We start from the raw sequence: 57,039 nt of genomic DNA, 5'->3' as shown, positions 1-57,039 counted from the left end.
CCGCTGCGGCGGGGGGTGTCGGGTGCGGTCATGGTGGCAACCCTAGGACCAGGACGGCCCACCGGCAGGACGGACCACGGGGGCGCAGTCCGCACCATCGTCCCGCAGAACGCTCGTTGACACACTGTGTCGATGACCATAACGCCAGGACATGACGGATCGCCCGGCGCGATGGTTACGCTACGCAGCGGTAGTTCGCAGCGCCGCCCTGCCCTCCTGCGCGGGCCCCGTCTCCGGCCCGCGCGCAATCGAACAGGTCGCGGCCGATGATCAGGGAGAGCCACCGGATGACCGAGGCGCCGTACGACCCCCACACCACCGCCGGCAAGCTCGCCGACCTGCGGCGCAGGCTCGACGAGGCGGTGCACTCCGGCTCCGCCAAGGCCGTGGAGAAGCAGCACGCCAAGGGCAAGCTGACCGCCCGCGAGCGGGTCGTCGAGCTGCTGGACGAGGACTCCTTCGTCGAGTTCGACGAGTTCGCCCGGCACCGCTCGACCAACTTCGGCCAGGAGAAGAACCGGCCCTACGGCGACGGCGTGGTGACCGGTTACGGCACCGTGGACGGCCGTCAGGTCGCCGTCTTCGCCCAGGACTTCACCGTCTTCGGCGGCTCGCTCGGCGAGGTCTTCGGCGAGAAGATCGTCAAGGTGATGGACTTCGCGCTGAAGACCGGCTGCCCGGTCATCGGCATCAACGACTCCGGCGGTGCGCGGATCCAGGAGGGCGTGGTCTCGCTCGGCCTGTACGGCGAGATCTTCCGCCGCAACGTGCACGCCTCGGGCGTCATCCCGCAGATCTCGCTGATCATGGGCCCCTGCGCCGGCGGCGCGGTCTACTCCCCCGCGATCACCGACTTCGTGGTGATGGCCGACCGGACCTCGCACATGTTCATCACCGGTCCGGACGTGATCAAGACCGTGACCGGCGAGGACGTCGGCATGGAGGAGCTGGGCGGCGCCCGCACCCACAACACCAAGTCCGGCAACGCCCACTACCTGGCCACGGACGAGAAGGAGGCCGTCGAGTACGTCAAGAGCCTGCTCTCGTACCTGCCCTCCAACAACCTGAGCGACCCGCCGTCCTACCCCGAGCAGGCGGACCTCACGCTCACCGACGAGGACCTCGAACTCGACACCATCGTGCCGGACTCGGCCAACCAGCCGTACGACATGCACAAGGTGATCGAGCACATCGTCGACGACGGCGAGTTCCTGGAGACCCAGCCGCTGTTCGCCGGGAACATCATCACCGGCTTCGGCCGGGTCGAGGGCCAGTCGGTGGGCATCGTCGGCAACCAGCCGATGGACCTGGCCGGCTGCCTGGACATCAACGCCAGCGAGAAGGCCGCGCGCTTCATCCGCACCTGCGACTCCTTCAACATCCCGGTGCTGACCTTCGTCGACGTGCCCGGCTTCCTGCCCGGCACCGAGCAGGAGTGGGACGGCATCATCCGCCGCGGCGCCAAGCTGATCTACGCCTACGCCGAGGCCACCGTCCCGCTGATCACCGTGATCACCCGCAAGGCCTTCGGCGGCGCGTACGACGTCATGGGCTCCAAGCACCTGGGCGCCGACCTCAACCTGGCCTGGCCGACCGCGCAGATCGCCGTGATGGGCGCGCAGGGCGCGGTCAACATCCTGCACCGCCGGGAGATCGCCGAGGCCGAGGCGGCCGGCACCGCCGACGAGAAGCGCGCCGAGCTGATCGCCTCGTACGAGGACACCCTGCTCAACCCGTACCTGGCCGCCGAGCGCGGCTACGTCGACGCGGTGATCGCCCCGAGCGAGACCCGTCGGCACATCGTCCGGGGCCTGCGGGCGCTGCGCGGCAAGCGCGAGGTGCTGCCGCCCAAGAAGCACGGCAACATCCCCCTGTAGGCCCCGTCCCTCTCGGGAGAGAACCAGCCATGTCCCCGATCCACGTGCTGCACGGGCAGCCGACCCCCGAGGAGCTCGCCACCGTCCTGGCGGTGGTCCAGGCCCGGGCCGCCGCCGCGCAGGCCGCCGCCGAGGCGGCGCGTCTGGCCGGCGTCGGCCCGGCCTCCCCCTGGAACGACCGTTCCCGCCTGCTCCGCCCCGCCGTCCGCCCGGGCGTCAACGCCTGGCGGACGTCCGGCTGGGCGCACTAGTCACCAGCGGCCCGGAGTGGGAGGTCGGCCCGTCCGACGTCCCGCTCCGGGCCGTTCCGTACTCCCGGGCGCCCCGTTCCGCCGCCCGCTTTGCCCGAAACTGAGTACGGATACTCAGGCGTCCGGGCCCACCCGCAGCGCACTCTGGACGGGTGCTCTGGTCAGACCCCGAGGACGGGCCCTCGCCCGAGGCCCGTCGCATGCAGGAGCGGATGCAGCGGTCCGGCAAGGTGCTCGCCGCGATCGTGCTGGTGGGCTCCGTGCTGATCATGCTCAGCCGGTTCTTCACCTGAGCCGTTCACCCGAACGGCGACAGCTCCACCCCTTCGGCCCCACCCCCTACTCTGGTGGGCATGACCGACCAGCGCGCCCTCGTCCTCGCCTCCGCCTCCCCCGCCCGCCTCGGGCTGCTGCGTCAGGCGGGCCTCGACCCCCGCGTGGTGGTCAGCGGCGTCGACGAGGACGCGATCAGCGCCGCCACCCCCGGTGAACTCGCCCTCGTCCTGGCCGAGGCCAAGGCGAAGGCCGTCGCCGCCGGACTGACCGACGGCGAGCTGGTGATCGGCTGCGACTCCGTCCTGGAGCTGGACGGCCTGGCCCTCGGCAAGCCCGCCGACGCCGCGGAGGCACTCGCCCGCTGGCGGTCCATGCGCGGCCGCGACGGGGTGCTGCGCACCGGCCACTGCGTGATCGACACCGCGACCGGCCGGCAGGCCTCCGCCACGGCCTCCACCACCGTCCGCTTCGGCACCCCGGACGACGAGGAGGTGGCCGCCTACGTCGCTTCCGGCGAACCGCTGCACGTGGCCGGGGCGTTCACCCTGGACGGCCGCTCGGCGCCGTTCATCGACGGCATCGACGGCGACCCGGGCAACGTCATCGGCCTGTCGCTGCCGCTGCTGCGCCGCCTGCTCGCCGACCTGGACCTGCGCATCACCGACCTGTGGACCAAGTAACCTGCCGCATCCGGCCGTTGAGGCCCTAAGCTGACCCGCGTTCGACGGGGGAGGGAAACGCGGCGATGAACGACAACGTGCTCAACGTGCTGCTCGGCCTGGTGGCCAGCGCCATCAGTGCCGGCCTCGGCTGGCTGGCGCAGGCCCTGCGGCGGCGCCGCCGGGTGGAGCGGGTGCGGGCCTTCCTCGGGCTGCCGTCCGGCAGCGAGTGCCTGATCGTGGTGCCCCGCAGCGTCGGTACGGGCTCGCACGCCCACACCGTGACCCGCCGGGACGCCTACGCCCTGATGTGGCTGGCCGGGCTGGTCGAGGAGTGCGGCGCCCGCCCCGAACTGGTCGCCCACGACGCCGCGCAGCGCGGCCTGGGCGCCAAGACCGAGCTGTGCCTGGGCGGTCCGGTCAGCAACGAGCGGACGGCCGCCCACCTGGCCTGGGGCCTGCCCGGCCTGGTGATCACCTCCGGCCCCGGCCCGGGCAGCAACGTGATCGTGGCGGGCGACCAGGAGTTCGCCGTCGAGCCAGACCGGACCCACACCCTGCTCGCCCGGATCGCCACGCCGGACGGCGGCCGCCCGGTGTTCCTGATCGCCGGCCAGACCGGCACCGCCAACCAGGCCGGCGTCCGCCACCTGGTGGCGCACCACCGCGAGCTCGCCCGCCGGCACGGCCGCGACGGCACCTTCGCCCTGGTCCTGCGGGTGGTCAACCCGGAGGCCTACGGGCCGGACATGGTCGAGCTGGCGGCCGACGTGACGGCCGAGGCGCTGCGACGCCCTCCGGCCGCCGCACCGGCCGGCTCGACCGCGGCCTGAGCGGGCCGCGCGAGGGTGTGTCCCATGCCACCGTCCCGCCACGCCGCCGCCCGGTCACCCACCGTCGCCCGGGCCCGCCCGACCGCACCGGCCGCGACCTGCGGAGTCTTCCTCCGGCTCGCGGATCGGGCCGGAAAAACCATCACGGTCCGTGTGGGATAGTTCACAACCTGGGGCTACTCGCCGGTACTGCCCAGGAATCCATAAACTCAACGAGGTTCAAGAAGGGAGCCACAGTGCGCAAGGTGCTCATCGCCAACCGCGGGGAAATCGCCGTCCGCGTCGCCCGGGCCTGCTCGGACGCCGGTATCGCCAGCGTCGCCGTCTACGCCGAGCCGGACCGGGATGCGCTGCACGTCCGCGCGGCCGACGAGGCTTACGCGCTGGGCGGTGACACCCCCGGCACCAGTTACCTGGACATCGCGAAGGTCCTGAAGGCCGCCGAGGACTCCGGCGCCGACGCCGTTCACCCCGGCTACGGGTTCCTGTCGGAGAACGCCGACTTCGCCCAGGCCGTCATCGACGCGGGCCTGACCTGGATCGGCCCGCCGCCGCAGGCCATCCGGGACCTCGGTGACAAGGTCACCGCCCGTCACGTCGCCCAGCGCGCCGGCGCCCCGCTGGTGGCCGGCACCCCGGACCCGGTCTCGGGTGCCGACGAGGTCGTCGAGTTCGCCCGGGAGCACGGCCTGCCGGTCGCCATCAAGGCGGCCTTCGGCGGCGGCGGCCGCGGCCTCAAGGTCGCCCGCACCCTGGAGGAGATCCCGGAGCTGTACGACTCCGCCGTGCGCGAGGCGGTCGCCGCCTTCGGTCGCGGCGAGTGCTTCGTCGAGCGCTACCTGGACAACCCGCGGCACGTGGAGACCCAGTGCCTCGCGGACAAGCACGGCAACGTGGTGGTCGTCTCCACCCGTGACTGCTCGCTGCAGCGCCGCCACCAGAAGCTGGTCGAGGAGGCGCCCGCGCCGTTCCTGACCGAGGCGCAGAACGCCGAGCTGTACCGCGCCTCCAAGGCCATCCTCAAGGAGGCCGGCTACGAGGGCGCCGGGACCTGCGAGTTCCTGGTCGCGCTGGACGGCACGATCTCCTTCCTGGAGGTCAACACCCGTCTGCAGGTCGAGCACCCGGTCACCGAGGAGGTCACCGGGCTCGACCTGGTCCGCGAGATGTTCCGGATCGCCGACGGCGAGGAGCTCGGCTACGGCGACCCGGAGGTGCGCGGCCACTCCTTCGAGTTCCGCATCAACGGCGAGGACCCGGGCCGCAACTTCCTGCCCGCGCCGGGCACCGTGACGCTGTTCTCCCCGCCGTCCGGCCCGGGCGTGCGCCTGGACTCCGGCGTGGAGACCGGCTCGGTCATCGGCCCGGCCTGGGACTCCCTGCTGGCCAAGCTGATCGTCTCCGGCCGTGACCGCAAGCAGGCCCTGGAGCGGGCCAGGCGCGCGCTGAACGAGTTCAGGGTCGAGGGCATGGCGACCGCCATCCCGTTCCACCAGGCCGTCGTCACCGACCCGGCGTTCGCGCCCGAGGTGCACGGCAGCGACGAGCCGTTCAAGATCTACACCCGCTGGATCGAGACCGAGTTCAACAACACCATCCCGGCGTTCGTCGGCGCGGCCGGCGAGGCCGAGGAGGCCGAGACCCGGGAGACCGTCGTCGTCGAGGTCGGCGGCAAGCGGATCGAGGTCTCGCTGCCGTCCTCGCTGGGCGTCTCGACGGCCCCGGCGGCCGGTGCCACGGGCGCGGCCAAGGCCAAGCGCCGGGTGGGCGCCAAGAAGGCCGGTTCGGCCCTCAGCGGCGACACCCTGGCCTCGCCGATGCAGGGCACCATCGTCAAGGTCGCCGTCGAGGAGGGCCAGGTCGTCGCCGAGGGCGAGCTGATCGTGGTCCTGGAGGCGATGAAGATGGAGCAGCCGCTGAACGCGCACAAGGCGGGCACCGTCGTCGGCCTCAAGGCCGAGGTCGGCGGGAGCGTCAGCAGCGGCGCCGCGCTGTGCGAGATCAAGGACTGACCCCGATCCGACCGACGCGGATCAGGCCCTGACACCGCGTCCGTCAATTTCCGAACGGTCCGTACTCCCTTCGAAGGAGTACGGACCGTTCGGGTTTCCGGGCTCAGCGCCCGCGCGGCAGGCCCATCTCGGCCAGCCGGACCGGCATCCCGCCCGGGCCCACCGGCCCGCCGTGGGTGCCGGGGCGGCGCTGGCCGGGCAGCGGGGCGCCACCGGGCGGGGGGACGGGCCGACGGCCCATCGGTCCGGGCTGGGTCTGGTGCACCGGACCGCTGCCGGTGCCGTGCACCGGGGCCTCCCCGCCGGTGGCGACGCCGAGCGGGGCGAGGTCGATCTGCACCCCGCAGTCGGCCAGCGCGTCCAGCTCGCGGGCGGTGGCGTCGTCGGCGGTGGCCTGCTCGTCGGTGACCAGCCGGGTGATGGTCTCGGTGGCGACGGTCTGGAACATGCCGGCCGCGCCGAGCTTGGTGTGGTCGGCGAGGACGATGACCTCGGCGGCCGCCAGCACCATTGCCCGGTCCACGCTCGCGGACAGCATGTTCGCGGTCGACAGCCCGCGCTCGGCGGTCAGCCCGCTGCCGGAGATGAAGGCCTTGGTGACCCGCAACCCCTGCAGCGACTGCTCGGCGCCACTGCCCACCAGGGCGTAGTTGGAGCCGCGCAGGGTGCCGCCGGTCATCACCACCTCGACCCGGTTGGCGTGCGCCAGCGCCTGGGCGACCAGCAGCGAGTTGGTGACCACGGTCAGCCCGGGCACCCGGGCCAGCCGACGGGCCAGTTCCTGGGTGGTGGTGCCGGCGCCGACCACCACCGCGTCGCCCTCCTCCACCAGTCCGGCGGCGAGGTCCGCGATGGCGCTCTTCTCCGCCGCGGACAGATGGGTCTTCTGCGGGTAGCCGGGTTCGCGGCTGAAGCCGCCGGGGAGCACCGCGCCGCCGTGCCGGCGGTCGAGGAGCCCTTCTGCCTCCAGCGCCCGCACGTCACGGCGCACGGTCACTTCGGAGGTCTGGACGACGCGGGCCAACTCCCGGAGCGAGACCGCTCCGTTGGCGCGCACCATTTCGAGGATCAACTGGCGACGTTCTGCTGCAAACACAGAACCGACGGTAACCTGCGTGACCGTCTGCTTTCAGGCGTTTGCAGCTGGTAGCGGGAATTGCTCACGCAAGAGCGGCGCGTGACCGTACAATACGCGCCGTCAACAACCCGGAACTGCGCCCGCCGTCCGGGTGATGGCCATGCCCGCGCGAAGGGCGGCCGCCGATCGGCAGCCGCCCCCAACTGTGCGCTTCGGGCTCAGGATTCGCCGGCGGACCGCTTGCGGATGTGCAGCTGCCGGGCGGCCTCGGCGGTCGAGCCGGAGACCGAGGGGTAGACGGTGAAGGCGCTGGCCACCTGTTCGACCGTCAGATTGGCGTCCACCGCGAGCGCGATCGGGTGGATCAGCTCGCTGGCCCGCGGGGCGACGACCACGCCGCCGACCACGATGCCGGTGCCCGGGCGGCAGAACAGCTTCACGAAGCCGTCCCGGATGCCCTGCATCTTCGCCCGCGGGTTGCCGCGCAGCGGCAGCTTGACCACGACAGCGTCCATCTTGCCGCACTCCACATCGGCCGCGGTGTAGCCGACGGTGGCGATCTCCGGGTCGGTGAAGACGTTGGAGGCCACGGTCTTCAGGTTCAGCGGCTGCACCGCGTCACCGAGCGCGTGGTACATGGCGATCCGGCCCTGCATGGCCGCCACCGAGGCGAGCATGAAGACGCCGGTGCAGTCGCCGGCCGCGTAGACGCCCGGGGCGCTGGTGCGGGAGACCCGGTCGACCTGGATCTGGCCCCAGTCGTTGAGCTTGACCCCGGCCTCCTCCAGGCCCATGTCCGCGGTGTTGGGGATCGAACCGACCGCCATCAGGCAGTGGGTGCCCTCGATCACCGTGCCGTCGGAGAGGGTGACCTCGACCCGGTCGCCGATCCTCTTGACCGTTTCGGCCCGCGAACGGCCCATCACGTTCATGCCGCGGCGGCGGAAGACGTCCTCCAGCACCTCGGCGGCGTCCGGGTCCTCACCGGGCAGCACCCGGTCGCGGCTGGAGACCAGGGTGACCTTGGAGCCGAGCGCCTGGTACGCGCCGGCGAACTCGGCGCCGGTGACGCCGGAACCGACCACGATCAGCTCGCGCGGCAGCTCCTCCAGGTCGTACACCTGGGTCCAGGTCAGGATCCGCTCGCCGTCCGGCTGGGCGTCCGGCAGTTCGCGCGGGTGGGCGCCGGTGGCGATCAGCACCGCGTCGGCGCGCAGCGAGTGCACGGTGCCGTCGGGGGCGTCCACCAGCACCTCGCGGGAGCCGTCCACGGCCTGCCCGCCGGCGCCGAGCCGGCCGCGGCCGCGCAGCACGGTGACCCCGGCCCGGGTGACGGACTGGGTGATGTCGTGGGACTGCGCGATCGCCAGGCGCTTCACACGGCGGTTGACCTTGCCCAGGTCCACGCCGATGACCTTGTTCTCGCGGGCCCCGGCGCCGTCCCGGTCGACCGTGATGCCCAGCTCCTCGTACGAGCTGTCGAAGGTGGTCATCACCTCCGCGGTCGCGATCAGGGTCTTCGACGGCACGCAGTCCGTGAGCACCGCCGATCCGCCCAGGCCGTCGCGGTCGACGACGGTCACCTCCGCGCCGAGCTGAGCGGCCACCAGCGCCGCCTCGTAGCCGCCGGGTCCGCCACCGATGATCACGATCCGAGTCACGTACCCCATTGTCCCGCACGCCGGGAGCGCCGCCACAACGGGGTCCGCGCTCGGTACCTTCCTCCAGTCACCCCGGACCGTGCGCCGACCGGGCTACGCTGGCACCCATGCCCCTTTACGCCGCGTATGCCACCAACCTCGATGCCCGGCAGATGACCCGCCGAGCCCCGCACTCCCCGCTCCGCGGCACGGGGTGGCTGGACGGCTGGCGGCTCACCTTCGGCGGCGAGCAGCTCGGCTGGGAGGGCTCGCTGGCCACCGTCGTCGAGGACGAGAAGGACCAGGTCTTCGTCTCCCTCTACGACATCGCGCCGATGGACGAGGAGGGCCTCGACCGCTGGGAGGGCGTCCAGCTCGGCATCTACCGCAAGATCAGGCTGCGCGCGCAGACCCTGGACGGGGACATCCCGGTCTGGACGTACGTGCTCAACGACTACGAGGGCGGCCTGCCCGCGGCCCGCTACCTCGGCCTGATCGCCGACGCCGCCGAGAGCGCCGGGGCCCCGGACGACTACGTGCTGGACCTGCGCCGCCGTCCCTGCTGAGCGCAAGCCCGCCCGGCTGTGCGTATCGACAGACCCGGTCGCCCGCAGGACGCCGCCGAGCTGTGTTTTCGGGACAACCGGGTAACGATCCGGCATGCCGTACGCGGATCTTCTACGCGCGTAGCCGAAAGCCGTCTATCCTCGTTCCCGTGAACGCTTCTCCTCAGTCGGTCGTCTCCGCCGACCCCTACGCCGCCGCCCAGGCCGCCGCCGAGCGCCTGCGCGAGCTGACCGGTGCCGAGCGGCACGACGTCGCCCTGGTGATGGGCTCCGGCTGGGTGCCGGCCGCCGACGCCCTGGGCGAGACCGTGGCCGAGTTCCCGGTCACCGAGCTCCCGGGCTTCCCCGCCCCCGCCGTGGCCGGCCACGCCGGCAAGATCCGCTCGGTGAAGATCGGCGACAAGCGCGCCCTGATCTTCCTCGGCCGCAACCACTACTACGAGGGCCACGGCGTGGCCACCGTCGTCCACGGCGTGCGCACCGCCGCCGCGGCCGGCTGCGGCACCATCGTCCTGACCAACGGCTGCGGCGGTCTGCGCCAGGGCTGGACCCCGGGCCAGCCGGTCCTGATCAGCGACCACATCAACCTGACCGCGGACTCCCCGATCGTCGGCGCCAACTTCGTCGACCTCACCGACCTGTACTCCAAGCGCCTGCGCGCGCTGTGCCGCGAGGTCGACCCGAGCCTGGACGAGGCCGTCTACGTCCAGTTCCGCGGCCCGCACTACGAGACCCCGGCCGAGGTCAACATGGCCCGGGTGATCGGCGGCGAGCTGGTCGGCATGTCGACCACCCTGGAGGCCATCGCCGCCCGCGAGGCCGGCGCCGAGGTGCTGGGCATCTCCCTGGTCACCAACCTGGCCGCCGGCATGACCGGCGAGCCGCTCAACCACGAAGAGGTCCTGGAGGCCGGCAAGGCCTCCGCCGAGCGCATGGGCGAGCTGCTGGCGAAGGTCCTGGAGCGGATCTGACGCCTGCCGGGCGCAGAATCATGAGTGACGGGGCCCACGGGCGCGTGATCCGCTGATCACGCCGTCCCGCGGGCCCCGTCCGCTTGTGCCCACCTCTTCTCCCCCTTCGCGCGGAACCCTCCGGCCGACATCCCGACGCACTTCCCGATGGAGCAGGCAAATGACGCAGGCACCCACCACCGACCTCCTCGCCCGGGCCCGTACCTGGCTGGCCGAGGACCCCGACCCGCAGACCCGCGAGGAGCTGACCGCGCTGCTGGCCCGGGCCGAGGGCCCGGAGGCCGAGGAGGACAACGCGCTCGCCTGGTCCGAGCTCGCCGAGCGCTTCTCCGACCGCCTCCAGTTCGGCACGGCCGGCCTGCGCGGCGAACTCGGCGCCGGCCCGATGCGGATGAACCGCGCCGTGGTGATCCGGGCCGCCGCCGGCCTGGTCGCGTACGTCAAGGAGCAGGGCCTCGGCGACCTGGTCGTGATCGGTTACGACGCCCGGCACAAGTCGTACGACTTCGCCCGCGACACCGCCGCCGTGGTGGTCGGGGCGGGCCTGCGCGCCGCGCTGCTGCCCCGCCCGCTGCCGACCCCGGTGCTGGCCTTCGCGATCCGCCACCTGGGCGCGGCCGCCGGCGTGACCGTCACCGCCAGCCACAACCCGCCGCAGGACAACGGCTACAAGGTCTACCTGGGCGACGGCTCGCAGATCGTCCCGCCGGCCGACGCCGGGATCGCCGCCCGGATCGACGCGATCGGCTCGCTGAACGACGTCCCGCGCGCCGAGGAGGGCTGGGAGGTGCTCGGCGAGGACGTCATCGAGGCCTACCTGACCCGGGCCGTCTCCATCGTCGACGAGCGCAGCCCGCGCGAGCTGGACGTGGTCTACACCCCGATGCACGGCGTCGGCCGCGACACCCTGGTCGCCGCCTTCCGCCGGGCCGGCTTCCCGGCGCCGACCGTGGTCGCCGAGCAGGCCGAGCCCGACCCGGACTTCCCGACCGTGGCCTTCCCCAACCCGGAGGAGCCCGGGGCGATGGACCTCGCCTTCCGCACCGCCGCCGCCGTCGGCCCCGACATCGTGATCGCCAACGACCCGGACGCCGACCGCTGCGCGGTGGCCGTCCCGACCAACGGCAACGCGGCGGGCGGCGGCAACGGCTCCGCCGGCTGGCGGATGCTGCGCGGCGACGAGGTCGGCGCGCTGCTGGGCTCCGCGCTGGTCGCCAAGAAGGCCGAGGGCACCTTCGCCACCACCATCGTCTCCGCCACCCTGCTCGGCCGGATCGCCGAGGCCGCGGGCCTGGCGTACGCCGAGACGCTGACCGGCTTCAAGTGGATCTCCCGCGCCGAGGGCCTGCGCTACGGCTACGAGGAGGCGCTCGGCTACTGCGTCGACCCCCAGGGCGTCCGGGACAAGGACGGCATCACCGCCGCCCTGCTGGTCGCCGAGCTCGCCGCGACCCTCAAGCAGTCCGGCCGCACCCTGAGCGACCTGCTGGACGACCTGGCGCTGGAGCACGGCCTGCACGCCACCGACCAGCTGTCCGTCCGGGTGCAGGACCTCTCGCTGATCGCCGACGCCATGCGCCGCCTGCGCGAGCAGCCGCCGACCGTCCTGGCCGGCCTGACCGTCACCCGCGCCGACGACCTCTCGGCCGGCTCCGACGACCTGCCGCCCACCGACGGCCTGCGCTACTACCTGGCCGGCGACCCGGTCCGCTCGGCCCGGATCGTGGTCCGCCCGTCCGGCACCGAGCCCAAGCTCAAGTGCTACCTGGAGGTCGTCCTCCCGGTCGCCACGGCCGCCGACCTGGCCGCCGCCCGCGAGCGCGCCGCCGAGCTGCTGGCAGCCGTCAAGCGCGACCTCGCCGAGGCCGCGGGCATCTGACGGCCCCGATGGCGTAGCGCGGAAGGGCCCGCCGGTCGCGTACCGGCGGGCCCTTCCGCGTGTTCGGGGTCAGACGACGATCACCGTGATCAGGGCGACCAGGCCCGCCAGCGCGGGGACGATCACCCACCAGCACCAGCGGACGACCACGGGCCCGGCGGCGCCGGGGCGGGTGGCGTTGCGCTCGGCCATCTCCTGGAGGACGTCCGTCACCTGGTCGGACCAGGCGCGGGTGGGGTCGGGGGCGCCCTGGACGACCGGGTTGGTCCGGCCGGCGAGTCCCAGCCCCAGCCCCGTCCGGGAGGCGTGCTCGGCGTTGCTGCGGCTCTGGGCCCGGGTGGCGCGCTTGCGCTGGCGCAGCGAGACCGGGACGGCCCACACCTGGTACTTCTTCTCGCCGGCCAGCAGCTCGACGGAGTACCCGGCGCGCAGCGCGGCGACCGAGGCCCAGGGGGCGGTGATGGTGCGCCACGGGTTGCGGACGACCAGGCGGTCGCTGCCGGCGAACACCGCCGGGCGCAGCGTGTAAGCGATCACCGGGAAGGCGAACACCGGCACCGCGGCGAGGGCGACGTACGGGGTCTTGCCGGTGCCCGTCACCACCGCGTCGCCGATCAGCCAGGCGGCGACGGCGAGCAGGAGCACGCCGGAGATCACGCCGGGGACGGAGCGGTACACGCGGTCCGCGTACTCGGGTTCCCCGCCGGGGGCGGCCGGGCCCTGGTGGGGCTTGCCGTCGGATTCGGTCATGGCGTCGATTCTGCCCCATGCACCCCTCACCAGCGGGTCTCGGTCCGGCCACGAATGGCGGGCCGGTGCGCCGGGTGGCCGAGGTCTCGGTCCGGCCACGAAAGAGCGCCGGAATACTGGTCGCCCTAGCGGTCGACTACGCGCGTAGATATGCTGGTCTGGTGACTATGTCCACTGTTGCAGCCAATGCCCCCGGCGTTGCGGGCAGCGGCCTCGCGGACGTTGCGGCGTCCGAGGCCTCGCTCCGCCGCTTCCTGCACGGCCTGCCCGGCGTCGACCAGGTCGGCCTCGAAGCCCGCGCCGCCTCCCTCGGTACCCGCTCGATCAAGACCACGGCGAAGGCCTATGCCATCGACCTGGCGATCTCCATGATCGACCTGACCACGCTGGAGGGCGCGGACACGGTCGGCAAGGTGCGCGCCCTGTGCGCCAAGGGCAGGACCCCCGACCCGACCGACCCGACCACCCCGCGCGTCGCCGCCATCTGCGTCTACCCGGACATGGTCGCCACCGCCAAGGACGCCCTGCGCGGCACCGACATCCAGGTCGCCTCGGTCGCCACCGCCTTCCCGGCCGGCCGCGCCGCCCTCCCGGTCAAGCTCGCCGACACCGCCGACGCGGTGGCCGCCGGCGCCGACGAGATCGACATGGTGATCGACCGCGGCGCCTTCCTCTCCGGCCGCTACTTCGACGTCTACAACGAGATCGTCGCCGTCAAGGAGGCGTGCAAGCGCCCGGACGGCAGCTACGCCCACCTCAAGGTGATCTTCGAGACCGGCGAGCTGCAGACGTACGACAACGTGCGCCGCGTCTCCTGGCTGGCGATGCTGGCCGGCGCCGACTTCATCAAGACCTCCACCGGCAAGGTCACCGTCAACGCGACCCCGCCGGTCACCCTGCTGATGCTGGAGGCGGTCCGCGACTTCCGCGCCGCCACCGGCGTCCAGGTCGGCGTGAAGCCGGCCGGCGGCATCAAGACCACCAAGGACGCCATGAAGTACCTGGTGATGGTCAACGAGACGCTCGGCGACGACTGGCTGACCCCGCACTGGTTCCGCTTCGGCGCCTCCAGCCTGCTCAACGACCTGCTGATGCAGCGCCAGAAGCTGGCCACCGGCCGCTACTCCGGCCCCGACTACGTGACGGTGGACTGATCACCATGGCCAAGAAGAAGAACATCGAAGAGCCCGCGGCCAAGCCGGCCGGAGGCCTCTTCGCCTACGCCCCGGCCCCGGAGTCCCCGGCCGCCGCGGGCGACATCGCCACCTCCTACGGCCACTTCATCGGCGGCGAGTTCGTCGACTCCTCCGGCAGCGAGGCCCTGAAGACGGTCAACCCGGCCACCGAGCAGGTGCTCGCCGAGTTCGCCCAGGGCACCGACGAGGACGTCGAGCGCGCCGTCGCCGCCGCCCGCAAGGCCTTCGCCGACTGGTCGTCGCTGCCCGGCAGCGAGCGCGCCAAGTACCTGTTCCGGATCGCCCGGATCATCCAGGAGCGCGGCCGCGAGCTGGCCGTCCTGGAGTCGATGGACAACGGCAAGCCGATCCGCGAGACCCGCGACTTCGACATCCCGACCGTCGCCGCGTGGTTCTTCTACTACGCGGGCTGGGCGGACAAGCTGGACTACGCGGGCTTCGGCGCCAACCCGCGCCCGCTGGGCGTGGCCGGCCAGGTCATCCCGTGGAACTTCCCGCTGATGATGCTGGCGTGGAAGATCGCGCCCGCCCTGGCGACCGGTAACACGGTCGTCCTGAAGCCAGCCGAGACCACCCCGCTGACGGCCCTGCGCTTCGCCGAGATCTGCCGCCAGGCCGGTCTGCCGAAGGGCGTCGTCAACATCGTCACCGGTGACGGCCGCACCGGCGCCGCGCTCACCGCGCACCCGGACGTCAACAAGGTCGCCTTCACCGGCTCCACCCCGGTCGGCCGGGCGATCGCCAAGCAGCTCGCCGGCAGCCGCAAGAAGCTGTCGCTGGAGCTGGGCGGCAAGGCCGCCAACATCGTCTTCGACGACGCGCCGATCGACCAGGCGGTCGAGGGCATCGTCAACGGCATCTTCTTCAACCAGGGCCACGTCTGCTGCGCGGGCTCGCGCCTGCTGGTCCAGGAGTCCGTCCAGGACGAGGTGCTGGACGCCCTGAAGCGCCGGATGGCCACCCTGCGCGTCGGCGACCCGCTGGACAAGAACACCGACATCGGCGCGATCAACTCGGCCGCCCAGCTGGCCAGGATCACCGAGCTGACCGACGCCGGCGAGGCCGAGGGCGCGGACCGCTGGTCGCCGGAGTGCGAACTCCCGGGCACCGGCTTCTGGTTCAAGCCGACCCTGTTCACCGGCGTCAGCCAGGCCCACCGGATCGCCCAGGAGGAGATCTTCGGCCCGGTGCTCTCGGTGCTGACCTTCCGCACCCCCGAAGAGGCGGTCGCGAAGGCCAACAACACCCCGTACGGCCTCTCCGCCGGCATCTGGACGGAGAAGGGCTCGCGCATCCTCTGGATGGCCAACAGGCTCAAGGCCGGCGTGGTCTGGGCCAACACCTTCAACAAGTTCGACCCGACCTCGCCGTTCGGCGGTTACAAGGAGTCGGGCTACGGCCGCGAGGGTGGCCGCCACGGTCTGGAGGCCTACCTCGATGTCTGACACGACCTTCGCGCGTCTTGACGTCCTCAAGACCTACAAGCTGTACGTCGGCGGGAAGTTCCCGCGCTCCGAGAGCGGGCGGGTGTACGAGGTGACCGACTCAAAGGGCGAGTGGCTCGCCAACGCACCGCTGGGCACCCGCAAGGACACCCGTGACGCCGTCCTGGCCGCCCGCGCGGCGGTCAAGGGCTGGGCCGGCACCACCGCGTACAACCGCGGCCAGGTGCTGTACCGGGTGGCCGAGATGCTGCAGGGCCGCCGCGAGCAGTTCGCCGCCGAGGTGTCGCTCTCCGAGGGCATCGGCCCCAAGAAGGCCGCCGCGCTGGTGGACGCCGCGATCGACCGCTGGGTCTGGTACGCCGGCTGGACGGACAAGGTCGCCCAGATCGCGGGCGGCGCCAACCCCGTCGCCGGGCCGTACTTCAACCTCTCCACCCCGGAGCCGACCGGCGTGGTCGGGATCGTCGCCCCGCAGGCCGGCTACGGGCACTCGCTGCTCGGCCTGGTCTCGGTGATCGCCCCGGCGATCGCCACCGGCAACACGGTCGTGGTCGCGGCCGCCGCGGACGCCCCGCTGCCCGCGCTGTCGCTGGGCGAGGTGCTCGCCACCTCGGACGTCCCGGGCGGCGTGGTCAACATCATCTCGGGCCGTACCGCGGACATCGCCCCCACGCTGGCCTCGCACCAGGACGTCAACGCGCTGGACCTCACCGGGGCCATCGCCGCCGACGGCCCCGGCGCGGCGTCCGCCCTGGAGGCCGCCGCCGCCGATACCCTGAAGCGGGTGGTCCGTCCGGAGCTGGACCCGTTCGCCCAGGACTGGACCAATGCGCCCGGTACGGACCGGCTACTCTCGTTCCTGGAGACGAAGACGGTCTGGCACCCGATGGGGATCTGACCTCCCGGCTCCACCGCGTCACAACTCCACAGACTGGCCGTCCCCAGTGCCCTCTCCCCCCAGGGCCCGGGCGGTCATTGGACGGACCCGCGCCTCTCCCCCCCTGGCGCGGGTCCGTCGACTTTCGTCATCGCGCGCTTCGACTTTCGGTGATCCCCGGGGCGGGCGCCCACGGAGCACAATCCTCCGTACCGGGACCTTTGCCGGAACCTTCACCAGAACGGAACGAGGGGGCGCCGTGGGAGAGTTGATCGCCGAGCTGATGCCGCTGTTCGCGGACGGCCTCCTGCGTCGGTGGCACGTCTCCCGCACCCGCAGGCGCCTGGCCGCCGGCCGGCCCGTACGGGTCCCGTGCTCGGCCCGCTCCGAGCGGCCCGGCTGGCCACGCGCGTACGTCAACGGCAAGCTGCACATCACCCCCGGTTCGCGCACGGTCACCTTCGGCTCCCGCGCCCTCGGCCCCGTCGACCTGCCCGTCGGCGGCACCTTCCACGACCCCGAACCCGTGACCTGGCACAGCCAGGACTGGGCCGCCACCGGCTACGAACCGCCCCGGGGCGGCCGGCCGGTCCACCTCCAGGTCGACAGCCGCTATCTGCCGCTGCTGCGCCTCGCCCTGGCCGGTCCGGACGCCGCCGGAAAGGTCTGACCGACCGGTTTCGGTAACCGGCCGGGATGCGTCAGACTGGTGTCCCGTGAGTGACTCCCCCATGAATCCCGCGCCGACGGCCCATGCCCGGGTGATCCTGCTCTCCGGGCCCTCCGGATCGGGGAAGTCCTCGCTGGCCGAGCGCAGCGGGCTGCCGGTTCTCCAGCTGGACGACTTCTACAAGGACGGGGACGACCCCACCCTGCCCCGGCTGCCCGACGGCGCCGTGGACTGGGACTCCCCGCTCGCCTGGCACCGCGACCAGGCGGTGGCCGCCATCCGCGCCCTGTACGAGCACGGGCGCACCGAGGTGCCGGTGTACTCGATCCCGGACAACGGCCGGGTCTCCACCCGCCCGCTGGACCTGGGCGGCGCGACCGCGTTCATCGCCGAGGGCATATTCGCCGCCGAGATCGTCGCCGAGTGCGCGACCGAGGGCCTGCTCGGGGACGCCCTGTGCCTGCGCAACGGCGCGCTCACGACGGCCTGGCGCCGGCTGCGCCGGGACGTCCGCGAGGGCCGCAAGTCGCTGCCGGTGCTGGTGCGCCGGGGCTTCCGGCTGATGCGGGCCGAGCGGGCCATCGTCGGCCGGCAGGTGGAGCTGGGCTCGTACCCGTGCGCCGGGGCGGAGGCCGAGCGGCGGGTCCGCGCGGCGGCCGGGCCGCGGGAGCTCTCCGCGGTCTGACCCGCGACGGGCGGTCCGAACCACCACGGGCGGTCCGAGCCGCGACGGGACACGAGAACGACGACGGGCCCGGTGCGTCTCCCCCGCACCGGGCCGTCGCCTGCCGAACGGCCTCGGCTCCCCACAGGCACCGCTCCCCCGAGCCGGCGCCCCCGAACCGCAACCGTCCGCTACCCGTCCCCCGACGGGAGTCCTGTTCCCCTGGTCCTACGCGTCCTACGCGACCAGCTCGCCGAACGCCCGGACGGTGTCGCCCGACTTGTTCAGGTGCTCGTCGTCGCGCAGCCGGCGCAGGGCGCGCCAGATGCTGCTCTTGACCGTGCCGACGCTGATCCCCAGCACGTCGGCGATCTCCGGGTCGGTCTTGCCCTCGTAGTACCGCAGCACCAGCATGGTCCGCTGGTTCTCCGGCAGCTTCGCCAGCGCCTGCCAGAGCACGGTGCGCAGCTCGGTGCCGCCCATCGCGTCGGTGTCGCCGGCCGTCTCCGGCAGCTCCTCGGTCGGGTACTCGTTGACCTTGCGGCGCCGCCAGGCGGAGATGTGCAGGTTGGTCATGGTGCGGCGGAGGTAGCCCCCGACCGCGGCCTTGTCGGTGATCCGGCCCCAGGCGCGGTAGGTGCTGAAGAGCGCGCTCTGCAGCAGGTCCTCGGCCTCGTAGCGGTCACCGGTGAGGTGGTACGCCGTGGCGTACAGGGAGGCGCGGCGCTCGCGCACGTACGCGGTGAACTCCGTGATGTGGTCCTCCGCGACGGCCGAGTGCTCCCCCTGCGCGTCTCCCTGTCCCGCCTCGGTGGTGCGGGCCGGTGCGGGGTTCAGCCGCAGCAGCGTCGCACCGGCGGCCTCGCGACCGGTCGGTTCCCCCGAACCGACCGCCCGCAGGCCGTTGTTCCCCCGGCTGTCCTTGCCCTCGACGCGGACGGGGAGGATCCCCCGCAGCGTGAGGGTGCCGGCGGAGTCGACCGCACTCCCCAGTCGGCCGATCCCGTACAGCTCCCCCGTCCTGCCGCCGCCGCTCACCCGGCGTGCGACAGGGCTTCCACCGGTGCTGTGCGCGCACCCCCGTACGGTCACGGCACCGGAGTTCTCGTCGGTCCTGACCTCGTACCGGGTCCGGTGGGTGGTCGCTGACGAACGCGCGGTGCGGACAGCCGGGTTGGTCCGGGTCTGAAGCATGGCGTTCATCGTGCGCCCCCTTGGTTCGGTACGAGCGGTTCCTGTTGCCGCCCTCCAGCCGGCCCTTGCGGCCCGCTGTCCTGCGGCGACATGGAAAATCCTGCCCGCCGGTTGTGATGGCGCTGTCCGCCGACTGTCACAGGGGTGTCACAGGGCCGGGCCCTTCGTCCCGGTCCGGCTCCCTCCGTACCGGACGCCGATGGCCGTCTTTCCGGTTCCCGTACGGGCGGTGACCGGTCCGGGGGGTGATTCGGCGCTTTCCGTGGGCCAAAATGGGGCCGTGCCTTTCCTCCTACTGATCGAGGACGACGACGCCATCCGCACCGGCCTCGAACTCGCCCTCACCCGCCAGGGCCACCGCGTGGCCACCGCCGCCTCCGGCGAGGACGGTCTGAGGCTCTTCAAGGAGCAGCGGCCCGACCTGATCGTGCTGGACGTCATGCTGCCCGGCATCGACGGCTTCGAGGTCTGCCGTCGGATCCGCCGCACCGACCAGCTGCCGATCATCCTGCTCACCGCACGCTCGGACGACATCGACGTGGTGGTGGGCCTGGAGTCCGGCGCCGACGACTACGTGGTGAAGCCGGTGCAGCCGCGCGTCCTGGACGCCAGGATCCGGGCGGTGCTGCGGCGCGGCGAGCGGGAGAGCTCGGACTCCTCCGCGTACGGCAGCGTGGTGATCGACCGGGCCGCGATGACCGTCACCAAGGACGGCCAGGACCTCCAGCTCACCCCGACCGAGCTGCGGCTGCTGCTGGAGCTCAGCCGCCGCCCCGGCCAGGCGCTCTCCCGCCAGCAGCTGCTGCGGCTGGTCTGGGAGCACGACTACCTCGGCGACTCCCGCCTGGTGGACGCCTGCGTGCAGCGGCTGCGGGCCAAGGTCGAGGACGTGCCCTCCGCGCCGACACTGATCCGCACCGTGCGCGGCGTCGGCTACCGGCTGGACCCGCCCGCCTGACCCCCTTCCCTGCTGAACTCCCGTACGACGACAGGCTCTTGTGACTGACCATCAGCAGACTGCCCGGCGGTTCTCGTCCGGCCGGTGGCGGCGGCTGCGCTCCTTGCGGGTGCGGCTGATCGCGGTGTTCGCGGCCGTCGCGCTGCTCGCCGCCGTCTCGGCCTCCGGCATCGCGTACTGGCTGAACCGCGACGCGGTGCTCAAGCGCGCGCAGGACACCGCGCTGAACGACTTCCGGGTCTCGCTCAGCCGCAACGTCTCCGACCTGCCGCTGAACGCCAGTTGTCCGGAGCTCGCCGCGCTGGCCTCCACCGTGGCGAGCTCCGGCCTGACCTACGACGTGGTCGTGGTCGACGGGGCGCACCCGGAGTGCCCGGCCTCCTCCGACCCGACGCACTTCACCCTGGCCGACGTCCCGACGGCGCTGCAGTCCACCGTCGCCAAGCCGCGCGAGGTCACCGAGAGCAACCCGTACCCGTACCACCTGTACTGGCAGCGGCAGAACCTGGAGGGCCGCCCGTTCGTGATCGGCGGCACCAAGGTGCTGCCGAACGGTCCGACGGCGTACATGTTCAAGTCGCTGGAGAACGAGCGGGCCGACCTCAACACGCTGGGCTGGTCCCTGGCCATCGCCACGCTGCTGGCGCTGATCGGCTCGGCACTGCTCGCCCAGGCCGCCTCGGCGACCGTGCTGCGGCCGGTCAAGCGGCTCGGCGAGGCCGCCAAGCGGCTCGGCGAGGGGCACCTGGACACCCGGCTGGAGGTCGAGGGCTCCGACGAACTCGCCGACCTGGCGCGGACGTTCAACCGGGCCGCGGAGTCGCTGCACGAGCAGGTCGAGGAGCTGAGCGCGCGCGAGGCGCAGAGCCGGCGGTTCGTCGCCGACATGTCGCACGAGCTGCGCACCCCGCTGACCGCGATGACCGCGGTGACCGACATCCTGGAGGACGAGGCCGAGTCGCTGGACCCGATGATCGAACCGGCCGTCCGGCTGGTGGTCAGCGAGACCCGGCGGCTGTCCGACCTGGTGGAGAACCTGATGGAGGTCACCCGCTTCGATGCGGGCACCGCCAAGCTGGTCGCCGACGAGGTGGACGTCGCCGACCTGATCATGTCCTGCATCGACGGCCGGGCCTGGTACGACGCGGTCGAGCTGGACGCCCCGCGCGGCATCCTGGCCGTGGTCGACCCGCGCCGGCTCGACGTGGTCTTCGCCAACCTGATCGGCAACGCCCTCAAGCACGGCGGCTCGCCGGTTCGGGTCAAGGTCCGGCAGACCGAGGACTCGGTCGTGGTCGAGGTCTCCGACAGCGGCCCCGGCATCCCCGAGGACGTGCTGCCGCACGTCTTCGACCGCTTCTACAAGGCCGACCGGGGGCGGGCCCGCTCGGAGGGCAGCGGCCTGGGGCTGTCCATCGCGATGGCCAACGCCCAGATCCACGGGGGGACGATCACGGCGGCGAACGGGGAGGTCGGCGCGGTGTTCACCCTCACCCTGCCGCTGACCCCGCCACCGCCGCCGTCCGCGGGCGGGGCCGAGAGCGGCCCCACCGGCGACGACGAGCACAAGGACGCCACGTGACCTCCCCCACCCGCACCACCCTGCGCCGCACCGCCGGCGTGCTGCTCCTGCTCGCACTGGCCTCCGGCTGCGGCATCCGGCCGACCGCCGTACCGGTCGACGCCGGCGCGCCCGCCAGCCGGACGGCCTGCCCGACCGCCCCGCACATACCGACCGCCCTGGCCACCCCGACCGGACCGGTCCCGACCCTCACCCCGGCCCGCGGCGCCGCCAGGAGCGCCGCTCCGAGCCCCTCGCCGACCCCGGTGGCACCCGGCTCGCCGCCGCCGGACAACGCGTTCAGCGCGGTGCCGACGGCTGCGCCCTGCCGCTGAGGCATGCCCGAGAGCGGGGCCCGCGGAGGGGGAAACGGGGGCGCGCCCTGGAATGTTCACGTCCGGGAGGGAACCGGCGCGCCCCCGGCCCACGTCCTTCCCCCCGTGCAGCGAGATGGCGGGCGTTCCGGCGCACGGACCCAGACCAGGGCGACGGCGGCCGTTCACCGTCCCCTCCGGCTGGTCGGACTGGCGGGCCTGGCCCTCCACCTGACGCTGGTGCTCTGGCTGGTGCTCAGACCGCTGCCGGTGGCCTGGGTGTACGACGCCAACCTGACTCCGCTGGCCTCGCTCCGCTCCTCCACCACCTGGCAGGTGGTCGGCGAGTTCCTGCTGCTCGCCCCGCTCGGCGTCCTGCTCCCGCTGGCCGGCGGCCGGATTCAGGCCCCCTGGCTCCCGTCCTTCCTTCGCACCACGGGCGCCTCCGCGCTGCTGGCGACCGGCCTGGAGTTCCTCTCCTCCTGGACGCCCGGACACGTGCTCAACGTGGACCACATACTGTTCGCCGTGCTCGGCGTGGTGATCATCCACCTCGCCCTGGTGCCCGGCCTGCGCCACCTGCTGCTGGCCCACCGGCCCGAGCCGCGGACCCCGCGGGCGTCCGCCCTGGCCGTCCCGCCGGTGCCCGCCACCGTCGCCCCCACCGTGGCGGTCGCGCCCACGGCCCGGCCGCGCGCCTACGCGGAGCCGACGGCCAGTCGCCCGCTCGCCCCCGGACGCTCCTGACCCGACACCGACGGTCGGCGCTCCCTCTCTCCTCCGTCGCTCCCTCGCTTCTCCCTTTCGGCATCGGCGCGCCCTTCGGCTCGGGGCGGGCCAGTCGCCCGCTCGCCCCCGGACGCTCCTGACCCGACACGCTCCGGCTCGGGTCTACGCCCCCGCGGGCACCACCCGGCCGCCGACCTCGACCAGCCCGCCCGGGCGGGGGCCCGCCATCAGCTGGGAACCCCGGCCCTGGGTGATGGTCAGCGCCCGTCCGAGGTGCCCCGCCAGCAGCAGGGCGGCCGCCCCGGTCGCCTCGTCCTCGTCGATCCCGTCGCCCCGTCCGGGGAAGGCCCGCGCCCGGACCGTACCGGCCGTCTCGTCCTGCCACGCCCAGGCGTAGATCCACTCGCCCGGCGGCGGCACTTCCAGCGCCTCCACCTCGGCCGCCGAACCGTACTGCCGCAGGGTCCGCCCCGGGGCCCACTCCGGGCGCGCCTGGATCCGGGTCAGCCCGCCCTCGTGCCGGACGGCCACCACCCCGGCGGCGGTGACCAGTTGCCCGACCCCGAGCAGCCAGGCGGCCCCCACGCACGGGTGGCCCGCGAACGGCAGGCGCACGCTCGGCGTGTAGATGTCGATCTCCCCGCGCTCCGGGTCGTCGACGAACACCGTCTCGCTGAAGCCGAGTTCACGCGCGAGCTCCTGCCGCGCCGCCCGCCCGGGCACGGCTGCACCGTCCCGCACGACCCCGAGCGCGTTGCCGTGCCGCCCGTCCGGCCCGCAAAAGACCCGCAGCACCTCATGACCGGTCATTTCCCACCTCGTCAGTTACCGTCCGGCGCAGCGCGGTCGCAGCGCAACGACACCGTGATGAAAAGGCGACGACGGATGTCGGTCGCCTCCAGTACTGTGCGCTCTCGTCCCCGGGCGGCTCCCGCCGTTCTTCTGCTCCCACAGGAAACCTCCTTGAACAATCTCGACTTCAGCGCCGATCCGGTGTTCTCCTGGTACGTCGTCCTGCTGGCGTTCAGCGGCCTCACCATGGTGGTCCTCGGCGTACTGCCGCTCCGCGGCCTGAAGGCCGGTCTGCGGATCATCAACATCCTCGTCGGCATCGCGTTCGCGGGTTACGCCTACTACCTCGCGTTCGAGTTCGAGGGCACCACCTACCGGATCTTCTACCAGGCGCTGATCCTGCCGGTCGCCATGATCGTCGCCACGGTGAAGGCGGTCGTCGAGCGGAGCAACGAGAAGAACCGGCCGACCCCGCCGGCCGGGGCGTACGACCCGAACGCGCCGTACAACCCGAACGCGCCCTACGCCCCCGGTGCCGCTCAGCCGGCCGCGTTCAACCCGAACGCCCCGGTCGCCCCGGTCGCCCCGAACGCCCCGGTTGCCGGCCAGCTCGGCCGGCCCGTGCCGCCGCAGGGCGCCTCGCCCTACCAGCCGGGCACGCCGGCCCAGCCGGTGCCGGACAACCCGTACGCCCAGCCGCAGCCGCCGCAGCAGCCGGCCGGCTGAGCCACCGCACGAAGCCGAGGGCCCGGCCGTCCCCGCTCCGCAGCGGGTGACGGGCGGGCCTTCGGCCGTACCGGGGTTCAGTCGCGGGCGCCCTGGGCGCCGTCGCGGCGGCGGGCCACCACGAGGGTGCCGATGCCGAGGGCGATCGCGGTCGCGCCGGTGATGGCCATCGGGGCGGCGGAGGAGCCGCCGCCGGTGGAGGCGAGCCGGGTGGTGGTCACGGCGGCCGGGGCCGCGGCGGCGGCCCGCACGGTGTCGGCCGCCGGGCTCGGCGCGCCGGTGGTGACCTGCGCGGCCGGGACGGCGGCGGGGGCGGTGGACGGGTCGGCGGCGGGCGGGACCGTGCCGGTGGCGGGCGCGGTGGGCGCCGGAGTGCCGGTGGTGGCCGCCGGGCCCACGATGTTGAAGTCGGCCTTCGGGCCGGCCGCCGCGGCCGGGCTCTCACCGGCACCGGGCAGGGTGCCCGCGACGGCGACCAGGGACTCGGCGAGGGCCGGGGCGTCCTTGGTGAACGCCAGCCGGAGGTTGATCGTCCTGGTCCCGCCCTTCGGCAGGCTGATGACCGCGCTGTCCTTGTCGCCCGTCCGCAGCTCCCGGTACTGCCAGGTGGGGTGGTCCGAGCTGCCTCCGGAGGTGCTCTCCACCCAGGCGCCGTCCGGGCCCTGGAACTCGAACCTGACGGTCTCGTAGGGGAGGACGGTCTGCCCCTGGAACACCAGCGTGGGCACGATCCGGAGGTCCCTGCCGCTGTTGTTGGTCATCACCAATGTGAGCGGCTTCGCCTGCGCGCCCGCCGTGAAGACTGCGGGGACCCCGTCGAGCCTGACGTCCACCGTGGCGGCGGGCGTGGGCGCCGGGGTGGGGGTGCTGCTCTCGACGGTGAAGAACGGGGTGCTGCCCCAGGCCTGGGTGGTGCGCTGCTCCGGGGGGAGGGTGGGGTCCGAGACCATCGCGAGGAGGCCGGCGGAGGCCGGGCCGGGGGCGGCGTCGGCGGTGAGGGTCAGCCGCAGCCGGTAGGTGGCCTCGGCACCGGCCGCCAGGTGCAGCCGGTCGGCGAACTCGTCCAGCTCCCAGAACCCGCCGGCGTCGGTGTTGGTGGCCCTGGCGTCCTGCCACTGCGTGCTGCCGGGGCGCTGGTACTCCAGCTTGAGCTGGCTCGGCCGGGGGCCGCTGCCGCGGACCGTCGAGAAGCTGAAGGCGGTCGTCGCCTCCATCTGGTGGTCGGCGGTGTTCCTGAGGGTCGAGGTGAACTCGACCGAGGTGCCCGCCCTGAGCACGGCCGGGAAGGCGCTCGTGGTGACCAGGACCGGCGAGGTGGACGAGGCGCCCTGGGTGCCCGGGGTCGCACCGGCGGCCGTCGGGGCAGCGAGGGCGGCCGGAGCCGAGGCCAGGGCGACGCCGGAGACCAGGGCGGCCGTGGCGGCCGCGGCGAGGATTCTGCGGGGCTGGTTGCGCAAGGGAACCTCACGGAGGAATTCGGGCGTAACCCGGAAAGAGTGCGAAATCGCAGGCGTGAGGGGCCTGTTGAGGCCGTGCAGGCGCCGCCGAATGCCCCCCACCAGCAGCGACCGCGGAATCATATCCCCCGGGTCGGACGGCCCCGTGAACGGGCCCTCCGCACCCGCACGCTCCCGACCGGGCAGGCCTCCGGGCCGCCCGGCACCCCGCCGGTCTCCGGGGCATCCCTGAGACGGACCCCGACGAGGGCGTACGTCTTCCCGGTGACCTGCCGGGGTCGGGAATCGCCTGGTGGGCGGAGGATTCGGGGCCGTCGGCGGCGGAGCATGGAAGTACGCCGCCGGACCGACCGGCCGGCGGCAAGCCAAGGAGTCCCCATGAGCGCGCGCCTCGCCCGTCCCCGTCACAACCGCGTCATCGCCGGCGTCTGCGCCGGGATCGCCGAGCGCTTCGGCATGGCGCCGTTCACCGTCCGGCTGATCTTCCTGCTCTCCTGCCTGCTGCCCGGCCCGCAGTTCCTGATCTACCTCGCGCTGTGGGTGCTGCTCCCCCAGGAGCCGTGAGGCCGTACGGGCGGGCACGACGACGGGCCGCCCACCCCCGGGGTTCTCCGGGGGCGGGCGGCCCGTCGTGGTGCCGGTGGCCGGGATCAGCCGCCCAGGCCGGGCAGGACGCCCGTCAGCCCGCCGACGGGGGTCTTGTCCAGGCCGGGGATGGACGGGACGCCGGCGCGCTGCTGGGTGACCCCGGCGATCGGGGTGGCGCCGGCGGGCACGGACTGGCCGGCGGCCGGGGCCAGGGTGCCGAGCGTGCCGGCGACCTTGTCGCCGCCGGGCAGCTTGGCGGCGGTGTCGGTGACCGCACCGGTCACCGCGGGGTTCGTCACCGCGCCGGTGGGCAGCCCGAGGCCGCCGGCCGCCTGGCCGGCCGCGGAGGCGGTGCCGGCGCCGACCGCCGCGATGGCGATGCCGAGCGCCGCGGTGCCGGCGGCCTTGAGAGCCTGCTTCATGGTTCGTCCCCTTGGGTTCTCGTCGGTGGCCGACGTCGCACGGTCCGGCGAGCGGGCGACCGCCGCCACGACCTGTCAGCAATGACTGGCACACCGTAGTGACAGGGTCGCGCGAGAACCAAAGGGCGTTCACTCACCCGAGTGACTAGTCGGATGAACGCCAACTCCCCTTCCAGGAAGTGGCGTTCACCCGGCCCCCGGGGCGCGCCGGCTCAGTTGCCGCCGGTACCCACGCTGAACAGCCACTCCGCCTTGAGCTCCGCGTAGCCCGGCTTGATCACGTCGTTGATCATCGCCAGTCGCTCGTCGAAGGGCAGGAACGCGGACTTCATCGCGTTCACCGTGAACCACTCCATGTCGCCCAGCGTGTAGCCGAAGGCGTCCACCAGGTGCCCGAACTCCTGGCTCATGCTGGTGCCGCTCATCAGCCGGTTGTCGGTGTTCACGGTGACCCGGAACTTCAGCCGGCTGAGCAGCCCGATCGGGTGCTCGGCGTACGAAGTGGCCGCCGCCGTCTGGAGGTTGGACGTCGGGCACATCTCCAGCGGGATGCGCTTGTCGCGCACGTACGCGGCCAGTCGGCCCAGCGCGACGCTGCCGTCCTCGTTGACCGTGATGTCGTCCACGATCCGCACGCCGTGGCCGAGGCGGTCGGCGCCGCAGCACTGCAGGGCCTCCCAGATCGACGGCAGGCCGAAGGCCTCGCCCGCGTGGATGGTGAAGTGGTTGTTCTCGCCCTTGAGGTAGTCGAAGGCGGCCTGGTGACGGGTGGGGGGGTAGCCGGCCTCGGCGCCCGCGATGTCGAAGCCGACGACGCCCTGGTCCCGGTGGCGGTTGGCCAGTTCGGCGATCTCCTGCGAGCGGGCGGCGTGCCGCATCGCGGTGATCAGGGTGCCGATGCGAATCCGGTTGCCGGCGGCGCGGGCGTTGGCCTCGCCGAGGCGGAAGCCCTCCTGGACGGCCTCGACGACCTCGTCCAGGGTCAGGCCGCCCTCCAGGTGCTGCTCGGGGGCGTAGCGGACCTCGGCGTACACGACGCCGTCGGCGGCCAGGTCCTCGGCGCAGTCGGCGGCGACCTTGATCAGGGCCTCGCGGGTCTGCATGACGGCGCAGGTGTGCGCGAAGGTCTCCAGGTACCGGACCAGCGAGCCGGAGTCGGCGGCCTCGCGGAACCACTCGCCGAGTTCCTTGACGTCGGTGGTGGGGAGCCCTTCGTAGCCGGTCGCGGCGGCGAGCTCGACCACGGTCTCCGGACGCAGTCCGCCGTCGAGGTGGTCGTGCAGCAGGACCTTCGGCGCGCGGCGGATCTGGTCGGGGGTGGGAATGCGCGGGCCCGTGCCCGCGGTGGTGACGGGGATCTGCTTCTCCATTGCGGAAATATAGCCCCTACGCGCGTAGACCGCCTACCGCGGACACCACCGGATGGTCCAAAGTCCGCCCGGAATTCCTCCTCCCGGTCCATACGATCCACCAAACCGGTCGCGGGCCGGGCCGGTCCCCGCCCCGATCGGTCCCGAGGCGGCCCGGTCCCCGCCCGGACCGGTCACGGCCCCGATCAGTCGTGGTGCAGCAGCCGCCCCCGCCGGGACAGCACGAAGTCCCGGAACGCCGCCACCGGCGGCGTCAGCGGCCTGCCCGTCGCCCAGGCCAGGCCGATCGCCCGCCGGGTCCGCGGCGCGGTCACCTCCAGCTCCACCACCCCCGGCCGCGGCACCAGGGCCGGCGGCAGCAGCGCCACCCCCAGCCCCGCCGCCACCAGCCCGCGCAGGGTCTCGGTCTCCTCCCCCTCGAAGGCCAGCCGGGGCACGAACCCGGCCTGGGCGCAGAAGCCGTCCGTGATCATGCGCAGCCCGTACCCCTGCTCCAGGCCGACGAACGGCTCCTCGGCCACCTCCGCCAGCCGGATCCGCCGCCGCCCGGCCAGCCGGTGGTCCGCCGGGACGACCAGGTGCAGCCGCTGCTCGTCCAGCGGACGGGCGGTGAAGGCCGGGTCGTCCGGCAGCGGCGCCACCAGGCACAGGTCCAACTCGCCCGCCCGCAAACGCTCCAGCATCGCCATGCCGTAGTCCTGCACCAACTGGAACCGCACCTGCGGGTGCGCCGCCCGGAACCCGCGCAGCAGCGCCGGAACGGCATCCGGCCCCATCGTGTGCAGGAAGCCGAAGGCCACCCGTCCCGCCGCCGGGTCCGCCTCCGCCCGGGCCGCCTCCGCCCCGCGCTCCAGCTCCGCCAACGCCCGCTCCACCGAGGCCAGCAGCAGCCGGCCCGCCCTGGTCAGCCGGACCGTCCGGCCCTGACGGGCCAGCAGGTCCACCCCCAGCTCCTCCTCCAGCCGGGCCACCGCCCGCGACAGCGTCGGCTGGGGCACACCGAGCAGGGCCGCCGCCTGCGTCACGTGCTCCAGCCGGGCCACCGCGGCGAACTGCGCCAGCCGGGGCGCCAGCAGCACGGCCGGCTCGTCCGGCCCCAACTCGGCCGCCCGGTAACGCTGCTCCGTTCCGTCCGACACATCCGCCACGGTCATCCGCGCCTCACCTCGACTCATACGCCAGCGCATCGATCATCCACTCTTCATGCATTGGACGCATCAACCGCGCCGGGCCTACCGTCGACGGCATGCAGCCCTCCGATACCAGGGCATCCGTCACCGCCCCGGATGCCTCCACCGCCCGCACCCCCGGCGCCCTCGGCCTCGCCCACGACGACCGCCACCGCCCCGGCCAGCGCGACTTCCGCCGCGCCAACCTCGCCCTGTTCGCCGCCGGGATCGCGACCTTCGTCCTCCTCTACTCCACCCAGGGCCTGCTGCCGGTCCTCTCGGCCGACCTCGACCTCACCCCCGGCCAGGCCAGCTGGACGGCCTCCGCCGCCACCCTCGGCCTCGCCCTCGGACTGCTCCCCGCCAGCGCGCTGTCCGACAAGTACGGCCGCACCGCGGTGATGACGGCCTCCACCCTCGCCGCCTCCGCCCTCGCCGTCGCCCTGCCCTTCGCGCCCGACCTCACCACCCTCGTCGCGCTGCGCGTCGTCCAGGGCGCCGCGCTCGCCGGCCTGCCCGCCACCGCGATGGCCTACCTCGCCGAGGAGGTCCACCCCAGCGCGCTGGCCTCCGCGATGGGCCTGTACGTGGCCGGCAACAGCATCGGCGGCATGGGCGGCCGGCTGCTCTCCGGCTGGACCGCCGCCGCCCTCGGCTGGCGCTGGGGCCTGGCCGCCTCGGCCGCCCTCGCCCTGCTCGCCGCGCTCGCCTTCCGGCTGCTGATCCCCGCCGCCCGGCACTTCACCCCGGCCCCGGTGGACGCCCGCGCGCTCGCCCGTACGGTCGGGCGGCACCTGCGCAACCCGCTGCTGGTGCGGCTGTACGCGCTCGGGATGCTGTTCATGGCGGTGTTCGGCGCCGTCTACAACACCGTCGGCTACCGGCTGATCGCCGCGCCGTTCCACCTGCCGGAGTCGATCGCCGCCTCGATCTTCGTGGTCTACCTGGTCGGCACCGGCACCTCCGCCGCGGCCGGCCGCCTCTCCGCCCGGCTCGGCCGCCGCGGCGCCCTCTACGTCGCCATCGGCGTCACCGGCGCCGGCCTGCTGCTCTCGCTCGCCGAGTCGCTGCCCTGCGCCCTGCTCGGCCTGGTCCTGATCACCGCCGGCTTCTTCGCCGGCCACGCCACCGCCTCCGCCGCCGTCGGCCGCACCGCCACCGAGGGCCGCGCCCAGGCCTCCGCCCTCTACCTGATCGCCTACTACCTCGGCAACAGCCTGGGCGGCACCCTCGGCGCCGACGCCTACCACTCCACCGGCTGGCCCGGCGCCGCCACCGTCGGCCTCACCGCCATGACCCTCGCCGCGGCGGTGACGCTGTACGCCACCCACCAGGCCCATACCACGAGGCGGGCGGTCGCGGACGCTTGACAGCGGGCGCCGATACACTCCGGGATATGAGCGTCGATCCTGCAGTGTTCGCCCGGTTGCGTGAGATCGCGGATCAGCTGCCGCAGGTGCCGGGGATAGGGAAGGTCGAGATCGCCGAGGGCGAGATCGTCATGATGATGTCGCCGGTCATGCGACACGAACTCGCTGTACTGCTCATCGCCAGACAGCTCAATGCGCAGTTGCCGACGACCCACCCGACCCATATCGCGTACCACGGTGCGGACCTGGTGGACGTCGGCCTCGGTCAACTGCGCAATCCGGATCTGATGGTCTTCCCCGAGGCGGTCTTGGCGAGCGAGCAGTCTGCGGTTCTCCCGCACCAGGCCCTGCTCGCCGTGGAAATCGTCTCCAAGTCCAACCCTGAGAACGACTACCTCAACAAGGTCCGCGACTACTCCGCCATGGGCATTCCGTACTACCTGCTCGTGGATCCCCGCACAGGCACCGGCATCGTGCATTCGGAACCTGGCTACGAGTCCCGCGAGAAGTTCGTCTTCGGTGACAAGATCGCCGTCGGTCCCTGGACGATCGACACCAGCGGTCTGCTCACGTACGCCTGATCCGGCGTACGTGAGCAGACCTCAGGTTCCTCAGGCGATGCGGTCGAGCACGATCGGGTTCGGGGTGAACGCCGTGCCCTCCGGGCTGACCTCGATGCCGCCGGCCAGCGCCTCGATGGCGTAGTCGTAGCGCTCCGGGGTGTCGGTGTGGAGGGTCAGCAGGGGCTGACCGGCCACCACGGTGTCGCCGGGCTTGGCGTGCATCTCGACACCTGCGCCGGCCTGCACCGGGTCCTCCTTGCGGGCGCGGCCGGCGCCCAGGCGCCAGGCGCAGACGCCGACCGCGTAGGCGTCCAGCGCGGTGAGCACGCCGGAGGCGGGCGCCGGGATGACGTGCTGCTCGCGGGCGACCGGGAGCGGGGCGTCGACGTCGCCGCCCTGGGCGGAGATCATCCGGCGCCAGTGGTCCATCGCGGAGCCGTCGCGCAGGGCGTCGGCCGGGTCCTTGCCGTGCACACCGGCCGCGGCGAGCATCTCGCGGGCGAGCGCGAGGGTGAGCTCGACGACGTCGGCCGGGCCGCCGCCGGCCAGGACCTCGACGGACTCGCGGACCTCCAGCGCGTTGCCCGCGGTGAGGCCGAGCGGGGTGGACATGTCGGTGAGCAGGGCGACGGTGTTGACCCCGGCGGTGGTGCCCAGGCCGACCATGGTGCGGGCGAGCTCGCGGGCGTCGTCGATGTTCTTCATGAAGGCGCCGGAGCCGACCTTGACGTCCAGCACCAGCGCGCCGGTGCCCTCGGCGATCTTCTTGGACATGATCGAGGAGGCGATCAGCGGGATGGCCTCGACGGTGCCGGTGACGTCGCGCAGCGCGTACAGCTTCTTGTCGGCGGGCGCGAGGCCGTCGCCGGCCGCGCAGATGACCGCGCCCGCGTCGCGCAGCACGTCCATCATCTCGTCGTTGGAGAGCAGGGCGCGCCAGCCGGGGATGGACTCCAGCTTGTCCAGGGTGCCGCCGGTGTGGCCGAGGCCGCGGCCGGACAGCTGCGGGACGGCGGCGCCGCAGGCGGCGACCAGCGGGGCGAGCGGGAGGGTGATCTTGTCGCCGACGCCGCCGGTGGAGTGCTTGTCGCTGGTGGGCAGCGGCAGCGAGGAGAAGTCCATCCGGACGCCCGAGCGGATCATCGCCTCGGTCCAGCGGCTGATCTCGTGCGGCTTCATGCCGTTCAGCAGGATCGCCATGGCGAGCGCGGACATCTGCTCGTCGGCGACCTCGCCGCGGGTGTAGGCGTCGATGACCCAGTCGATCTGAGCGTCGCTCAGCTCTCCGCGGTCGCGCTTGGTCCTGATGACGGAGATGGCATCCATGCGTGCTCCAAGAGGGGGGTTCAAAAGCGAAGAGTGTCGCGAGATGACCGGGTTTCGGCCCACTCGCGACACTCTACGCGCGTAACAATTGCAGATGCTAGAGCCGCTCCGGCCCGAACGCGTCGGGCAGGACCTCGCTCATCGGCTTCACGCCGGAGGGCAGCTCGATCAGCAGCCCGGGGCCGCCGTGCTCGTACAGCAGCTGGCGGCAACGCCCGCAGGGCATCAGCAGTTCGCCCGCGCCGTCGACGCAGGTGAAGGCGACCAGCCGGCCGCCGCCGGAGGCGTGCAGCGCGGACACCAGCCCGCACTCGGCGCACAGCCCGAGCCCGTACGAGGCGTTCTCCACGTTGCAGCCGCTGACCAGCCGGCCGTCGTCCACCAGCGCGGCCGCCCCGACCGGGAACTTGCTGTACGGGGCGTACGCGTGGCCCATCGCCTCGCGCGCGGCCTCGCGCAGCCGCGCCCAGTCGATCACGAGGGCCGTCACTTGCCCTGGCCCTTGCGGTAGATCTGGCCGTCGGCCTTCGGCATCCGCAGTCGCTGCGAGGCCAGCGAGAGCACCACCAGGGTGATCACGTACGGCGTGGCGACGATCAGCGGACGCTGCACCTCGTCGGTCAGCGCGTACCAGGCGCCCAGACCGCCGGCCACCACGAGGGAGATCACCGTCGCGGTGAACTTGCGGCGGTACAGCTGCCACAGGGCGAGCAGCGCCATGGCGATCGAGACGGTCAGGATCAGCACGTGGACCGACTCCGGGTCGCGCAGCTGGAGGCTGTCGGTGAAGCCGAACAGGCCGGCACCCATGGCGAGACCGCCGGGCATCCAGTTGCCGAAGATCATCGCCGCGAGGCCGATGAAGCCACGACCCAGGGTCTGGCCGTCCTTGTAGAAGTGCGAGGCGACCAGCGAGAGGTACGCACCGCCGAGGCCCGCGAAGGCACCGGAGGCGATGACCGCCAGGTACTTGTACTTGTAGACGTTGACGCCCAGCGACTCCGCCGCGGTCGGGTTCTCACCGCAGGAGCGCAGCCGCAGGCCGAACACCGTGCGCCACAGCAGGAAGTAGCTGGCCACGATCAGCACGGCGGCCAGCACCACGACCACCGAGAGGTTGGTGACCAGGCCGCCGAGCACGCCGGCGATGTCGGAGACCAGGAACCAGTGGTGGTTCTCGATGGTCTTCAGGCCCGAGGACAGCCCCGGAACGGTGATGTACGGCAGCGGATCCGCCGGCGGGGACTGGTTCGCCCCGGCACCGACCGCGATGTAGTCCTTGTAGTAGATCCGGTTGACGTACGCGCAGATGCCGGGGATCAGCAGGTTGATGCCGACGCCGGAGACGATGTGGTCGACGCCGAAGGTGACGGTGATGATCGCGTGCAGCAGACCGCCGAGCGCGCCGCCGAGCATGCCGGCCAGCAGACCGACCCACGGGTTGACCAGGTAACCGGCCCAGGCACCGCAGAAGGTGCCGGCGACCATCATGCCTTCGAGGCCGATGTTGACCACGCCGGCCCGCTCGGACCAGAGACCGCCCAGACCGGCCATGCCGATCGGCACGGCGGCGCCGAGCGCGGCGGAGACCTGACCGGAGGAGGTCAGCGAGTGGTTGCCGGTGGCCATGCCCACGGCGGCGAACAGGACCAGGGCGCCCGCGATCAGGAGCAGGACGACCGGCCAGGACACCTTGTGCTTCTTCGCGGGTGCGCCCGGCGCCTTCGGACGAGCAGCGGTGGCGGTGCTCACGCGGACACCTCCTTCTTCTCAGTGGCCGCGGCCTGGGCGGCGAGCTGGGCGCCGACCTTCTGCTGCTGGCGCTTCAGGCCGTAGCGGCGCACCAGCTCGTACGCGACGACGACGCAGATGACGATGGTGCCCTGCATGACCGCGACGATCTCGAACGGGAAGGCCCCGTTCTGCGGCAGCGGCAGCTGGTTGCCGGTGGCGTCCAGGAACGCGAACAGCAGCGCGGCGAAGGCCATGCCGATCGGGCTGTTCCGGCCGAGCAGGGCGATTGCGATGCCCAGGAAGCCGAGGCCGCTCTGGAAGCTCTGCCCGTAGTAGTACGAGTTCTGCAGCAGCTCGGGCAGGCCGATCAGACCGGCGATCGCGCCGGAGACCACCATCGAGATGACGACCATCTTCTTGACGTTCACGCCGGACGCGGTCGCGGCGGCCTCGGAGCGGCCGGTGGCCCGCAGGTCGAAGCCGAAACGGGTGCGGGTCAGGGTGAACTGGAACAGCACGCCCACCAGGACGGCGATGAAGAGGAAGCCCCAGAGGTCGCCACCCGCGGTCGGGAGCGTGAAGAAGTGACTGGAGTCCGAGACCTGCTCGGTCTGGATCGAGTTGCTCGTGCCGCTCACCTTCGGCGCGAAGACGCCGGGGACGAGCAGCAGGCCGACGATCGCGACCGAGATCGAGTTCAGCATGATGGTCGAAATGACCTCGCTGACCCCGCGGTAGACCTTCAGCAGACCGGCGATGCTCGCGTACAGACCGCCGACCAGCATGGCGGTGACCAGAAGCAGCGGGATCTGGATGAACGACGGCAGGTCGACCTGGGCGCCGACGAAGGCCGCGAACAGCGCCGCGAGCCGGTACTGGCCTTCGACGCCGATGTTGAACAGGTTCATCCGGAACCCGAACGCGGCGGCCGCGGCGGCCAGGTAGTACGTGGTGGAGCGGTTGAGGATCGCCACCTGGCCGTCCGACTTGGTGGCGTACGTGATCATCACGTTCCACGCGTCGAACGGGTTCTTGCCCGAGGTCGCCAGCAGGACGGAGCAGATCGCGACGGACAGCACGACCGCGAGCACCGGCGCGGCCAGTGCGAGCACGATCCGCTCACCGCTGATCCGCTGCGCGAAGCTGCGCTTGGCGGCGGGGTTGGGACTGGTCATGGGTTACTCCCCCGCCTGCGGCTTGTCGGCGGTGTCGGTGTGCGGGTGCTGGTCCGCCGCCTCGGTGCCCTCCGCGGCGACAGCCTGCGCCTCGGCGAGGGCCTCCGGGTCGGACTCCAGGTGGCCGGCGGCGGCACCGGTCATCGCGGTGCCGAGGTCCTCGGCGGTGACGGTGGCCGGGTCGGCGTCGGCGACCAGGCGGCCGCGGTAGATGACCCGGATGGTGTCGGAGAGGCCGATCAGCTCGTCCAGGTCGGCCGAGATCAGCAGGACGGCCAGGCCCTCCCGCTGGGCGGAGCGGATGTGCTCCCAGATCTGCGCCTGGGCACCGACGTCCACACCGCGGGTCGGGTGAGCGGCGATCAGCAGCTTGGGCTGGTGGCTCATCTCGCGGCCGATGATCAGCTTCTGCTGGTTGCCACCGGAGAGCGAGGCCGCGGTGACCTCGATGCCGGGGGTGCGGACGTCGTAGTCCCGGACGATCCGCAGGGTGTCCTCGCGGGCCGCGGCGGGCTTGAGCAGCAGACCGCTGGAGTTGGGCTGCTCGGTGACGTGGCCGAGGATCCGGTTCTCCCAGAGCGGGGCCTCCAGCAGCAGGCCGTGCTTGTGGCGGTCCTCGGGGATGTAGCCGATGCCGGCCTCGCGGCGGGCCCGGGTGAGGGTGCCGGAGAGGTCCTTGCCGTCCAGGGTCACGGTGCCGCCGTCCAGCGGCAGCATGCCCATGATGGCCTCGACCAGTTCCGCCTGGCCGTTGCCCTCGACACCGGCGATGCCGAGGATCTCGCCCTTGTGGATGCGCAGCGAGATGTCGTCCAGGACGACGCGCTCGATGCCCTCGGCGTCGGTCTTGGCGATCCGCAGGTCCTCGACCCTGAGCATCTCCGTGGTGGTGACGGTCGACTCGCGGCTCTCCGGGGAGGGCAGCTCGGCGCCGACCATCATCTCGGCCAGCTGACGGGCGGTGACCGCCTTCGGGTCGGCGTCGCCGACCGTGGTGCCGCGCCGGATGACGCTGATCGCGTCGGCCACGGCCAGCACCTCGTGCAGCTTGTGCGAGATGAAGATGACCGTGACGCCCTCGGACTTGAGCTCGCGCAGGTTGTCGAACAGCGCGTCGACCTCCTGCGGGACGAGGACGGCCGTGGGCTCGTCGAGGATCAGGATCTTGGCGCCGCGGTACAGCACCTTGAGGATCTCGACGCGCTGGCGGTCGGCGACGCCGAGGTCCTCGACCAGGGCGTCCGGGCGCACGCCCAGGCCGTACTGGTCGGAGATCTCCTTGATCTTCGCCTTCGCCTTCGCACCGATGCCGTGGAGCTTCTCGCCGCCGAGGACGACGTTCTCCAGCACGGTGAGGTTGTCGGCGAGCATGAAGTGCTGGTGCACCATGCCGATGCCGCGGGCGATGGCGTCGCCGGGGGTGTGGAACTCGCACTGCTCGCCGTTGATCGCGATGGTGCCCTCGTCCGGCCGCTGCATGCCGTAGAGGATCTTCATCAGCGTCGACTTGCCTGCGCCGTTCTCACCCATCAGGGCGTGCACGGTGCCGGTGCGGACGGTGAGGTTGATGTCGTGGTTGGCCACGACGCCGGGGAAGCGCTTGGTGATGCCGCGCAGTTCGACGGCCGCTGTCGCCGTCCCCGCGCTGGGGGTGCCGTCCTTGCGCAGGGGGACGGGGTCTGATGCGGTGATGGCGATCTCCTGGTGGTCTGGAGGCGCGTCGTTGCGCTCGGAGGGCCAAGGGGGGATACGGGGGGACGGAACGGGGCCCGGGGGTACGCGTTGAGCGCACCCTGCCGGGCCCCTCCCGTGAACTGTGTCGATCGTCGCGCTACCGGGCAGGCGGCAGGCGCAGGTCGCGTCCGAGACGCGCGGACCTCAGGAGGTCGGCGCGGTCGGGATGGTGGTGGCGCCGCTGGTGATGGCGTCGCCGGCGGCCTTCAGCTTGTCCTGGATGTCGTCGATCTTGCCGCCGGTGGTGGCGAGCGAGACACCGTTGGCCTTCAGGTCGAAGAGCTTGATGCCGGTGAACGGCGTGCCCTTCTTGACCGAGTCGATGTACGCGTAGACCGCGTTGTCGACGTTCTTGACCATCGAGGTCAGGATGTTGTTCTTGAACTTCGCCAGGGCCGGCTGGCTGGCCTGGTCGGAGTCGACACCGATGGCCCACTTGCCCGCGTTGGCGACGGCCTCGATGGCGCCGTTGCCGGAGGAGCCGGCGGCGGAGTAGATGACGTCCGCGCCCTTGTCGAGCTGGCCCTGGGCGGCCTCCTTGCCCTTGTCGGGCGAGTTGAAGCCGGAGAAGTCCGGGGGCGTGGTGAGGTAGGTCGTCTCGATCTGGATGTTCGGGTCGACGGACTTGGCGCCCGCCTTGTAACCGGCCTCGAACTTCTTGATCAGCTCGGACTGCACACCACCGATGAAGCCGATGTGGTGGGCCTTCGACTTGTTGGCAGCGGCGACACCGGCGAGGTACGAACCCTCCTGCTCGGCGAAGAGCAGCGAGGTGACGTTGGCCGGCTGGTCCTTGTCGTTCGAGTCGATGATCGCGAACTTGACGTTCGGGTTGTCCTTCGCGACCTTGTCGACCGCCTGCTGGTACACGAACCCGACGGCGACGATGGTCTTGTAGCCACCGTCGATCAGGTTCTTCAGGCGGGTCTCCTTGTCGGCCTCGGCCTCACCGGTCTTGGCCTCGGCCTCGGTGACGTTGACGCCCAGGTCGGCCTTGGCCTTGTCCAGACCGCGCGCGGCGGAGTCGTTGAAGGACTGGTCGCCACGGCCGCCGATGTCGTAGGCCATACCGACCTTGAGGGCGTCGGAGGACGACCCGGAGGAGGCGTTGGTGTCAGTGCTCTTTGCGCCGCAAGCGGCGAGCGAGGCCATGCCCAGGGAACCCGAGAGCACAACCGCGGCGAGCTTCATTGAACGGCGCAAGGGAGTATCTCCTTCTCACACGCACCCGTTTAGCGTGGTCGGACGCCACCGTAACGCGCGTAGAACACGGTTGGGTTACGGGCTGCCGGAGCATTCGGGTTGTTATCAAACCGTGGTCTGAGGCCCCACCGAAGGCTCTTTTCCCGTGCGCGGACGGTGATCCGAGTCTTGGTCCGGCCCAGTTTACGGAACCGTTCCGGCACTCCGGATCTCGACGACCCGCTCACGGGTCGACCACATACCCCCGGGAGCGGTCAGATCCCGCCGTCCTCCAGGGCCAGCGTCGAGAAGAGCTCCACGCCCACGCCGATCGCCCGCTCGTCAACGTCGAACCGGCCCTGGTGGAGGTCGCGGACGGTGCTGTCGCCAGGGGCACGGACGCCCAGCCGGGCCAGCGCGCCCGGGGCGTGCTCCAGGTACCAGGAGAAGTCCTCGCCGCCCAGGCTCTGTTCGGTGCCCTCCACCACCTCGGCGCCGCCCGGTCCGCCGGTCGGCTCGTGACCCTCGCCTCCGCCGCCGAACCGGGCGGTCATCGCCGCCTCCAGCCGGGCGACCGAGACCGCCTCGTTGACCACCGGCGGCACCCCGCGGTGGTAGTCCAGCGTCCACTTGGCCCGGTAGGTCTCGGCGAACTTGGCGATCAGCTCGTGCAGCAGGTCCGGCGCCTCGCGCCAGCCGTCCAGCTCCAGGCAGCGGACGGTGCCCTCCAGCTCGGCGTGCTGGGGGATGACGTTGGGCGCGGCACCGGAGGCGATCCGGCCCCAGACCAGGCTGACGCCCCAGCGCGGGTCCATCCGGCGGGCCAGCGCCCCCGGCAGGTCGGCGGCCATCCGGGCGATCGCGGTCACCAGGTCGGTGGTCAGGTGCGGGCGGGCGGTGTGGCCGCCGGGGCCGTCCAGGTGCAGCACCAGCCGGTCGCAGGCCGAGGTGATCGCTCCGACCCGCAGGGCGATCCGGCCGACCTCCACCTTCGGGTCGCAGTGCACCGCGTAGATCCGGCCGACGCCGTCCATCCCGCCCGCCTTGATGACGTCCAGCGCACCGCCCGGCATGACCTCCTCGGCCGGCTGGAAGACCAGCCGGACCGGGCGGCGCAGCTCACCGTCGCGGACGGCCTCGGCCAGCACCAGGCCGGTGCCGAGCACCACCGCGGTGTGCACGTCGTGGCCGCAGGCGTGGGCCCGGCCGGGGACGGTCGAGCGGTACGGCACGTCGGTCTTGGCGTCGTCGATCGGCAGCGCGTCGATGTCGGCGCGGAAGGCCAGGAACTCGCCGCCCGGGGCGGTGCCGGGCGGCACGATGTCGACCAGCAGGCCGGTGCCGCCGGGCAGCACCCGCGGTTCCAGGCCCGCCGCCACCAGCCGGTCGCGCAGCAGGTTGGTGGTGCGGAACTCCTGACGGCCCAGCTCCGGGTGCCGGTGCAGGTCACGGCGGAAGGCGATCAGCTCGGGCTCCAGCCTCCGGACCCGTTCGCGCAGTTCGGCGGCGGGGCGTGCGGAGGCGAGAGTGGTGCCCGGCTGAGCGGGCTCAGGACGGTTCATCTCCCCAAGCCTAGGCCCGTTGGGGGGATTTGGCCCGACTTCCGGAAAACTAGTCCCCGGATGGGCGCATACCGGTCGGACAGGTGGGTATGACATCTCGTTTCAGCCGCCTTCCCCGGATTGCTTGATCTGTGCAACGATCCCCCGGGCCGGTGGTCACGGCCGACAGCGACCCCACGGGCGGGGGCGGTTGACGCCCGATCAGGGTCGCTCCCGAACCGCCCCGAGCCGTTCGGGAGCGGTCAGAACCGCTCCACCGGAGCGTAGGTGCCCCACACCCCGCGCAGCGCGTCGCAGACCTCGCCGACGGTCGCCCGGGCGGCCAGCGCCTCCTTCATCGGGTACAGCACGTTCTCCGGCCCCTCCGCCGTACGGCGCAGCGCGTCCAGTGTCCGGGTGACGGCCGTGGCGGAGCGTTCGGCCCGCAGCCGGGCCAGCCGCTCGGCCTGCTGCCGCTCGATCGCCGGGTCCACCCGCAGCGGCTGGTACGGCTCCTCCTCGTCCAGCCGGAAGCGGTTGACGCCGACCACCGTGCGCTCTCCGGAGTCGGTCTCCTGCTGGAGGCGGTAGGCGGTGCGCTCGATCTCGCCCTTCTGGAAGCCCTGCTCGATCGCGGCCACCGCACCGCCCCGCTCCTCCACCCGGGCCATCAGCGCCAGCGCGGCGGCCTCGACGGCGTCGGTCAGCGACTCGACCGCGTAGGAGCCGGCGAAGGGGTCGACCGTGGCGGTCACGTCGGTCTCGTGGGCGAGCACCTGCTGGGTGCGCAGGGCGAGCCGGGCGGCCTTCTCGGTGGGCAGCGCGATCGCCTCGTCGAAGCTGTTGGTGTGCAGCGACTGGGTGCCGCCGAGCACGGCGGCCAGCGCCTGGACCGAGACCCGGACCAGGTTCACCTCGGGCTGCTGGGCGGTCAGCTGCACCCCGGCGGTCTGGGTGTGGAAGCGCAGCATCTGTGAGCGGGGGTCCCGCGCGCCGAACTCCTCCCGCATGATCCTCGCCCAGATCCGGCGGGCGGCGCGGAACTTGGCGACCTCCTCCAGGAGCGTGGTGCGGGCCACGAAGAAGAAGGAGAGCCGGGGCGCGAAGTCGTCCACGGCCATCCCGGCGGCGAGCGCGGTCCGGACGTAGGCGATCCCGTTGGCCAGGGTGAAGGCGATCTCCTGCGCGGGATCGGCCCCCGCCTCGGCCATGTGGTAGCCGGAGATGGAGATGGTGTTCCAGCGCGGGATCTCGGCCCGGCAGTACCGGAACACGTCCGCGACCAGCCGCAGCGAGGGCTGCGGCGGGAAGATGTAGGTGCCGCGGGCGATGTACTCCTTCAGCACGTCGTTCTGCACCGTGCCGGTGAGCGCCGAGGGCGCCACCCCCTGGGCCTCGCCGACCAGCTGGTAGAGCAGCAGGAGCAGGGCGGCGGGCGCGTTGATGGTCATCGAGGTGGACACCCCGTCCAGCGGGATTCCGTCGAAGAGCACCGCCATGTCCTCGACGCCGTCCACGGCCACGCCCACCTTGCCGACCTCCCCGGCGGCGAGCGGGGCGTCCGAGTCGTAGCCCATCTGGGTGGGCAGGTCGAAGGCCACCGAGAGGCCGGTGCCGCCGCCCGCGATCAGCTGGCGGTAGCGGGCGTTGGACTCGGCGGCGGTGCCGAATCCCGCGTACTGGCGCATCGTCCACGGCCGGCCGGTGTACATCGTCGGGTGGACGCCCCGGGTGTACGGGTACTCCCCCGGCCGCCCCAGCCGGGTGTCCGGGTCCCAGCCGGCCAGCGCCTCGGGGCCGTACAGCGGGTCGATCGGGAAACCCGACTCCGAAGAACGGGCTGACTCGGCGGGGCGCGGCATCGGTCCTCCACGGGGCGCGGGATCGGCGATCGGCCCTCCCAACCTAGGGCCGGGCCGGGCGGTGGGCGCGCCCCGCGCCGAAGGGCGCGCCGGGTCGGGAACGCCCGGAGGCGACCGCACGAGAAGCGGTTGAGATGATCGGGTGAACGACCGGATGAGCCCCAGGGAGTGGCAATGACCGAGCAGAAGGTGGCCGTGGTCACCGGTGCCAGCAGCGGGATCGGGGCGGCGACCGCCCGCAGGCTGGCCGACGAGGGCTTCGAGGTGGTGCTGACCGCCCGCCGCACCGAGCGGATCGAGGCACTGGCCAAGGAGATCGGCGAGCGCGGCGGTTCGGCCAGGGCGATCACCCTGGACGTCACCGACCGGGCCGCCGTGGACGCCTTCGCGGCCGAGGTCGGCCGGGTGGACGTCCTGGTGAACAACGCGGGCGGCGCGATCGGCGCGGAGAGCGTCGAGCACGGCGACCCGGCCGACTGGCGGGCCATGTACGAGGTGAACGTGCTCGGCGTGCTGCACGTGACCCAGGCGCTGCTGCCCGCCCTGCGCGCCACCGGTGACGGCACCGTGCTGGTGCTCTCCTCGACCGCCGCTCTGGCCGCGTACGAGGGCGGCGGCGGGTACGTCGCGGCCAAGCACGCCGCGCACACCATCGCCGCGACGCTGCGGCTGGAGCTGTGCGGGGAGCCGATCCGGGTGATCGAGATCGCCCCCGGCATGGTGAAGTCCGAGGGCTTCGCGGTCACCCGCTTCCGCGGCGACGAGGAGAAGGCCGCCGCCGTGTACGCGGGCGTGGCCGAGCCGCTGACCTCCGAGGACATCGCGGACACCGTGGCGTGGGCGGTCACCCGGCCCTCGCACGTCAACATCGACCTGCTGGTGGTCCGCCCGCGGGCGCAGGCCGCCAACCACAAGGTCCACCGCGGCTGACCCGGAGCCCGTCACGGCGGAGCGGCCCGGGCACCCCCGATCGAACACGCGTCGTACACGAGTGGTACACACATGCGATGACGATCTTCCGGGCCGCCCGCCCACGGGTCCTGCTGACCGCCGTGGCGGCAGGCGCCCTCCTGCTCACCTCCGCCTGCGACGACTCCGCCCCGACGGCCCAGGACCGGGCCTCCGGCACCACCGCGCCGGCCGCTGCGAGCCCCTCGGCCACCCCCACCCCGAAGCCCAAGGGCGAGGCCGACCCGGCGCTCAAGCCGTTCTACGGCCAGCAGATCACCTGGGCGGACTGCCCGGCCGACCCCAGGGCCGAGAAGGCGAAGATCGACGTCTCCGGCATGCGGTGCGGCAGGCTGCACGTCCCGCTCGACTACGCCGCCCCCGCCGGGGACACGATCGACCTCGCGCTGATCAAGTACCCGGCGACCGCCAAGGACCAGCGGATCGGCTCGCTGATGGTCAACCCGGGCGGCCCCGGCGCCTCCGGCGTCGAGATGGTCAAGTACGGCGCCAAGGACTTCGAGGGCACCCTGCACACCCGCTTCGACGTCATCGGCTTCGACCCGCGCGGCACCGGCGACAGCTCGCCGGTGGTCTGCTACGACGACAAGCAGCTCGACGCCCTCAACCAGATGGACGCCCCGGACGACCGCGCCGAGCGCAAGGCCGCCCACGTCAAGCAGGCCACCGACCACGCCGCCGCCTGCCAGGCCAGGTCCGGCAAGCTGCTCCCCTTCGTCGGCACCCGCAACACCGCCCGCGACCTGGACGTGCTGCGCGCCGCCGTCGGCGACCGCAAGCTCAACTACCTCGGCATCTCCTACGGCACCTACCTCGGCGCCCTGTACGCCGAGGAGTTTCCGCAGAACACCGGCCGGCTGATCCTGGACGGCGCCGTCGACCCGGCCCAGGACACCATGGACCACGGCGTCGACCAGCAGATCGGCTTCGAGAAGTCCTTCGAGCGCTTCGCCGCCGACTGCGTGGACAACCACGCCGACGAGTGCCCCCTCGGCAAGGACCGGACCAAGGCCGCCAAGAAGGCCGCGGACTTCCTGGACGGCCTCCACGACCACCCGCTGACCGCCAAGGACGGCCGCAAGCTCGGCCGCGACATGGCCTGGACCGGCGTCATCTCCCTGCTGTACGGCGACGAGAAGACCTCCTGGGAGTACCTGCGCAACAGCCTCGGCTGGGCCATGATGCGCGACAAGGGCGACTACCTGATGGCCGCCGCCGACGACTACGACGGTCGCGACGAGAACGGCCACTACAGCCCGATGGACGAGGCCAACGGCGCGATCAGCTGCGCCGACGCCGCCCGTCCCGCGCCCAGCCCCGAGCACGCCAGGCAGGCGGTCGACCGGCTGCTGGCCGAGGCGCCGCTGCTGTCCAAGGGCGTCACGGTGGACGACTACTCCGAGCCGGGCTGCGCCTACTGGCCGTTCAAGACCCAGGAGAAGCCGCACACCATCCGCGCCGAGGGCGCCGCCCCGATCCTGGTGGTCGGCACCACCGGCGACCCGGCCACCCCGTACGCCTCGGCCGAGAAGCTGGCCAAGGGCTTCGCCAGGGCGACCCTGCTCACCCGGGTCGGCGAGGGCCACGGAGCCTTCGGCAAGGGCAGCGCCTGCACCGACCGGGCCATGGCCGCCTACCTGACCGACGGCACCCTGCCGGCCGAGGGCACCCGCTGCGACTGAGCCGTCGCGGATCCGTGGCGGACGAAGGCGGGAGGGCGCTGACGTGCAGGTGTCAACGTCACAACTTGATAGCTCGTCCGGATGAATTCCGCGCGCGCCCTCCCCAACTGATGAGCGCTCAACTACCTTTGAGGGGCTGTCATAACGGCGTCGAACGCCTCTCCGCAGCCCCCGTACTCCAGCTGCTCCACCCCCCACCGGCCCCTTCCCGCCCTCACGAGGAGGACCCGCTGGCCAGCGACATCCCGTCACAGCGGCCCGACGCCAGCACCGAGCCGACCCTCCTCGGGTTGCACCGCTTCAACGAAGCGGACGCCGGCGCCGCCGAGGAGGCCCTGCTGGCCTGCTGCGGCAGCCACCGCTGGGCCCTGCGGCTCACCGCACACCGCCCCTACCCCGACATAGAGTCCCTGCTGGCCGCCGCCAGCGAGGCCTCCTACGACCTGCGCCCGGCCGACCTCGCCGAGGCACTGGCCGACGAGAGCTGGATGCCGCAGCCACTGCTGGGCATGCGCGCACCGGGCAGCCAGGCCGCGCACACCGCGCTGCGGGCGGCCCACGCCGCGTACGAGGCCCGGTTCGGCCACGTCTTCGTGGTCTGCCTGGACCGCGTCGACCCGGAGGAGATGCTCGACACCGTGCTCTCCTCGATCCGCACCCGGCTGGCCAACGACCCGGACGAGGAGCGGCTGATCGCGTCGGACGAGCTCCGGCGGATCGCCCTCACCCGACTGGAGCACCTGGTCGCCACCCATTCGGAGGCCGGGGCGCGCTGAGCCGCACCGCCCCCGCGCCGCCGGACGACCCGTTCGTCCGGCGGCGCCGGCGTGACCGGGCACCGGCGGCCGGAATCCGCTACGAAAGCGCACCGAGCCGTCACCCACAGTGAGTACGGCGGGTTTGGTTCCCGCCCCGCTAGGCCAGAAGTGCCTGATTGATCACACATAGGGGCCCCGGAGGCGGTTCCCGACAAGGCGTCGATAGGATGCTGGCGGCCGGTGGACCGTACCCGGCCGGGCTGACCGACACCGAAGCCGGCCGAGCCCCCAATCGCTTCCGGAGGGTTTTTCCGTGCCGGCTGGAACGCTGTACCGCGGCCGGGAAGGCATGTGGAGCTGGGTGGCTCATCGAGTCACCGGCGTCCTCATCTTCTTCTTCCTGTTCGCCCACGTCCTGGACACCGCACTGGTGCGAGTGTCGCCGGAGTCCTACGACACCGTCATTCAGACGTACAAGACTCCGCTCGTGAACCTGATGGAGTACGGCCTGGTGGCCGCCATCCTGTTCCACGCGCTCAACGGCCTGCGCGTCGTCGCGGTGGACTTCTGGTCCAAGGGCCCGAAGTACCAGAAGCAGATGCTCTGGACCGTCGTCGGAGTCTGGGTCGTCCTGATGGCCGGCTCCTTCTACGGGATCCTGCAGCACACGCTGATCTCCTGGTTCGGGAAGTGAGCTGACCATGTCCACGGAATACTCCGACGCCATCGTCGTCCCCTCGAAGCAGGCGCACACCGGCAAGGGCCTCGGCACCGGCAACCCGGCCGACGCGTTCGTCATCGAGCCGCCGCGCAAGCGGACGGGGAAGACCCCGCGCCGCACCCGCACCAACTTCGAGATGCTGGCCTGGCTCTTCATGCGCCTGTCCGGTGTCGTCCTGGTCGTGCTGATCCTCGGCCACCTGCTGATCATGCTGATCCTGGACGGCGGCGTCTCCAAGATCGGCTTCGCCTTCGTGGCCGGCCGCTGGGCCTCGCCGTTCTGGCAGGGCTGGGACCTCCTCATGCTCTGGCTCGCCATGCTCCACGGCGCCAACGGCATGCGTCAGGTCATCAACGACTACGCCGAGAAGGACTCGACCCGGCTCTGGCTCAAGGGGCTCATGGGTACCGCCACGGTCTTCACCGTGCTGCTCGGCACCCTGGTGATCTTCACCTTCGACCCCAACATCTGAGCCGCGAGCACCATCGACCATCGGCAGAGGCCAGAGGCGAGTTAACCCCCCATGCAGATTCACCAGTACGACACCGTCATCGTCGGCGCCGGCGGCGCCGGCATGCGCGCGGCCATCGAGTCGACGCAGCGCAGCCGCACCGCCGTCCTGACCAAGCTCTACCCGACCCGGTCCCACACCGGCGCGGCCCAGGGCGGCATGTGCGCCGCCCTGGCGAACGTCGAGGAGGACAACTGGGAGTGGCACACCTTCGACACGGTCAAGGGTGGTGACTACCTGGTCGACCAGGACGCCGCCGAGATCATGTGCAAGGAGGCCATCGACGCCGTCCTCGACCTGGAGAAGATGGGTCTGCCCTTCTCCCGCACCGAGCAGGGCCGGATCGACCAGCGCCGCTTCGGCGGTCACTCCCGCAACCACGGCGAGGCCCCGGTCCGCCGCTCGTGCTACGCGGCCGACCGCACCGGCCACATGATCCTCCAGACGCTGTTCCAGAACTGCGTCAAGCACGGCGTCGAGTTCTTCAACGAGTTCTACGTCCTCGACCTGCTGATCAACGAGGGCAAGACGGCCGGCGTCGTCGCCTACGAGCTGGCCACCGGCGAGATCCACGTCTTCCAGGCCAAGGCCGTCGTGTTCGCCTCCGGCGGCACCGGCAAGATGTTCAAGGTCTCCTCGAACGCCCACACCCTCACCGGTGACGGCCAGGCCGTGGCCTACCGCCGCGGTCTGCCGCTGGAGGACATGGAGTTCTTCCAGTTCCACCCGACGGGCATCTGGCGCATGGGCATCCTGCTCACCGAGGGCGCCCGCGGCGAGGGCGGCATCCTGCGCAACAAGGACGGCGAGCGCTTCATGGAGCGCTACGCCCCGGTCATGAAGGACCTCGCGTCCCGTGACGTCTGCTCCCGCGCGATCTACACCGAGATCCGCGAGGGCCGCGGTTGCGGTCCCGAGGGCGACCACGTCTACCTGGACCTGACCCACCTGCCGCCGGAGCAGCTGGACGCCAAGCTGCCGGACATCACCGAGTTCGCGCGCACCTACCTCGGCATCGAGCCCTACACGGACCCGATCCCGATCCAGCCCACCGCGCACTACGCCATGGGCGGCATCCCGACCAACGTCGAGGGTGAGGTCCTGCGCAACAACACCGACGTCGTCCCCGGCCTGTACGCGGCCGGCGAGGTCGCCTGCGTGTCCGTGCACGGCGCCAACCGCCTGGGCACCAACTCCCTGCTGGACATCAACGTGTTCGGCCGTCGCGCGGGCATCGCCGCCGCCGACTACGCCAACGCGAACGAGTTCGTCCCGCTGCCGGAGAACCCGGAAGAGCTGGTCCAGGGCATGGTCGAGAAGCTGCGCGAGTCGACCGGCACCGAGTCCGTGGGGCAGATCCGCAAGGAGCTGCAGGAGACCATGGACGCCAACGCGATGGTGTACCGCACCGGCGCCACCCTGAAGCAGGCGGTCGAGGACATCGCCGCGCTGAAGGAGCGCTACAAGAACGTCTCCATCCAGGACAAGGGCTTCCGCTACAACACGGACCTCCTGGAGGCCATCGAGCTGGGCAACCTGCTCGACCTGGCCGAGGTGCTGGCCGTCTCCGCGCTGGCCCGCGAGGAGTCCCGCGGCGGTCACTACCGCGAGGACTTCCCGACCCGTGACGACGTGAAGTTCATGCAGCACACCATGGCGTACCAGGAGGTCGCCGCCGACGGCAGCACCTCCATCCGCCTCGACTACAAGCCGGTCGTCACGACCCGCTACCAGCCGATGGAGCGTAAGTACTGATGAGCACTCCGACTGTGGAGCACTCGGCCGCTCTGGACGCGGCCGAGGCCGGTGGTATCGAGCTGATCACCGTCACCTTCCGGATCCGCCGGTTCAACCCGGAGGAGCACCCGGACCCGGTGTGGGTCGACTACCAGCTGACGCTGGACCCGAAGGAGCGCGTCCTGGACGCGCTCAACAAGATCAAGTGGGAGCAGGACGGCACCCTCACCTACCGCCGTTCCTGCGCGCACGGCATCTGCGGCTCCGACGCCATGCGGATCAACGGCCGCAACCGGCTGGCGTGCAAGACCCTGATCAAGGACGTCAACCCGGAGAAGCCGATCACGATCGAGGCCATCAAGGGCCTGACGGTCCTCAAGGACCTGGTCGTGGACATGGACCCGTTCTTCCAGGCGTACAAGGACGTCATGCCGTTCCTCATCACCAAGGGGAACGAACCGACGCGCGAGCGCCTGCAGTCCGCCGAGGACCGCGAGCGCTTCGACGACACCACCAAGTGCATCCTGTGCGCCGCGTGCACGTCGTCCTGCCCGGTGTTCTGGAACGACGGCCAGTACTTCGGCCCGGCCGCCATCGTCAACGCGCACCGCTTCATCTTCGACTCGCGCGACGAGGGTGCCGAGCAGCGCCTGGAGATCCTCAACGACCGTGAGGGCGTGTGGCGCTGCCGCACCACCTTCAACTGCTCGGAGGCCTGCCCGCGTGGCATCGAGGTCACCAAGGCGATCCAGGAAGTGAAGCGGGCGCTGGTCACCCGCCGCTTCTGATCCCCGCCTGACACACCGGAGGCCCCGCCCGATCGACCGATCGGACGGGGCCTCCGCGGTTTCCTAGCGCAGGGCGCCGAGGTCCTTCGGGGCGGTCCAGCCGCTGAAGATCACCAGGTGCCGGTCGGCGGTGACGGCCCACAGATCGGGCTTGCCGTCCCCGTTGCCGTCGCCGGAGCTACCCAGGGTCGGGTAGGCGGCGGTGGTGAAGCCGGTGGCGACCACGTTCGCCGAGGGGTCGGCGAGGGCGGAGAAGTCCAGCACGTTGTAGGTCTGCTCGGCGATCGGGTAGGCGTGCAGGGCGCCGTTGGCACGCTCGCGGGCCCACAGGGTGAGGTTGCCGGAGGCGTCCGCGCCGGGGGCGATCAGGTCGTAGCCGCTCCAGTCACCGGTGGTGGCGATGGGCTGGGCGCTCGCGTAGCCGCGGAAGCTCGGGTGGTAGGCGTACAGCTTGCCGTGCTCGACCGAGAGCAGCACCGGGGCGGACGGCTCGGCGGCGGATCCGAGGGCGACCAGCTGGTCGGAGGTGGACCAGTCGGCGGAATAGTCCGACGGGCAGGGGGTCGCGGCCCCGGCCGCGTCGACGCACTGGGTCGACGCGGGCTTGCGGACCAGGGTCGGGGACTGCTGGCTGAAGTCGCCCTGGTGGTTGTTCGCGTAGGAGTAGAGGAAGCCCGGGTTGCCCTTGGGGTGCACCAGCAGGTCGTCGCCGGGGGCGTGGACCGGGGCCCAGCCGCGGTGCAGCACCTGGTCGTCCTGCCAGCCGGCGTGCAGCGGCGAGAGCGCGGCCGGGAGGGTCGAAGACGGGGTGGTGGCCGCGGCGTCGGCGCTGATGACCTGCAGGTTGCCCTGGGCGTCCGGGAGCAGGATGTCCGGCACGCCGTCACCGTCGACGTCGCCCGGGACGGCCGGCTTGGGCCGCGGGTCCCACGGTGCGTAGAAGCTGTAGGTGACCGGCTGGCCGACGTTGCCGGCGTTGTCCATGGCCTGGACGGTCAGGGTGTTGGTGCCCCAGTCCTTGGGCTTCAGGGTGAGCTGGGCGGTGCCGTCCGCGCCGGCCTTCACGGTGTGACCGGAGGCGCAGTCCCAGCCGACGCCGAGGGTGCCGTTCAGCGCGTACTGGTAGCAGGCCACGCCGGAGCCCGAGTCGGTGCCGGTGAGGGTGAAGACGCCGTTCTCGCCCGCGTACTTGGCGGGCGTGCTGCCGGAGCCGCTCGCCGGAAAGTCGGTGGAGGAGACGGACAGGCCCGGCCGGGTGAGGTCGACCTTGAAGTGGCAGGCCGGAGCGGGCTTGCCGCTGCCCGGGGAGTACTCGGGCCAGGCCTGCCAGGAGTAGCTGTGGCCGTCCACCAGGTCGGCGGTGGCCAGCTCGGCCGCTCCGGCGGTGACCTCCGCGGTGCTGTCGGCGATCTTGTCGTGCGCCGGGGTCGAGTCGTCCCAGACCTTGAAGCGCACCTGTGGCGAGGAGGCGGCGACGGTCAGGACGGGGTTGGCCACGCCCAGCCAGCCGGGGGCGGTGGAGTCGTCGCAGGCGTCGGTGTGCAGACCGGTGGCGGCGAAGCCCGGGGCGGGCAGCGCCTTCGGGTCGGTGACCGCCGCGCCGGGGACGGCCGAGGCGACGGGCGCGGTGAGCAGCCCGACCGCGAGGACGGCCGCGGCCACCCCGCCGAGTCTGCGGGCGCGCGAAAGTGTCATGGAGATCCCCACCCCTTGTGAGCAGCGCGTCCGGTACGCGCGTGCGAGCGGTGAGGATCTTTCCAGTGGGGGCCGACAGCGGCAACGGGATAAGGACGGGGCCTTGAGCGGTCAGTCCGTGGCCGGTCCGCGGCGGGCGGCGCGCAGGCCGCGGAGGCCGACGGTGCCGACGGCGATGCCGAGGACGAAGGACGTGATCGCCAGCAGCAGGTGGATCCAGAAGAAGGCGGTCGGCTGGGAGTGGTCGCCGTTCACGAAGGCCTGGCCGCCGGAGTCCTTCCACAGGTTCTTGACGAAGGTCGTCCAGATCATGATCGACCAGACGCCGAAGGCGGTCAGGAACCAGGAGGTGCGGCGGCTGAGCTTCATCGGGCGGTCCTCGGCGGGGTGGATGTGGAGGCGGTGTGCCTCCCCAGTATGCGCGGGCCGCCGATCGGCCCAAGCCGGGCCCCTCGTGCGGGGGACCCGTACGGTGTGGCGCACGACACCGCGTCGCCGTGGGTACGGTCAGCTGGTGCTCACACACCGTCATTCCCTCGCGCTGTGCGCCGCGGTCGCCGCGGCCCTCCCGGTTCTGCTCGCCGCCCCGGCGGCGGTCGCGGCCCCGCAGATACCGCCTCCGTCGACCGCGGTCGGCGGTGAGCGGCTCGGGCTCCCCGGTGTCCAGGTCAATCCGCTGGCCGGCGCCCCGGCCTTGCCCACGGACCTCACCGGCCAGTCCTGGATAGTCTCCGACGCCGCCTCGGGCGAAGTCCTGGCGGCGTACAACCCGCACCTGCGGCTGCCTCCGGCGAGCACCCTGAAGATCCTCTTCGCGGACACCGTGCTGCCGAAGTTCGACCGCAACACGGTGCACCGGGTCGCCGACGAGGAGATCCAGAACATCGGCCCCGGCAGCAGCCTGGTCGGCATCAAGGAGAACCTGGACTACCGGGTCGAGGACCTGTGGCGGGGGGTGTTCCTGAGCTCGGGCAACGACGCCGTGCACGTCCTGTCGTTCATGAACGGGGGTATCCGGCGGACCGTCAACGAGATGCAGGACCGGGCCGAGGCCCTCCAGGCCTGGGACACCAGGGTGATATCCCCGGACGGCTACGACATGGACGGCCAGGTGTCCTCGGCCTACGACCTGTCGCTGTTCGCCCGGGCCGGCCTGCGCAACCCGGATTTCCGCATGTACTGCGCGACCCGCGAGGCGATGTTCCCGGGCGCCCTCGACAAGAACACCGGCCGGCGCGGCAGCTTCGGGATCGCCAACACCGACCGGCTGCTGGGCAAGTACCCCGGCCTGATCGGGGTGAAGAACGGCACCACCACCAACGCGGGCTCGACCTTCGTCGGCGCCGCCGAGCGGAACGGCCGCACCCTGCTGGTGACGGTGATGCACCCGGCCAGCTACCAGCGGGTCTACGACGAGACGGCCGAGCTGCTGGACTGGGGCTTCGCCGCGGCGGGCAAGGTCCAGCCGGTCGGCCGGCTGGTCGACGAGAAGTCGGCCGGCAAGGAGCCGACCGCCCAGGCGAGCGGCACCACCGGCACCGCCGGCGCCCCCGCGCCGCCGCCGCACGCCGACGCCGCCACGAACCGCCCCGCCGCCGCGTCGGACGGGGTCGGCGGGCTCGGCCCGGTCGGCTGGTCGGCCGTGGCGGCCGGGGTCGTGGTCGTGGCGGGCGCCGTGGCCCTCGTCCGGCGCCGCGTGTCGAACCGCCGCCGCACCTGGGGCCACTTCGAGTGCTGATCGCCCGGGCCCGGAGGCGGGCGGGCGGGTCAGTTCTCCTCGGCCGCGGCCAGCAGCGCCCGGCCGTGCGCCCTGGTCCGCTCGCGGGCGGCCTCCGGGTCGGCGGTCGCCGTCCAGGCCACGCAGTACATCAGCAGCCGGCTGACGAAGTTGATCCACAGCAGCAGCGCCACCGGGGTGGCGAAGGCGCCGTACAGGCTGCGCCCCGCGACCGAGCCGAGGTAGGAGGCGAGCAGCAGCTTCAGGAGCTCGAAGCCGACGGCCCCGATCAGGGCGCCGCGCACGAGGTCCAGGCGGCGCTGGCCGGTGATGCCGGGGAAGGGCGCCAGCAGGTAGGCGAAGAGCAGCGTGTCGCACGCTATGGCGATCAGCACGCCGACCCCGGTCAGCAGGTAGCCGCTGCCGAGGCCGATCGCGTCGGCGATCCGCCCGGCGAGCGTGGTGCCGGCGGCGGAGGCGGCCATGGAGAGCAGCGACACCAGGCCGAGGCCGGCCAGCACCACGACGTCCCGGGCCTTGCGCAGCACCAGGTTGCCCTTCTCCTCGGGCAGCTGCCAGAGGTCCCGGATCGAGGTGCGCATGGTGTCCACCCAGCCGAGCCCGGAGACCAGCAGCAGGACTCCGCTGACCAGCCCGAGGGTGCCCGCATTGGCCACCAGGGAGGGCAGGTTGAGCGCGTCCGACAAGCCGGGCAGCTGGTCGGAGATGCGGTGCTGCAGGTCGTCCACCTGGCTGCCGTCCAGCGTCGCGACGGCGATCGCCAGGCCCACCGTGAGCAGCGGGAACAGGGCGAGGAAGCCGAAGAAGGTGACGGCTCCGGCCAGCCGGTTGCCACGGGCGGCGGCGAAGTACTCGTACACCCGGTACGGGCGGCTGCGCAGTGCCCGGGCCGCGAGCGGGCCCAGGACCGGAAGGCGGGTCAGGAAGTCCACCCGACCGGTTATACCGGCCCGTCCCCCGAACGGCGGCCAGGCGCGGGCCGGACACCCGGGCCGGGGGGCGGGCCCTACCGGTTGACGAGCCGGCGGGCCTTCGCGAGGGCGCGGACGGCCTGGTACGCGGCGTAGCGGCCCTGCCCGAGCAGTTCGGTGCGCACGCCGTCCACGCCGGCCGGCGGGCGGTAGCCGGCCGGGCGCAGCCGGGCGCAGTGCGCGGCGGCGCGGCGGAAGTACTCGCGGCGGTCGCCGGGCGGGACCCGGCCGGGCTTGGCGACCACGGTGTTGAGGTGGTGCAGCATCTTCCCGTAGACGACCGGGCGCCAGGCGTCGAGGTCGGGGCGGCGGTCGAGGAAGGCGAACACCAGGTCGTACTGGGCGAACACGTCGAAGTGCTTGCGGCTGGCGGTGGCGAGGATGTTGCCGCCCTCCTGGCGCTGGCGGTAGTGCACGCCGACCCGGTCGAGCAGGGTGATGCTGGCGGCGGCGAGCAGCGCCGGGTACGTCCAGGGGGTGTCCTCGTAGTAGCCGGCCGGGAACTCCAGCTGCTGCTCGGTGACGAACCCGCGGCGGTAGGCCTTGTTCCAGACGACCTGGAGCAGGTCGAGCAGGTCGGGGCGGGCGGCGAGGTCGAAGACGTCCGGGGAGGCGGCGCCGAAGACGTGGCCGGCGGCGGCCCGGGTGATCCGGCCGTCAGCGTAGGTGCGGGCGTAGTCGTAGACCAGGATGTCCGGGTCGCCGGTGGCGGCGAGCCGCTCGTCGACGGCCTTCAGCAGGTCGGGGGTGAGGGTGTCGTCGCTGTCGAGGAAGACGACGTAGTCGCCGGTGGCGACCTCCAGGCCGGCGTTGCGGGCCCGGCCGAGGCCGACGTTCTCCGCCAGGTGCAGCACCCGGACCCGCGGGTCGGCGGCGGCCGCCGCGTCCAGCAGGGCGCCGCAGCCGTCGGGCGAGCGGTCGTCCACCGCGATCAGCTCGAAGTCGGGTCCGGCCTGGCCGAGGACCGATTCGAGGCACTCGGTGAGGTAGTCCTGGACCTGGTACACGGGGACGATGACGCTGAAGCGGGGCACGGGGGCCAGCGTAGTGGGCCCGGGGAGGGCCGAACCCCGGAAGGTAGGATCGGGGCGCACGTACGCACCGATCCAAGTGCGGCCAGACCCCTCGCGGGCTGCCACGCTCCTCCCGAGAAAGGCCTGCGTAGCCGATGGCTCCCCGCCTCTCCATCGTCGTTCCGATCTACAACGTCGAGCGCTACCTCGTCGAATGTCTCGACTCGATCGCCGCCCAGACCTTCACGGACTTCGAGTGCGTCATGGTCGACGACGGTTCGAAGGACGACAGCGCGGCGCTCGCCGAGGCGTACGCGGCGAAGGACTCGCGGTTCCGGCTGGTCCGGCAGGTGAACAAGGGCCTCGGCGCGGCCCGCAACACCGGCATCCGGCACATCGACCCGGACTCCGAGTTCCTGTGCTTCGTGGACAGCGACGACTCGATGCCGCCGAGCGCGTACGAGCTGATGATCAACACGCTGGAGGAGACCGGCTCGGACTTCTGCACCGGCAACGTGCTGCGGTTCCGGGCGGTGGGCTACTACCAGTCCGGCGGGCACTCGAAGCCGTTCAAGGAGACCCGGCTCAAGACCCACATCACCGAGATCCCGGCGCTGGTCACCGACCGCACCGCGTGGAACAAGGTGTACCGCCGGTCCTTCTTCGACGCCGCCGGACTGCTCTACCCCGAGGGCATCCTGTACGAGGACGCGCCGGTCAGCGTGCCGCACCACTACCTCGCCAAGAGCGTGGACGTGCTCTCCGAGCCGATCTACCACTGGCGCGAGCGCGAGGTCGGCGAGATGTCGATCACCCAGATGCGCACCAACCCCAAGGGCCTGATCGACCGGGTCGCCTCGGTCGAGCTGGTCCGCGCCTGGCTGAAGAAGCAGACCGAGCCGCGCTTCGCCGAGTACCTGCGCTCCTACGACGAGAACACCCTCGTCGAGGAGATCCCGATGTTCTTCTGGTCCGTCGTGGACGGCGACAAGGACTACCGGGACGCCTACGTCCAGCACGTCAGCCGGCTGCTCCGGTCGATCGGCCAGGAGCAGGTCCGCAAGCTGCGCGCGCCGCTGCGGCTGAAGTACCACCTGACCCTGCAGAACCGGGTGGACGAGCTGGTCGAGCAGATCAAGTACGAGGGCGAGAGCGGCGGCGGCGTGCAGGCCCGCGGTCTGCTGCGGCCGTACGCGGACTACCCGTTCCTGCGCGGCGGGCGCAAGAGCGTGCCGTCCAACGTGCTGAAGCTGGACAACTCGCTGGTCATGCGCAGCCGGCTGTACGACAGCGCCTGGGTGGGCGGGAAGCTGCGGCTGACCGGGCACGCGTACCCGGAGCAGCTGGGTGCGGCGAACAAGCACGACATGGTCCGCACCCTGGTGCTGCGCGAGTCCAAGGGCCGCCGGGTGGTGGCCGTGCCGATGAAGACCCAGTACAGCCCCGAGGCGACCGCGAGCTGCAACCACGACCTGTACAGCTGCGACTGGTCCGGCTTCTCCGTCTCCCTCGACCCGAAGAAGCTCAAGCACCGCGGCCAGTGGAAGGACGGCCACTGGCGCGTCCTGGTGGCCGGCGCCGGCAAGGGCGGGATCTACAAGGGCCGGATCTCGGCGGGCTGGAGCGACACCGCCGAATCGATCCCGCTGCACTGGGTCGAGCCGGACGTGCGGATCGTGCCCTGGGTCCGGGACGGCTTCGTCTACATCCAGGTGCAGACCGTCAAGGCCCGGGTGACCGGCCTGGCCGCGCACGGCGACCGGGTGGAGGTCTCCGGCGCGGCGCGCTCCGGTGCGAGCTTCGCCGGGGCCCGGCTGCGGCTGACCCACGTCGAGTCGGACCGCGAGCTGACCTTCCCGCTGGAGCTGGGTGCTCCGGTCGGCTCGCTGCAGCCGTTCACCTCCTCCGTCGAGGTGGCCGAGATGACCGCCGTCCGCGAGGCCTGGGCCGAGCTGGACCCGGTGGCCGCCGAGCGCGTCCGCGACCGCTGGAACAGCGCGCTGCTGCTGGCCGACGGCACCGCCCTGCCGCTGGTCTGGGACGACCGCAACGCCCCCGAGCAGCTGCACCTGCCGCTGAACCCGCAGGCGCCCGCCGACCGGCGCCGGGCGATCTACACCAAGCCCTCGCCGAGCGGCCACCTCCAGTTCTCCGACCAGCTGCTGCAGCCGGTGGTGGACGAGGTGTCGGCGCGCGGCGCCGACGGCTTCCTGCTGAGCGGCTCGTTCCCGCTGCCCGGCGCGCACCGCTGGGAGCTGGTGGTCCGGCACCACTGGCGCGAGGAGGAGCACGTCTACCCGGTGGAGATCGCGGACGGCCGCTTCCGCGCCGCGCTGCCCGCCGTGCCGACCGCCACCTTCGCCGGTCAGGTCCCGCTCTCCGCCGGCACCTGGCGGGTCTTCTTCCGTCCGGTCGGCGAGGAGGCCACCTCCCTGCCGGACAGCCACGTGCAGATCTCCCCGGCCTGCTTCGGCGCGCTGCCGGTGGAGGTGCAGTCCCGCGGCAAGCGGATCGTGCTGGAGCGCCGCTACCACGACTGCCTGTCGCTGGAGTCGCACTCGGCGCTGCTGCCGGAGGAGCGGTCCGGCTTCCGCCAGCGCCAGCTGCGCACCGTCGACTACCCGGCCGCCCGCCGGCTGCCGGTGCGCGACACGGTGCTGTACAACGCCGGGTACGGCAGCGTGTACGCCGGCTCGCCCAGGGCGATCCACGAGGAGCTGGTCCGCCGCGGCCTGCCGCTGGAGCACCTGTGGGGCAGCGACGACATGCAGGCCGACCTGCCGCGCACCGCGCAGACGATCCGGCTCTGGAGCCCGGAGTGGTTCGAGGCGCTGGCGACCGCCAAGTACATCGTCACCAGCACCCACCTGCCCGACTTCTTCGTCCGCCGGCCCGGCCAGGTGGTCGTCCAGACCTGGCAGGGCAGCCCGCTGAAGCAGATCGGCTTCGACTTCGAGAAGGTCTGGTTCACCAATTCGAACTACCTCAAGGGCCTGGCCCGCGAGGTCCCGAACTGGAGCCTGCTGGTGGCCGGCAACAGCTGGT

At 72.2% G+C, this 57,039-nt stretch carries 53 protein-coding genes (2 of these 53 running past the window's edge); 31 read left to right on the top strand and 22 right to left on the bottom strand.

The features are described from left to right. Positions 1-32 carry the 5' portion of a biotin--[acetyl-CoA-carboxylase] ligase gene (locus ACIRVF_RS03380; protein ID WP_402812887.1) on the bottom strand. Its footprint begins 862 nt before the window's first position, so only the first 32 of its 894 coding nucleotides appear in the window; its start codon is at positions 30-32; the stop codon falls past the left edge of the window. Positions 33-266: 234 nt separating this feature from the next. Between ACIRVF_RS03380 and ACIRVF_RS03375 the strand changes: the two genes are divergently transcribed. The 6 genes from ACIRVF_RS03375 to ACIRVF_RS03350 all read left to right on the top strand — a co-directional run bounded on the left by ACIRVF_RS03375 (position 267) and on the right by ACIRVF_RS03350 (position 5,908). Continuing rightward, positions 267-1,877, top strand: coding sequence for an acyl-CoA carboxylase subunit beta (locus ACIRVF_RS03375; protein WP_402812884.1), 1,611 nt, complete (start codon positions 267-269; stop codon positions 1,875-1,877). Positions 1,878-1,906: 29 nt separating this feature from the next. Next, entirely contained in the window at positions 1,907-2,128 is a 222-nt protein-coding gene (locus ACIRVF_RS03370; protein ID WP_360238004.1) for an acyl-CoA carboxylase epsilon subunit, read from the top strand. 152 nt (positions 2,129-2,280) lie between these two features. Next, the gene (gene mmpB / locus ACIRVF_RS03365) at positions 2,281-2,421 is read left to right on the top strand and encodes a morphogenic membrane protein MmpB (RefSeq protein WP_402812880.1); all 141 of its coding nucleotides are present in this window, start codon (positions 2,281-2,283) and stop codon (positions 2,419-2,421) included. 60 nt (positions 2,422-2,481) lie between these two features. Continuing rightward, complete coding sequence (locus tag ACIRVF_RS03360; RefSeq protein WP_402812877.1) at positions 2,482-3,084, top strand: nucleoside triphosphate pyrophosphatase; 603 nt, start codon at positions 2,482-2,484, stop codon at positions 3,082-3,084. A 65-nt stretch (positions 3,085-3,149) separates the two neighbouring features. After that, entirely contained in the window at positions 3,150-3,896 is a 747-nt protein-coding gene (locus tag ACIRVF_RS03355) for a hypothetical protein (protein WP_402812874.1), read from the top strand. Between the two features lie 236 nt (positions 3,897-4,132). Further along, on the top strand, positions 4,133-5,908 hold the full coding sequence (locus ACIRVF_RS03350) for an acetyl/propionyl/methylcrotonyl-CoA carboxylase subunit alpha (protein WP_402812871.1): 1,776 nt from the start codon (positions 4,133-4,135) through the stop codon (positions 5,906-5,908). Between the two features lie 103 nt (positions 5,909-6,011). Here ACIRVF_RS03350 and ACIRVF_RS03345 read toward each other — a convergent pair whose 3' ends face one another. After that, entirely contained in the window at positions 6,012-7,004 is a 993-nt protein-coding gene (locus ACIRVF_RS03345) for a DeoR/GlpR family DNA-binding transcription regulator (protein WP_402812868.1), read from the bottom strand. A gap of 200 nt (positions 7,005-7,204) precedes the next feature. Beyond that, entirely contained in the window at positions 7,205-8,656 is a 1,452-nt protein-coding gene (locus ACIRVF_RS03340; RefSeq protein WP_402812866.1) for an NAD(P)H-quinone dehydrogenase, read from the bottom strand. 98 nt (positions 8,657-8,754) lie between these two features. Here ACIRVF_RS03340 and ACIRVF_RS03335 point away from each other — a divergent pair, with 98 nt between their 5' ends. From ACIRVF_RS03335 to ACIRVF_RS03325, 3 genes are all read left to right on the top strand, one after another. After that, positions 8,755-9,192 carry a gamma-glutamylcyclotransferase gene (locus tag ACIRVF_RS03335; RefSeq protein ID WP_380422331.1) on the top strand — a complete coding sequence of 146 codons (438 nt, stop codon included), beginning with the start codon at positions 8,755-8,757 and terminating at the stop codon, positions 9,190-9,192. 149 nt (positions 9,193-9,341) lie between these two features. Next, positions 9,342-10,163 (top strand): purine-nucleoside phosphorylase, encoded by an 822-nt coding sequence (locus tag ACIRVF_RS03330; RefSeq protein ID WP_402812863.1) that lies wholly within the window; start codon positions 9,342-9,344, stop codon positions 10,161-10,163. Between the two features lie 160 nt (positions 10,164-10,323). Then, the gene (locus tag ACIRVF_RS03325) at positions 10,324-12,042 is read left to right on the top strand and encodes a phospho-sugar mutase (RefSeq protein ID WP_402812861.1); all 1,719 of its coding nucleotides are present in this window, start codon (positions 10,324-10,326) and stop codon (positions 12,040-12,042) included. Positions 12,043-12,111: 69 nt separating this feature from the next. Here the strand turns inward: ACIRVF_RS03325 and ACIRVF_RS03320 are convergent, their stop codons facing one another. Then, on the bottom strand, positions 12,112-12,792 hold the full coding sequence (locus tag ACIRVF_RS03320; protein ID WP_402812859.1) for a PH domain-containing protein: 681 nt from the start codon (positions 12,790-12,792) through the stop codon (positions 12,112-12,114). 167 nt (positions 12,793-12,959) lie between these two features. Between ACIRVF_RS03320 and deoC the strand changes: the two genes are divergently transcribed. From deoC to ACIRVF_RS03295, 5 genes are all read left to right on the top strand, one after another. Beyond that, complete coding sequence (gene deoC / locus ACIRVF_RS03315) at positions 12,960-13,946, top strand: deoxyribose-phosphate aldolase (RefSeq protein ID WP_402812991.1); 987 nt, start codon at positions 12,960-12,962, stop codon at positions 13,944-13,946. Between the two features lie 5 nt (positions 13,947-13,951). After that, positions 13,952-15,433, top strand: coding sequence for an aldehyde dehydrogenase family protein (locus ACIRVF_RS03310; protein WP_402812858.1), 1,482 nt, complete (start codon positions 13,952-13,954; stop codon positions 15,431-15,433). Next, the gene (locus ACIRVF_RS03305; RefSeq protein WP_402812856.1) at positions 15,426-16,331 is read left to right on the top strand and encodes an aldehyde dehydrogenase family protein; all 906 of its coding nucleotides are present in this window, start codon (positions 15,426-15,428) and stop codon (positions 16,329-16,331) included. Before ACIRVF_RS03310 ends, ACIRVF_RS03305 begins: the two co-directional genes overlap by 8 nt. Before the next feature lie 238 nt (positions 16,332-16,569). Further along, positions 16,570-16,980 carry a hypothetical protein gene (locus tag ACIRVF_RS03300; protein ID WP_402812854.1) on the top strand — a complete coding sequence of 137 codons (411 nt, stop codon included), beginning with the start codon at positions 16,570-16,572 and terminating at the stop codon, positions 16,978-16,980. 46 nt (positions 16,981-17,026) lie between these two features. Beyond that, positions 17,027-17,665, top strand: coding sequence for an ATP-binding protein (locus tag ACIRVF_RS03295; RefSeq protein ID WP_402812852.1), 639 nt, complete (start codon positions 17,027-17,029; stop codon positions 17,663-17,665). 216 nt (positions 17,666-17,881) lie between these two features. Here the strand turns inward: ACIRVF_RS03295 and ACIRVF_RS03290 are convergent, their stop codons facing one another. Beyond that, positions 17,882-18,847, bottom strand: coding sequence for a SigE family RNA polymerase sigma factor (locus ACIRVF_RS03290; RefSeq protein ID WP_402812850.1), 966 nt, complete (start codon positions 18,845-18,847; stop codon positions 17,882-17,884). Between the two features lie 271 nt (positions 18,848-19,118). Between ACIRVF_RS03290 and ACIRVF_RS03285 the strand changes: the two genes are divergently transcribed. From ACIRVF_RS03285 to ACIRVF_RS03270, 4 genes are all read left to right on the top strand, one after another. After that, a complete protein-coding gene (locus tag ACIRVF_RS03285) occupies positions 19,119-19,796 on the top strand; it encodes a response regulator transcription factor (protein WP_030257458.1) in 678 nt (225 codons plus the stop codon). A 40-nt stretch (positions 19,797-19,836) separates the two neighbouring features. Beyond that, positions 19,837-21,378, top strand: a complete 1,542-nt coding sequence (locus ACIRVF_RS03280; RefSeq protein WP_402812846.1) for an ATP-binding protein — start codon at positions 19,837-19,839, stop codon at positions 21,376-21,378. After that, positions 21,375-21,692, top strand: coding sequence for a hypothetical protein (locus tag ACIRVF_RS03275; RefSeq protein WP_402812844.1), 318 nt, complete (start codon positions 21,375-21,377; stop codon positions 21,690-21,692). Before ACIRVF_RS03280 ends, ACIRVF_RS03275 begins: the two co-directional genes overlap by 4 nt. 105 nt (positions 21,693-21,797) lie before the next feature. Then, a complete protein-coding gene (locus ACIRVF_RS03270; protein WP_402812842.1) occupies positions 21,798-22,418 on the top strand; it encodes a VanZ family protein in 621 nt (206 codons plus the stop codon). A gap of 144 nt (positions 22,419-22,562) precedes the next feature. Here ACIRVF_RS03270 and ACIRVF_RS03265 read toward each other — a convergent pair whose 3' ends face one another. Further along, positions 22,563-23,210, bottom strand: coding sequence for a PhzF family phenazine biosynthesis protein (locus tag ACIRVF_RS03265; RefSeq protein WP_402812840.1), 648 nt, complete (start codon positions 23,208-23,210; stop codon positions 22,563-22,565). 153 nt (positions 23,211-23,363) lie between these two features. On the opposite strand from ACIRVF_RS03265, the gene ACIRVF_RS03260 reads away from it, so the two are divergent. Beyond that, positions 23,364-23,918, top strand: a complete 555-nt coding sequence (locus tag ACIRVF_RS03260; protein ID WP_402812837.1) for a hypothetical protein — start codon at positions 23,364-23,366, stop codon at positions 23,916-23,918. A gap of 77 nt (positions 23,919-23,995) precedes the next feature. Here the strand turns inward: ACIRVF_RS03260 and ACIRVF_RS03255 are convergent, their stop codons facing one another. Then, positions 23,996-25,375: a hypothetical protein gene (locus tag ACIRVF_RS03255; RefSeq protein WP_402812835.1), complete on the bottom strand. Its 1,380-nt coding sequence runs from the start codon at positions 25,373-25,375 to the stop codon at positions 23,996-23,998. 378 nt (positions 25,376-25,753) lie between these two features. Between ACIRVF_RS03255 and ACIRVF_RS03250 the strand changes: the two genes are divergently transcribed. Next, the gene (locus tag ACIRVF_RS03250) at positions 25,754-25,939 is read left to right on the top strand and encodes a PspC domain-containing protein (protein ID WP_402812832.1); all 186 of its coding nucleotides are present in this window, start codon (positions 25,754-25,756) and stop codon (positions 25,937-25,939) included. An 86-nt stretch (positions 25,940-26,025) separates the two neighbouring features. On the opposite strand, the gene ACIRVF_RS03245 is transcribed toward ACIRVF_RS03250, so the two are convergent. The 3 genes from ACIRVF_RS03245 to ACIRVF_RS03235 form a co-directional block, all read right to left on the bottom strand. Next, positions 26,026-26,385 carry a hypothetical protein gene (locus ACIRVF_RS03245; RefSeq protein WP_402812830.1) on the bottom strand — a complete coding sequence of 120 codons (360 nt, stop codon included), beginning with the start codon at positions 26,383-26,385 and terminating at the stop codon, positions 26,026-26,028. Positions 26,386-26,597: 212 nt separating this feature from the next. Then, on the bottom strand, positions 26,598-27,755 hold the full coding sequence (locus tag ACIRVF_RS03240; protein ID WP_402812828.1) for an adenosine deaminase: 1,158 nt from the start codon (positions 27,753-27,755) through the stop codon (positions 26,598-26,600). 185 nt (positions 27,756-27,940) lie between these two features. After that, positions 27,941-28,909, bottom strand: coding sequence for a LysR family transcriptional regulator (locus tag ACIRVF_RS03235; protein WP_402812826.1), 969 nt, complete (start codon positions 28,907-28,909; stop codon positions 27,941-27,943). A gap of 92 nt (positions 28,910-29,001) precedes the next feature. On the opposite strand from ACIRVF_RS03235, the gene ACIRVF_RS03230 reads away from it, so the two are divergent. Together ACIRVF_RS03230 and ACIRVF_RS03225 are read left to right on the top strand one after the other, a co-directional pair. Further along, positions 29,002-30,294, top strand: coding sequence for an MFS transporter (locus ACIRVF_RS03230; protein ID WP_402812824.1), 1,293 nt, complete (start codon positions 29,002-29,004; stop codon positions 30,292-30,294). Positions 30,295-30,320: 26 nt separating this feature from the next. Beyond that, complete coding sequence (locus ACIRVF_RS03225) at positions 30,321-30,875, top strand: Uma2 family endonuclease (RefSeq protein ID WP_402812822.1); 555 nt, start codon at positions 30,321-30,323, stop codon at positions 30,873-30,875. 30 nt (positions 30,876-30,905) lie between these two features. On the opposite strand, the gene ACIRVF_RS03220 is transcribed toward ACIRVF_RS03225, so the two are convergent. The 8 genes from ACIRVF_RS03220 to ACIRVF_RS03185 form a co-directional block, all read right to left on the bottom strand. After that, positions 30,906-32,183, bottom strand: coding sequence for a thymidine phosphorylase (locus ACIRVF_RS03220; protein WP_402812819.1), 1,278 nt, complete (start codon positions 32,181-32,183; stop codon positions 30,906-30,908). Between the two features lie 97 nt (positions 32,184-32,280). Next, complete coding sequence (locus ACIRVF_RS03215; protein WP_402812817.1) at positions 32,281-32,673, bottom strand: cytidine deaminase; 393 nt, start codon at positions 32,671-32,673, stop codon at positions 32,281-32,283. Next, a complete protein-coding gene (locus tag ACIRVF_RS03210; protein WP_402812814.1) occupies positions 32,670-33,935 on the bottom strand; it encodes an ABC transporter permease in 1,266 nt (421 codons plus the stop codon). The genes ACIRVF_RS03215 and ACIRVF_RS03210 overlap by 4 nt, the downstream gene beginning before the upstream one ends. After that, on the bottom strand, positions 33,932-35,092 hold the full coding sequence (locus ACIRVF_RS03205; protein ID WP_402812811.1) for an ABC transporter permease: 1,161 nt from the start codon (positions 35,090-35,092) through the stop codon (positions 33,932-33,934). The genes ACIRVF_RS03210 and ACIRVF_RS03205 overlap by 4 nt, the downstream gene beginning before the upstream one ends. A gap of 3 nt (positions 35,093-35,095) precedes the next feature. Then, positions 35,096-36,760, bottom strand: coding sequence for an ABC transporter ATP-binding protein (locus ACIRVF_RS03200; protein ID WP_402812988.1), 1,665 nt, complete (start codon positions 36,758-36,760; stop codon positions 35,096-35,098). 210 nt (positions 36,761-36,970) lie between these two features. Beyond that, a complete protein-coding gene (locus tag ACIRVF_RS03195; protein ID WP_402812808.1) occupies positions 36,971-38,029 on the bottom strand; it encodes a BMP family protein in 1,059 nt (352 codons plus the stop codon). 254 nt (positions 38,030-38,283) lie between these two features. After that, entirely contained in the window at positions 38,284-39,570 is a 1,287-nt protein-coding gene (locus tag ACIRVF_RS03190; protein ID WP_402812805.1) for an amidohydrolase, read from the bottom strand. Between the two features lie 242 nt (positions 39,571-39,812). Continuing rightward, a complete protein-coding gene (locus ACIRVF_RS03185) occupies positions 39,813-41,411 on the bottom strand; it encodes a methylmalonyl-CoA mutase (protein ID WP_402812803.1) in 1,599 nt (532 codons plus the stop codon). A 174-nt stretch (positions 41,412-41,585) separates the two neighbouring features. Here ACIRVF_RS03185 and ACIRVF_RS03180 point away from each other — a divergent pair, with 174 nt between their 5' ends. From ACIRVF_RS03180 to ACIRVF_RS03150, 7 genes are all read left to right on the top strand, one after another. Beyond that, complete coding sequence (locus ACIRVF_RS03180; RefSeq protein WP_402812801.1) at positions 41,586-42,341, top strand: SDR family oxidoreductase; 756 nt, start codon at positions 41,586-41,588, stop codon at positions 42,339-42,341. 77 nt (positions 42,342-42,418) lie between these two features. Then, the gene (locus tag ACIRVF_RS03175; protein ID WP_402812799.1) at positions 42,419-44,062 is read left to right on the top strand and encodes an alpha/beta hydrolase; all 1,644 of its coding nucleotides are present in this window, start codon (positions 42,419-42,421) and stop codon (positions 44,060-44,062) included. Positions 44,063-44,352: 290 nt separating this feature from the next. Further along, positions 44,353-44,838, top strand: a complete 486-nt coding sequence (locus ACIRVF_RS03170; protein ID WP_402812797.1) for a 2-oxo-4-hydroxy-4-carboxy-5-ureidoimidazoline decarboxylase — start codon at positions 44,353-44,355, stop codon at positions 44,836-44,838. Positions 44,839-45,133: 295 nt separating this feature from the next. Beyond that, a complete protein-coding gene (gene sdhC, locus ACIRVF_RS03165) occupies positions 45,134-45,514 on the top strand; it encodes a succinate dehydrogenase, cytochrome b556 subunit (protein WP_033332398.1) in 381 nt (126 codons plus the stop codon). A gap of 7 nt (positions 45,515-45,521) precedes the next feature. Continuing rightward, complete coding sequence (gene sdhD, locus ACIRVF_RS03160; protein ID WP_402812795.1) at positions 45,522-46,013, top strand: succinate dehydrogenase, hydrophobic membrane anchor protein; 492 nt, start codon at positions 45,522-45,524, stop codon at positions 46,011-46,013. 51 nt (positions 46,014-46,064) lie between these two features. After that, on the top strand, positions 46,065-47,807 hold the full coding sequence (gene sdhA / locus ACIRVF_RS03155; RefSeq protein WP_402812793.1) for a succinate dehydrogenase flavoprotein subunit: 1,743 nt from the start codon (positions 46,065-46,067) through the stop codon (positions 47,805-47,807). Next, entirely contained in the window at positions 47,807-48,577 is a 771-nt protein-coding gene (locus ACIRVF_RS03150) for a succinate dehydrogenase iron-sulfur subunit (protein ID WP_402812791.1), read from the top strand. The genes sdhA and ACIRVF_RS03150 overlap by 1 nt, the downstream gene beginning before the upstream one ends. 63 nt (positions 48,578-48,640) lie before the next feature. On the opposite strand, the gene ACIRVF_RS03145 is transcribed toward ACIRVF_RS03150, so the two are convergent. Beyond that, positions 48,641-50,272, bottom strand: coding sequence for a hypothetical protein (locus ACIRVF_RS03145; protein ID WP_402812788.1), 1,632 nt, complete (start codon positions 50,270-50,272; stop codon positions 48,641-48,643). Between the two features lie 111 nt (positions 50,273-50,383). Then, positions 50,384-50,641, bottom strand: coding sequence for an SCO4848 family membrane protein (locus ACIRVF_RS03140; RefSeq protein ID WP_030280941.1), 258 nt, complete (start codon positions 50,639-50,641; stop codon positions 50,384-50,386). Between the two features lie 145 nt (positions 50,642-50,786). Between ACIRVF_RS03140 and ACIRVF_RS03135 the strand changes: the two genes are divergently transcribed. Next, the gene (locus ACIRVF_RS03135) at positions 50,787-52,010 is read left to right on the top strand and encodes a D-alanyl-D-alanine carboxypeptidase family protein (RefSeq protein WP_402812786.1); all 1,224 of its coding nucleotides are present in this window, start codon (positions 50,787-50,789) and stop codon (positions 52,008-52,010) included. 29 nt (positions 52,011-52,039) lie between these two features. Here the strand turns inward: ACIRVF_RS03135 and ACIRVF_RS03130 are convergent, their stop codons facing one another. Both ACIRVF_RS03130 and ACIRVF_RS03125 read right to left on the bottom strand, forming a co-directional pair. Further along, positions 52,040-52,942: a YihY/virulence factor BrkB family protein gene (locus ACIRVF_RS03130; RefSeq protein ID WP_402812784.1), complete on the bottom strand. Its 903-nt coding sequence runs from the start codon at positions 52,940-52,942 to the stop codon at positions 52,040-52,042. 74 nt (positions 52,943-53,016) lie between these two features. After that, entirely contained in the window at positions 53,017-54,015 is a 999-nt protein-coding gene (locus ACIRVF_RS03125) for a glycosyltransferase family 2 protein (RefSeq protein WP_402812781.1), read from the bottom strand. A gap of 134 nt (positions 54,016-54,149) precedes the next feature. Here ACIRVF_RS03125 and ACIRVF_RS03120 point away from each other — a divergent pair, with 134 nt between their 5' ends. Next, on the top strand, positions 54,150-57,039 hold the 5' portion of the coding sequence (locus ACIRVF_RS03120; protein ID WP_402812778.1) for a CDP-glycerol glycerophosphotransferase family protein. It continues 683 nt past the right edge of the window; the window shows 2,890 of its 3,573 coding nt (coding positions 1-2,890); its start codon is at positions 54,150-54,152; its stop codon lies off the right edge, out of view.

It is taken from the genome of Kitasatospora sp. NPDC101157 (assembly GCF_044768255.1).
In the GTDB taxonomy this organism is placed as follows: Bacteria; Actinomycetota; Actinomycetes; order Streptomycetales; family Streptomycetaceae; genus Kitasatospora.
Note: the sequence above shows the minus strand (reverse complement) of the source record. Positions and strands in the feature narration are given on the sequence as shown.

What these genes read in the sequence shown, in the direction of transcription:
- ACIRVF_RS03175 (WP_402812799.1), top strand. Translation starts at nt 42,419, where the DNA reads ATGACGATCTTCCGGGCCGCCCGCCCACGGGTCCTGCTGACCGCCGTG.
- sdhA (WP_402812793.1), top strand. Translation starts at nt 46,065, where the DNA reads ATGCAGATTCACCAGTACGACACCGTCATCGTCGGCGCCGGCGGCGCC.
- deoC (WP_402812991.1), top strand. Translation starts at nt 12,960, where the DNA reads ATGTCCACTGTTGCAGCCAATGCCCCCGGCGTTGCGGGCAGCGGCCTC.
- ACIRVF_RS03290 (WP_402812850.1), bottom strand. Translation starts at nt 18,847, where the DNA reads ATGAACGCCATGCTTCAGACCCGGACCAACCCGGCTGTCCGCACCGCG.
- ACIRVF_RS03235 (WP_402812826.1), bottom strand. Translation starts at nt 28,909, where the DNA reads ATGACCGTGGCGGATGTGTCGGACGGAACGGAGCAGCGTTACCGGGCG.
- ACIRVF_RS03150 (WP_402812791.1), top strand. Translation starts at nt 47,807, where the DNA reads ATGAGCACTCCGACTGTGGAGCACTCGGCCGCTCTGGACGCGGCCGAG.
- ACIRVF_RS03320 (WP_402812859.1), bottom strand. Translation starts at nt 12,792, where the DNA reads ATGACCGAATCCGACGGCAAGCCCCACCAGGGCCCGGCCGCCCCCGGC.
- ACIRVF_RS03190 (WP_402812805.1), bottom strand. Translation starts at nt 39,570, where the DNA reads ATGAACCGTCCTGAGCCCGCTCAGCCGGGCACCACTCTCGCCTCCGCA.
- ACIRVF_RS03250 (WP_402812832.1), top strand. Translation starts at nt 25,754, where the DNA reads ATGAGCGCGCGCCTCGCCCGTCCCCGTCACAACCGCGTCATCGCCGGC.
- ACIRVF_RS03305 (WP_402812856.1), top strand. Translation starts at nt 15,426, where the DNA reads ATGTCTGACACGACCTTCGCGCGTCTTGACGTCCTCAAGACCTACAAG.
- ACIRVF_RS03355 (WP_402812874.1), top strand. Translation starts at nt 3,150, where the DNA reads ATGAACGACAACGTGCTCAACGTGCTGCTCGGCCTGGTGGCCAGCGCC.
- ACIRVF_RS03140 (WP_030280941.1), bottom strand. Translation starts at nt 50,641, where the DNA reads ATGAAGCTCAGCCGCCGCACCTCCTGGTTCCTGACCGCCTTCGGCGTC.
- ACIRVF_RS03325 (WP_402812861.1), top strand. Translation starts at nt 10,324, where the DNA reads ATGACGCAGGCACCCACCACCGACCTCCTCGCCCGGGCCCGTACCTGG.
- ACIRVF_RS03225 (WP_402812822.1), top strand. Translation starts at nt 30,321, where the DNA reads ATGAGCGTCGATCCTGCAGTGTTCGCCCGGTTGCGTGAGATCGCGGAT.
- ACIRVF_RS03230 (WP_402812824.1), top strand. Translation starts at nt 29,002, where the DNA reads ATGCAGCCCTCCGATACCAGGGCATCCGTCACCGCCCCGGATGCCTCC.
- ACIRVF_RS03180 (WP_402812801.1), top strand. Translation starts at nt 41,586, where the DNA reads ATGACCGAGCAGAAGGTGGCCGTGGTCACCGGTGCCAGCAGCGGGATC.
- sdhD (WP_402812795.1), top strand. Translation starts at nt 45,522, where the DNA reads ATGTCCACGGAATACTCCGACGCCATCGTCGTCCCCTCGAAGCAGGCG.
- ACIRVF_RS03185 (WP_402812803.1), bottom strand. Translation starts at nt 41,411, where the DNA reads ATGCCGCGCCCCGCCGAGTCAGCCCGTTCTTCGGAGTCGGGTTTCCCG.
- ACIRVF_RS03205 (WP_402812811.1), bottom strand. Translation starts at nt 35,092, where the DNA reads ATGACCAGTCCCAACCCCGCCGCCAAGCGCAGCTTCGCGCAGCGGATC.
- ACIRVF_RS03220 (WP_402812819.1), bottom strand. Translation starts at nt 32,183, where the DNA reads ATGGATGCCATCTCCGTCATCAGGACCAAGCGCGACCGCGGAGAGCTG.
- ACIRVF_RS03340 (WP_402812866.1), bottom strand. Translation starts at nt 8,656, where the DNA reads ATGGGGTACGTGACTCGGATCGTGATCATCGGTGGCGGACCCGGCGGC.
- ACIRVF_RS03245 (WP_402812830.1), bottom strand. Translation starts at nt 26,385, where the DNA reads ATGAAGCAGGCTCTCAAGGCCGCCGGCACCGCGGCGCTCGGCATCGCC.
- ACIRVF_RS03360 (WP_402812877.1), top strand. Translation starts at nt 2,482, where the DNA reads ATGACCGACCAGCGCGCCCTCGTCCTCGCCTCCGCCTCCCCCGCCCGC.
- ACIRVF_RS03145 (WP_402812788.1), bottom strand. Translation starts at nt 50,272, where the DNA reads ATGACACTTTCGCGCGCCCGCAGACTCGGCGGGGTGGCCGCGGCCGTC.
- ACIRVF_RS03265 (WP_402812840.1), bottom strand. Translation starts at nt 23,210, where the DNA reads ATGACCGGTCATGAGGTGCTGCGGGTCTTTTGCGGGCCGGACGGGCGG.
- ACIRVF_RS03335 (WP_380422331.1), top strand. Translation starts at nt 8,755, where the DNA reads ATGCCCCTTTACGCCGCGTATGCCACCAACCTCGATGCCCGGCAGATG.
- ACIRVF_RS03310 (WP_402812858.1), top strand. Translation starts at nt 13,952, where the DNA reads ATGGCCAAGAAGAAGAACATCGAAGAGCCCGCGGCCAAGCCGGCCGGA.
- ACIRVF_RS03375 (WP_402812884.1), top strand. Translation starts at nt 267, where the DNA reads ATGATCAGGGAGAGCCACCGGATGACCGAGGCGCCGTACGACCCCCAC.
- ACIRVF_RS03370 (WP_360238004.1), top strand. Translation starts at nt 1,907, where the DNA reads ATGTCCCCGATCCACGTGCTGCACGGGCAGCCGACCCCCGAGGAGCTC.
- ACIRVF_RS03240 (WP_402812828.1), bottom strand. Translation starts at nt 27,755, where the DNA reads ATGGAGAAGCAGATCCCCGTCACCACCGCGGGCACGGGCCCGCGCATT.